This is a genomic window from Pseudactinotalea sp. Z1732 (assembly GCF_049724975.1).
GTDB lineage: Bacteria > Actinomycetota > Actinomycetes > Actinomycetales > Beutenbergiaceae > CALKWS01.
This window is the reverse complement of sequence record NZ_JBMPQC010000004.1, coordinates 1-53,175: the sequence shown is the minus strand read 5'-3', so window position 1 is coordinate 53,175 and position 53,175 is coordinate 1. Positions and strand designations below refer to the sequence as shown.

The window sequence follows — 53,175 nt, the reverse complement described above, 5'->3', positions numbered from 1 at the left end:
GAGCAGGTGCGCCAGCCTGCGCCGGGCCCGCAGTAGCCGGACCGCGAACGTCGAGGGCAGGCACTGCATCACCGTGGCCGCCTCGGTACTGGACAATCCTTCCCAGGCAACCAGCGCGATCACCTCGCGCTCGGCTTCGGTCAACTGCGACCACGCCTGGGCAAGATGCAGCCGTTCCACCGCCTCCACCTCCGCCGAGGGCATCTGCCCCGCCGGCTCGGCGGCCACTTTCGCCAGCAAGGCCTCCTTGCGACCCTCGCTGCGCAGCCTGGTCCCGATCACATTGCGTGCCACCGCGTAGATCCATGGGAGCGCGGTGGCCGGGACCTGATCGATCCGGCGCCAGGTGACGGCGAACGTCTCGGCGACGACGTCCTCGACCTCGGTCACCTCGACTCGTCGCCGGGCGAACCGGCGCACAGCATCGGCATGCTCCACCCACAGGGCGGTGAGCCGTTGCCGGTCGGCGTCGGCGTCGGCGTCGGCGTCGTGCAACGAGTACCTCCTCCATACCCTGTCTATTGCCGGCACCGGTGCAGTTGTTACATCCGACACTGGTGCAGGTGCCGCATCACGTGCGTATTCTCCTGGGGAACCGGCCTCCACGGGGGTGGCCGGGACGCCACTGGAGGACTTATGTCGGCACGTCGACCCTTGCTTCGATCAACCTGCACTCTGGCCGCACTCGCCCTGGCATGGACCGGAATGGCTGCCCTGGGCGGCGCTGCCGGCGCCACCCAGCATGCCGGCCCCGGCCAGGACGACGACGAGACCCCGGCCACCCATGCGTCGGTCGCGCAGTGGCAGGCCTGGGCCGAGCATGATCTGGACCAGGCCCGCCGGTACGACTGGGCCGCGGACTCCGCAGCACGCGGCTGCACCTTGCTCGAGATCGAGTTCACCACCGAGGTAGACCCCGGCTACAACGCTGCCATGGGCGCACCCGCGGAGCTGTCCACCGTCCGGGTGGACCGCGTGGAGGAGTGCGAGGAGCCCACCGCGGAGATGGAGGATTCGACCTCCACGCAGGCGCGCACCGCGTCGGTGCCGCGCGGAACGCGGTGCAACTACGGCACCCGCGGGCCCGGCACGATCTGCTTGAGTTCATCGGGCAGTTGGATCACGGCCTCCTGGCAGAACCGGGGTTCGGCCGCGACGACCGGATTCCTGCGCATCTACCGGATCCCCACCAACGCGAGCCACTGCCCCACCGGCACCACCTGGCACACCGGCGCCCAGACCACCTGGAGCAGCGGACAGACCCGGTCCATCTCCAAGGCGCAGACCCAGAATGGTGCCTACTCCGCCCACATCTGGCGGCAGAACGTCGTCGGCCACTCCAACTGGGGTGGCACCTGCGCGAGGTTCTGAGGCGGCGACTCGGGCCGGCTCGGTGACTCAGCCGGTCCGAGTTCAGCGAGCCGGTCCGAGCTCAGCGACGCTTGCGGGCAGCCTTGGCCGCCCGTCGGCGCTGCTCCCGGTTGCCACCGGAAGCCGGGGCGGCCTGCTGGTTGCCTCGCTGGCCACCGCCGGTGGTCACGGTGGTGGCGCCGTCGCCGTCCGCGCTCGGCGCGCTGTAACGCAACCCGGTCGGGCGCTGCGGCACACCCAGACCGAGCGGGTCCGCACGCTCACCGTCCCGCCGCCGCTGGTCGTCCCGCTGGGACGCGCCTGCCCGCTTGCCCGACTTCGACTGATCCTTCCGCGGCTCCACACCGGCCGGCGCGATGGCGCCGTCGGCCTCGCCCTCCTGCGCCACGATGCTCACGCCGTCGACCTGCTGCTCCTCGGGTGCCTTGACCTCGACGTGGAAGAGATAGCCGACCGCTTCCTCCTTGATCGCCTCGTTCATCGCGGCGAACAGGTCGAAGCCCTCGCGCTGGTACTCGATCAACGGGTCGCGCTGGGCCATCGCGCGAAGCCCGATGCCCTCCTTGAGGTAGTCCATCTCGTACAGGTGCTCGCGCCACTTGCGGTCCAGCACCGATAGCACCACGGAGCGCTCGACGTCGCGCATCACCTGCTCACCCAGTTCCTCCTCGCGCTGGGCGTAGGCGACCTTGGCGTCCGAGACCAGTTCTGTGATGAGCTGGTCGGTGGTCAGCCTGGCACGATTTCCGGCTTCCTCCTCCAGGTCCTCCACCGTGATCGAGACCGGGTAGACCGTCTTCAGGTCCGTCCAGAGCTGGTCGGTGTCCCACTCCTCCGGAACGCCCGAGGCCGTGGCCGCGGTGACGATGCCGGTGATGACGTCGGTGATGAAGGTCTGCACCTGGTCGGCCAGATCCTCCCCCTCCAGCACCCGACGACGTTCCTCGTAGACCACCGTGCGCTGCCGGTTCAGCACGTCGTCATACTTCAGGACATTCTTGCGGATCTCGAAGTTGCGGCTCTCCACCTGCCCCTGGGCGCTGGCGATGCCGCGGGTAACCATCTTCGACTCCAACGGCATGTCGTCGGGGTAGGAGGAGGCGTTCATGAACCGCTCGGCCAACCCCGCGTTGAACAGTCGCATCAGGTCATCGCCCATGGACAGGTAGAACCGGGACTCGCCCTTGTCGCCCTGACGTCCGGAACGCCCGCGCAACTGGTTGTCGATCCGGCGCGCCTCGTGCCGTTCGGTGCCGATCACGTACAGTCCGCCGAGTTCGGCGACCTCATCGTGCTCCGCCGCCACCGACTCCTGGGCCTGCTCCAGCACGCCCGGCCAGGCCTGCTCGTACTCCTCGGGGTTCTCGGTGGGGTCCAGGCCACGCCTGGTCATCTCCGAGATCGCGATGTGCTCGGCGTTCCCGCCGAGCATGATGTCGGTACCACGACCGGCCATGTTGGTGGCCACCGTGACCGCGCCCTTGCGCCCGGCCATCGCCACGATCGCACCCTCACGGGCGTGCTGCTTGGCGTTGAGCACCTCATGGGGCACCCGACGCTTCTTCAGCATCTTCGACAGCAGTTCGGACTTCTCCACGCTGGTGGTCCCCACCAGGACGGGCTGCCCCTTGGCATGCCGCTCCACGATGTCCTCGACGACGGCGTTGAACTTGGCGTCCTCGTTCTTGTACACCAGGTCGGACTGGTCGATCCGGGCCAGTGGCCGGTTCGGGGGGATCTCCACCACGCCGACGTTGTAGGTGTTCTGGAACTCCGCGGCCTCGGTCATCGCGGTACCGGTCATTCCGGAGAGTTTGTCGTAGAGACGGAAGTAGTTCTGCAGCGTGATCGTGGCCAAGGTCTGGTTCTCGGCCTTGATCGCCACGTCCTCCTTGGCCTCGATCGCCTGGTGCATGCCCTCGTTGTAGCGGCGCCCGGCCAGGATCCGGCCGGTGTGCTGGTCCACGATCAGCACCTCACCGTTGAGGACCACGTAGTCCTTGTCCCGGGTGAACAGTTCCTTGGCCTTGATCGCGTTGTTCAGGAAGCCGATCAGCGGGGTGTTCAGGGACTCGTACAGGTTCTCGATGCCCAGGTAGTCCTCGACCTTGGAGATCCCGGACTCCAGCACCCCGACGTTCTTCTTCTTCTCATCGACCTCATAGTCGCCGTCCCGCTCCATCCGGCGCACCAGCCGGGCGAACTCGGAATACCACTTGTTCGCCTCCCCGGCAGCCGGGCCGGAGATGATCAGCGGAGTGCGCGCCTCGTCGATGAGGATCGAGTCCACCTCGTCCACGATGGCCATGTTGTGGCCGCGCTGGACGAGTTCATCCTTCGACCAGGCCATGTTGTCGCGCAGGTAGTCGAAGCCCAGTTCGTTGTTCGTGCCGTAGGTGATGTCAGCGGCGTACATCTTCCGGCGCTCGTCCGGCTTCTGCCCGGCCACGATCAGCCCGGTCTCCATGCCCAGGAAGCGGTACACCCGCCCCATCAACTCGCCCTGGTAGCGGGCCAGGTAGTCGTTCACGGTGACCACATGCACGCCCTTGCCGGACAGGGCGTTCAGGTAGGCCGGGAAGGTGGCCACCAGCGTCTTGCCCTCACCGGTCTTCATCTCGGCGATGTTGCCCAGGTGCAGCGCCGCGCCACCCATGATCTGCACGTCGTAGGCGCGCTGACCCAGGGTTCGTACCGCGGCCTCGCGGACGACGGCGAAGGCCTCGGGCAGCAGTGCGTCCAGACTCTCTCCGCCGGCGACCTGCTCGGTGAACCGGTCGGTCTCTTCGCGCAGTTCGGCGTCGGTGAGGTCGCTGACCGACTCCTCCAGCGCGTTGACCTGGTCGGCCAGGGCACGCAGAGTCTTGAGGATCTTCCCCTCGCCCATCCGCAGGATCTTGTCGAGGATCGAAGGCACGCAGGTCTCCAGAGTGTGTGGCGGAGCAGCCGGTGGTTCCCGGCGGTGTCCATGGTATGCGAGTTGGCTCCCGGACCGAACCGAACGATCCTGCGGTCCTGCCGGCGCGGGCCCTACAACTGCTCGATCAGTGCGCTGGTGAGGTCCCCACCGGCGCCCTGGGCCACGGTGATCGTGCCCAGGCCCGACCAGGTGGCCACCTGGCCCAGTTCCGCAGCCAGCGGTGCCGCGATCGCGGCACGTGCGCCCGGTGTCGCGGCGCCGTCCTCGGCGAAGGCGTGGTTCACCACCAGCGCGCCGGCAGCCCGGTCGGCCTTCAGGTCCACGCGCGCCACCAGATCCTCACCCCACAGGAAGGGCAGCACGTAATAACCGTGGGTGCGCTGATGGGCGGGGGTGTAGATCCCGATCCGGTAGTGCATGCCGAACAGTGCCCGCAGCCGGCGCCGCTCGAACACCAGCGGGTCGAACGGAGCCAGCAGCGCCCGCCCATGAACCGACCGGGGCACCGGAGCCTGCGCGTAGCGGTAGAGCGGGGCGTCCCATCCGTGCACCTGCACGCGCTCGAGCGTCCCGGCGGCAAGCAGGTGCTCGATCGCCGCCCTGGTCTGGCCAACCGGCATCCGGAAGTAGTCGGCCAGGCACCGTGGCGAGCCGATCCCATGGGCACGGGCGGCGATTTTGACCAACTCGATCATCGCCTCGGCCCGGTCCGGCGCGTCCTCGGGCCGCAGGTGCGCAGGGAGCACCCGCTCGGGCAGGTCGTAGACACGTTCGAACTGTCTGTTGCGGTGGGCGCACGCCAGCAACCCGGCGGCGAAGGCGGCCTCGAGCACCTGCTTGGCCACCGTCCAGTTCCACCCCCAGTGCTCCTTCGGCCCGCGTTCGTGTCCCAGTTCGGCGTGGATCTGAGCGGCGGTAGCCGGGCCGTGCTCGGTGATCAGCCCCATGATCTGCCCCAACAACCCGGGGTGCTCGAGCCGCAAGGACGCCAGCCGGGCGCTCACGCGCGGTCCCGTCATCCGCCAGCGCAGCAACTGGTAGGTCGAGGGCGGCACCAGTGCCGCCTCGTGCGCGAAACACTCCACCAGCCGCCGGGGGCGGGAGGCACTCCCCGTGGTGGCACGGTCCAGCAGTGCCGGATCGTAGGGACCCAGCCGGGCCAGCACCGGCAGCAGATGCGCGCGAGCCAGGACGTTCACCGAGTCGATCTGCAGCAACCCCACCCGGTTGATCATCGACTGCAGGTGGCGCATCGTCACCGCCCCGGCGGGTCTGGCCTGCGCCGGTGCGCCGGCCAGACCCTGTGCGGTGAGGGCGATTCGGCGGGCCTGCGCCGGCGTGAGCCGGCGCGAGGGCAGTGCGGATCGGCTCATCGCCACCTCATCGGCTGGCTACGCTCTCCAGCGGCTGGGCGGAGTAGTTCAACCGGATCACGCCGTAGGTCCACCCGTGGCGGTGGTAGACCACGCAGGGCTGGTCCGTCTCGGAATCGATGAACAGGTAGAACGGGTGGCCCACGAGTTCCATCTCGGCCAGCGCCTGGTCCACCGTCATCGGCTTACTCTCGTGCATCTTCTGGCGGATGATCACCGGGGAGTCCCCGAGCTGATCCTCCACCGCGACGCCGGGCTCGGTGGGTGCGGTCGGACCGTTGGACTCGGGCGCGGGTTCCTCCACCACGTCGGTGACCAGATCGGGGGCGACGACGTCCTGCCACGGGGGCGCGGCAGGACGGCCCTTGTGGTTCTTTCGCCGGTCCCGGGCTCGCCGCAGTCGCTCCATCAGCTTTCCCGCCGCCAGGTCCAGGGCCGCGTGCCGGTCCTGTGCGCTGGCCTCGGCCCGCACCACCGGACCCTTGGCCCTCACCGTCAACTCCACCCGCTCTGCCTTGTCCGCCTGACGCGGGTTGCGCTCGTGGGTGACCTCCACATCGACGCGCTGGGCGTAGGGCGAGAGTTGGCTGACCTTGGCCAACTTCTCCTCCGCGTGCCTGCGGAAGCGCTCCTGCACCTCGGTGTGGCGAGAGACGACGACGATTTCCATGACGACCTCCGGTGTCAAGAAGAGTTCGGGAGCGGTGTTCACCGGTCCTGAGCGGGGTGTTGCGCCACTGCGGCCCGTGCGGCCCAATGGCTCGTGCGGAGTCGATCACCCCCGTCCGGATTCTCGATTCAGTTCCATGATCAGACGCTACTGCGCCCGTCCCGGTTTTGCCCAACTGAACGGGCATCGTCTGCGCCCACAGCCTATTCGGACCGGCCGAGCCGGGCCCCGGCCATAGGTCCTAGGGGTCACTGCCAGGTAGCGCTGCCCGGGCCCGGAGTGGCCGCCAGCACCACCGCACCTGCCACGTTGGCCCCGTGCTCCCGCAGCAGCGTGCGGCAGGCGGCCAGTGTGGCCCCGGTGGTGACCACGTCGTCCACCAGCACCACGGCCGTCCGCAATGACCGCGGATCGGTCCGGCGCGCCAAGCTGACCCGCCGGGAGGACCGGCGCGCCGAGGCGCCCAGACGGTGCAGTGACGCATCGGGGGTGCGCAGCACATCCTGGACGTCCACGCGGTGACCCGTGCTCCCCAGGCCCGCGCCGACGGCTCGGGCGAGATCGGCGACGACGAGTTGACGGCGAAGCCGGCGCCGCCACCCCGACGGTGCGGGCAGCACCAGCACCGGTGCGGCTGGTCCGGTGAGCAGGCGCGTCAGTTCCCCACCCAATGCCCCGCCGAGACCGTATCCGACGCCGGCGAAGAACGAGCGCAGATCGGTGCGGGAGTGCCCCTTCCAACTCAGCACCATCCGTCGCGGGCCGCCGCGGTAGGGCGCCAGCGCCCACACCGGTAGACCCGGACGGGGCGGGTGGTCCTGCGCGGCCAGGTAGACGGTGTCGGACTCGCACCGGCGCGGTCGCTGCTGCCACAGCCCGCGGCACCGCCGGCAGATCGCCATGTCCCAGGTGCCACAACCGGCACAGCCGAGCGGCAGCAGCAGGGACGTCAGGTCCGATCCGACGTCACGGCAGGTCGCCACCAGGGCGCTGAGTATCCCCATCGGGGTCAGGGTGCCCGGGAGTTCGGGTAGGTCACCAGCGTCGCTGGGATGGCTGGGGACGCCGCCGCAGCGGGCGCCTGCCTGTGCATCGGAGGACTCGACCGTGGCGCAGATGCTCAGCCGGGGAAGGTCGGTAGCGCGATACTCTCCCCGACCTTGCGCCAGCCCAGGCCACTGCGGGCGTACAGGTCACCCTCTTCGGTGCTGGCATACATCTCCCGCGCACCGCGCGCCGAGGCGATGTCGACCACCTCGGGGACCGTGGGCAACTGCTGGGTCAGGCCACCGATCGGAGTCAGGTGAACCGAGTTGGTTGTTCCGGAGACTCCCAGCACCGCCAAGTGCTGCTCGTCCACCCACACCAGGGTGCTGGCCTCGCGCAGTTGACGTACCACCTGCACGCCCTGGCTCAGCCGCAGCGGTACGCCCGCCTCATCCCGGATCACCGCGTGCACCTCCACCGAGACGCCTCCGTCGATGCGTACGATCACCGCCAAGCGCGTGCCGTCACGGCTGACCCGGGCGGCGAGCAGTTCGGCGTCGGCGAGCAGTTCGGCGCTGACCGGCCGGACCTCCTCGGTGGCACGTACCACCAGGAGTTCACCGGTGTTGGCCGCCGGGCCGGTCCAGACCCACCCGTGCCGGTCGTAACTGGGCGCCACCAGGTCGGGGAACTGGGCGAGCACCACCGGCTCGGGTGCCGCTTCGGTGGGCACCGTGACCAGGTGGTCGGTCCCGGCGAGCATCACCGGTGGCTCACCGTCGTAGCCGATCGCCAGAGCCCGCGGCTGCAACTCCGTCACCGGCAACACATCGGGGAGCGGGGTGATCGGCTCAGTGGCCATCTCGTTGAAGGAGCCCAGCACCTCCTGCTCCACGTCCAGCACCACCGGGGAACGGCCCACCGCAGGGTCGCGCGTGACGTCCAGGCCATCGACCGGGGAGTCCCACGCCACGCCGTCCACGGTGATCTCCACGCGTTGCACCTGGGGCAGGCCGAGCAACGTCTGCTCCACCTGGCTGCGGATCAACTGCCGGGCGGTGGCGTCGGCGGCGAAGGCCTCGGGGGTCAGGTCCACCTGAGCGGTGCCGGCGGAGACGGTCACCGCGGCGAAGGACAGCGCGGTGTCGGCGGGGATGGCGCTGAACACGGCGCCGTCCAACCACTCCACCGGCCCGGCCAGCAATCCACGCATGGCGGCGGTGGGGGCGTTGCGCTGGGGATACCAGCGGGTGTCGGGCACCAGCATGGTCGCATCGGGCGTGAGGAAGTACAACGGAATCTGACGGTACTGGGACCCGAAGATCACCTCCGAGAGCAGCACGCCGTCGCTGAGTTCGTCGATCCGCCACTGCTGCCGCTCGTCCTGGCGGAGGTCGAACTCCAGCGTCGCGCTGGTCTCCACCGGTGCCGGCGTGTAGACCCCGGTACCATCGACCGTCCCGGACACCGTCACCGTGACCTCCACCTGGCCCTCGCCGGTCTCGGTCACCTCGAACGGGTTCGCCCCGGAGTAGACGGTCACCTGGGCGCTCGGACTCCACACCTCGGCGGTCGGTTCGGTCAGGTACTGCCGAGCAACGGTGAAGTCGTCGGTGGTCCCGGCCGCGGCCCCGGCGAGGAACCCGCGAACGATCTGTTCCGGGGAGTCCCCGGGCTGGGGCTCCTCGGCCACCAGGGAGATCGCCTCGGGCTCCGGCGCTCCCTCGATCCCGCGGGTCACCGGACCGGACTCGGGGAAGGAGACACAGCCGGTCAGCAGCGCGGCGGCGGTCAGGACCGCCAGCACCCACCGGCCCCTCATCGGCCCATCTCCAGGTCGTGGTCGGCCAGGCGCGGCACGGTCGCGGGGCCGGCCGGGTCCTCGGGCTCGTGCCGTGGGCTGACCGGCACCTCCGGGCGCTCGGGTACGAGCGCGAGGGGGTGTTCGGTCACGGTCAAACCGGCCCGGCGCGGCACGGTGAGCCGGAAGTTGGCACCATCACCGGGAATTCCCCAGGCCTCCAGGGTGCCTCCGTGCAACCGGGCGTCCTCCTGCGAGATCGCCAGACCGAGGCCGGTGCCGCCCAGGGTGCGGGTGCGGGCCGGGTCCGCACGCCAGAACCTGTCGAACAACCGCTTCGCCTCCGGCGCGGTCATCCCGATGCCGTGATCGCGCACCGTCACCGAAACCGCGGCCTCGTTCGCCCCGACCTGTACCTCGATGGGACCACCCTCCCCGTGCTCGATCGCGTTCACGAGCAGGTTGCGCAGGATCCGCTCCACCCGCCGTGGGTCGATGTCGGCGGCGCAGTTGCCCTCCGGTGCGCTGAGTTTCAGTTCCGATCCATGCCCGTCGGCCAATGGGGCGGTCTCCTCGACCACCCGTTCGACCACCCGGTAAACGTCGACCTCCTCCACGTCCAGCACCGCCGAGCCCGCGTCGAACCGGGAGATCTCCAGCAGGTCGGCCAGGAGCGACTCGAACCGGTCCACCTGGGTGGCCAGCAACTCCGCGGACCGGGCCTGCACGGGATCGAAGGAGTCACGCTCGGCGTGCAGTACCTCGGCGGCCATCCGGATCGTGGTCAGCGGGGTGCGCAACTCGTGGGAGACGTCGGAGACGAACCGCTGCTGCATCCGGGACAACTCGGCCAACCGCTCGATCTGGTCCTGCAGGCTCTGGGCCATGTCGTTGAAGGCGCTGCCCAGCACACCCAGCTCGTCACCACCCCGCACCGGCATGCGTTCGTCGAGGCGCCCGTCCGCGAGCCGGCTGGCGGTTCGCGCGGCAACCCGCACCGGGTCCAGTACCTGGCGGGCCAGGTACCAGGCCATCGCGACCAGCAGCAGGATCAGGCTCACCGCCCCCACCACCAGCACCTGCTGGAGCACCTCCAGGGTCTGGGCCTCGGTGGCCAGGGAGTAGATGAAGTAGATCTCGTGCTCCCCCACGATGGGAAGCGTCACCGTGGAGCCCACCGCGATACCAGGGGTGGGCCCGGCTTCCACGGCCGCGGGCAGGGAGACGGACTGCCACTGCTGGAAGGACTCGGCCCGTACCGCCTCGCGCAGTTCGGGCTCGATCAGCTCTGCCAGAGCCCCGTCCGTCACGGGCAGCAGCAGATCGGTGGGACCCTCCGCCTCCGGGCCGCGCATCAGGAGCACCCCGGCATTGCCGACCGAACCCTCCTGAAGTGACCGCACGACGTCGAGCGCCACATCCTGCACGTCTTGTTCGTTGGAGGCGATCTGGGAGTCGAACCGCTCCTGGGCGGCCTCGGTACGGGCGGCCGCATCGGCCAGGATCTGGTCGCGCCGTTCCTCGAACAGCCCGTCGCGGACCTGGCCGGACAACAACGCGCCCAGCGCTCCCACGGCCACCAGCCCCACCACCACGGTGGTGGTCATCACGCGCACCCACAGCGAACTGCGCCACACCCGGATCAGCGCCCGGGCCGGACCGAGGACCCGGCTGTCCCGGACTCGCTCCCAACCGGACGCGGGTTCTGCCATGTGCGTACTCACCTCACCGTCAGGAGGACGACGGTGCTCCCGCCCGGTACCCGACGCCGCGTACGGTCACGACCACCTCGGGCCGTTCGGGGTCGTTCTCCACCTTCGCCCGCAGACGCTGCACGTGGACGTTCACCAGCCGGGTGTCGGCCTGGTGCCGGTAACCCCAGACCTGCTCCAGCAGCACCTCGCGGGAGAAGACCTGCCACGGCTTGCGGGCCAACGCCACCAGCAGGTCGAACTCCAGCGGGGTCAGGTTGATCACCTCGGTGCCGCGCAGCACCCGGTGCCCGGACACATCGATCACCAGGTCCCCGATGGGCAGTTGCTCCGAACCCTCGGAGTCCTGGCGGCGCAGCCGGGCGCGCACCCGGGCCACCAATTCCTTGGGCTTGAAGGGTTTGGAGATGTAGTCGTCCGCGCCGGCCTCCAGGCCCTGCACCACGTCAGCGGTGTCGCTCTTGGCGGTGAGCATCACGACCGGCACCCCGGACTCCTCGCGGATCCGGCGGCAGATCTCGATCCCGTCCACACCCGGCAGCATCAGGTCCAGCAGCACCAGATCGGGCTGGGTGGTGCGGAAGGCCTCGAGGGCGGCGGCGCCGTCGCCGCAGGTCTCGGTGGTGAATCCCTCGGAGTGCAGCACGATGCTGATCATCTCCGCGAGCGCGGCGTCGTCATCTACTACCAGAACGCGTGCTTCCATCCGCCTAGTGTCCCACCCCGGGGCCGAATCCGGCTGTTGGTTGTCCATGCAAAGATGTCCTCATTGTCATCCGAGGGAGAGATCCGCACTGATGAGTGACCGCGGTGAGCACACACCTGACCCGTGGGGAGCCGGGACCGGGGGCGGGCAAACCCCCGACCAGCAACCCGGGAGTGGTTATGGCTCACCCCAGCCCGGGTACGGCCAGCAACCCGGCGGGTACGGCCAGCAACCCGGCGGGTACGGCCAGCAACCCCCCGGCGGCTACGGCCAGCAACCCGGCAGCGGGTACGGCCAGCAACCCCCCGGCGGTTACCACCCCGAGCCCGGCAGCGGCTACGGCCAGTACGGTCACGGCGACCAGTGGTCCCAGCTGCCCCCCGGCCCGGTCGCCCAGCCCGGGATCATTCCGCTACGGGCCCTGAGCCTGGGGGAGATCTACGACGGCGCCTTCCGAGCCATCCGGGCCAACCTGCCGGTGATGCTGGGCCTGTCGGCGATCGTGGTGCTCGCCCTCGGCATCCTCCAGGGCGTGACCACCTACGCCTCCTACGAGGAGATGAACCGGCTGGTCGGTCAGATCGACCCCGCCACCGACCCGGAAGCGTTCCTCGACTCCTTCGCCCAGTCCGGCACGTCGATACTCCTGAACAGCGGGGTCTCGGCACTGCTGGCGTTCCTGGGCACCACGATCCTGACCGGGCTGCTCATCCACGCGGTGAGCCAGTCGGTGATCGGGCGCCGGACCTCTCTGGCTCAGGTCTGGGCGGCGGTGCGTCCCCAGATCCTGCGACTGCTGGTGCTCTCGGTGGTCGTGGGGCTGCTCGTGGCGGGCGTGATAGTGCTGGGAGCGGTCGTCTTCGCCCTCAGCCTGCCCAGCGGGTCCGCGGGTGTCATCCTGCTCGGGGTGTTGGCGATGCTGGCGATCATGCTGGGCGGGACCGCCACGGTCCTGACCTTCACCGTGCTGGCCACCCCGGCCCTGATCCTTGAACGAGCCGGCATCGGCACCGCCCTGCGCCGCGGATTCGGACTGGCCAGGCGCGCATTCTGGCGGGTGCTGGGCATCTACCTGCTCACCACCATCCTGGCGGCGATCCTGGGGTTCGCCGTGTCCTGGCCGTTCGACCAGGTCGGCAACATCTTCGAAGGCGGCCCGGTCGCGTTCGGCCTGAGCATCCTGGGCGGCGTGGTGGCGAACTGGCTGACCACGCCGGTGCTGGCGGCCGTGGTGGCGCTGCTGTACATCGACATGCGGATCCGCACCGAAGGGCTGGATGTGGAACTGGCGCGGGCGGCTCAGGAGTCTTGATGCGCCCTGCCCTCCGGCCGATGGGGCCACCTCTTGACCCCTCCGAGCAGGAGGCCCGGCGCTGGGCCGAGGAGGAGTTGGCCAAGTCCGTGTACGACCAGGGACCGGGCGTGCTCGACCGGATCCTGGAGTGGCTCGCGGAACGCTGGGAGGCCCTGCTGAACCTGGGCGGGGCCGGCGCGGTGCTGATGCCGGTCCTGGTGCTGGTGCTGGTGGCTGCGGTGGTTGCGGTCGCGATGGTGCTCGGCGGGCCCGTCCGACGGCGTCAGTTGCGCCGCGTCACCGGCCCCAGCACCCAGGTGCTCGACGACGACGAACGCAGCGCCGATGCGCTCCGGACGGCTGCGGCCGCGGCATCGGAGCGGGGTGACTACGCGCTCGCAGTACTGGAACGCTTCCGCGCCGTGGTGCGCGGGTTGGACGAGCGGGACATCCTGACCGACCGGCTGGGGCGCACCGCGCACGAGGCCGCCGAGCAGGCCGGCGCCGCCTTCGGCGACCAGGCCGGAGCGTTGCGTGCCGCCGGAGAGCTCTTCGACGCTGTCCGCTACGGCTCGGCCGTGCCCGGCTCCGAGCAGGACGCCTGGCTGCGGGACCTGGATGAGCGGATCGCCCGCACCCGCCCGGAGCGGTCCTCCGGCGCCGGTCCCGACCGGGGCTGGTCGGTGGTCCGGTGAGAACGAGCCGGACCCGCACCGGCCTGACCTGGGGTCTCGGCATTGCCGGTGCCATCACCCTGATTGCCGCACTGGCCTGGATCAGCCCCTCGGCGTCCTCCTCGGTGGCCTACGCCCCGAACAACCCGAATGCCGATGGGGCGCGGGCCGCTGCCCAGATCCTCGGCGACCAGGGGGTGCACGTCCGGTACGTGCGCACCACGTCGGCGGCGTTGGCCGATGCCCGCGAGGACGGCACCCTGCTGATCGTGAACGCCCACCGGCTGCGTCCCGAGCAGCAGGAGGCCCTGGCCCAGGCCCCCGGGGACGTGGTGCTGGCCGGGACCGGTCCGCAGATCGACCGGCTTACCGAGCGGGTCGGCCACCACGCCGGTGGCACCCGGGACGTGCATGAGGCCCAGTGCGGGGACGAGCACGCCCGGGCCGCAGATCGCATCGGCGCCGGTGGCCCGCAGGTCACCGGTGGCGACGGCGTGGAGCTGTGCTTCGGGGACACTCCCGAGACCGGCAGGTACGCCGCCTGGATCCAGGACGGAGCAACCTGGCGGGTGCTCAGCACCCCGGAGATCCTGCGCAACGACGCCTTGGCCGAGCACGGCAACGCCGCATTGGTGCTGCGCTCCCTGGGCCACTACCCGCACCTGACCTGGTACGTGCCGTCCCCGGGCGACGACTTCGGTGAGGAGGATCTGGCTGCGGCCACCATGCTGCCGCTGCTGCGCCCACCGATGCTGGCGATGTACGCGGTGTTGGCGCTGGCGCTGATCCTCTGGCGCGGGCGCCGGCTGGGTCCGGTGATCAGCGAACCGTTGCCGGTGGCGGTCCGGGCCGCCGAGACCACCCGGGGCCGTGGCCGCCTGTACCGGCGCAACAAGACCCATGCCCACGCCGGAACCGCCCTTCGGGCCGGTACCGTGGCCCGGGTCTCCGGGAAACTCGGGCTGGCCAGGTGGGCTCAGCGTGATGACGTGGTCCTGACAATCTCGCGGGCCACCGGACGCACCCCCGACCAGATCGACTCGGTGCTCTACGGACCACCACCGCACGACGAAGCATCCCTGGCCGCACTGGCCGAGGCACTGGACACCATGGAGAGCGAGGTTCATCGACGATGACCAACCCGGACCCCTACCTCCCGGGCGGGCACCAACCGGCGGGTCCACCTCCCCCGGCCGGCCAGGCCTCCGTCCCGCCCGCACCAGCCGGGCCCGGGCCAGCCGGGCCACCCCCTCCTCCCGACCAGCCCGCACCGGCCGCGCCATCCGCACCGTTCGGCCGGGCCGGGCAGTCCGGGCAGGACTCTGCGGCCCGGACGGCACTGGCGTCCCTGCGCAGCGAGGTCGGCAAGGCCGTGGTCGGCCAGGACGCGACCGTCACCGGGCTGGTGATCGGGCTGCTGTGCCGCGGGCACGTCCTGCTCGAAGGCGTGCCGGGGGTGGCCAAGACCCTGCTGGTGCGCACCCTGGGGGCAAGCCTGGACCTGGAGATGAAGCGCGTGCAGTTCACACCGGACCTGATGCCGGGTGACATCACCGGGTCGCTGGTCTACGACGCTCGCACGGCGGAGTTCTCCTTCCGCGCCGGACCGGTCTTCACCAATCTGCTCCTCGCCGATGAGATCAACCGTACGCCGCCCAAGACCCAGGCCGCGCTACTGGAAGCGATGGAGGAACGCCAGGTAACGGTGGACGGGCAAGCGCGGGTTCTGCCCGAACCCTTCATGGTGATCGCCACCCAGAACCCGGTGGAGTACGAGGGCACCTACCCGCTGCCGGAGGCGCAACTGGACCGGTTCCTGCTGAAACTGCTGCTGCCGTTGCCCGAGCGGGCCGAGGAGGTGGAGGTGCTGTTCCGGCACGCGCACGACTTCGATCCCCGCGACCTGGCCGCCGCGGGCGTGCGGGCGGTGGCCGATGGCGAGTCCCTGACGAAGGCGCGGGAACAGACCCGCGCGGTGCAGGTCGGTCCGGAGGTGCTCGGCTACATCGTGGACCTGTGCCGGGCCACCCGCACTTCACCGTCCCTGTCGCTCGGGGTGTCCCCGCGGGGGGCGACCGCCCTGCTGGCCACCTCTCGGGCCTGGGCGTGGCTGTCCGGGCGCGACTACGTTACCCCCGATGACGTCAAGGCACTGGCGCACGCCACGCTGCGGCACCGGGTGCAACTGCGTGCTGAGTCCGAACTGGAGGGAATCAGCGCCGAGTCGGTCTTGGACGGGGTCCTGGCTTCGGTCCCGGTCCCGCGCTGATGGTGCTCACCGGCCGGGCGGTGGGCCTGCTGGCTCTGGGCCTGATCCCGGTGCTGCTGCTGCCGAGCTGGCTCACCGTGGCCACCTGGCTGGTGCTGGTGGCCGCCCTGGTCGGCTCCGATCTGGCACTGGCCGCACCGGTGCGCGACGTCCGGATCGAACGGGCGCCGATCCCCACGGTGCGTCACACCGAGGAGACAGCCAGCCGGTTGCGCCTGCACAACACCTCCCCCCGCACCCTGCGCGCCCTGGTGCGCGACGCCTGGCAGCCCAGCGCCGGCACCGGCACCAACCGGCACCGCCTCACCCTCGGCGCCGACCAGGTGCGGCGCATCCGCACCACGCTGCGCCCATGGCGACGCGGCGACATGAGCGCCGCCGCGGTGACCGTGCGCTCCTACGGTCCGTTCGGGCTGGCGGCCCGTCAGCGCAGTACCGACGTACCCGGGTTGTTGCGGGTGCTGCCGGAGTTCTCCGCGCGCCGCCACCTCCCCTCCCGCCTGGCCCGGCTGCGCGAGATGGACGGGCGCGCCGCCGTGAACGTCCGCGGGCAGGGCACCGAGTTCGACTCCCTGCGGGAGTACGTGATCGGCGACGACGTGCGTGCCATCGACTGGCGCGCCAGCGCCCGCCGGGCCGAGGTGGTGGTGCGCACCTGGCGGCCGGAACGGGACCGGAGGGTCCTGATCGTGCTGGACACCTCCCGTCTGTCCGCTGCCCGTCTGGGCGAGGCGCCCCGCCTGGAGGCCGGTATCGAGGCGACGCTGCTGCTGGCGGCCCTGGCCGCCAAGGCCGGGGACCGGGTAGACCTGGTCGCGATGGACCGGACGGTGCACACCAGGGTGCGCGGTGTCGAGGGCCCGGCGCTGATGTCCGCTCTGGCGCAGGAGCTCGCCACGCTCACCCCCGAACTGGTGGAGCCGGACTGGGCGGTGGTGGCCCAGGAGATCCGGGACCGCCTCAGCCAGCGGGCCCTGGTGGTGATCCTGACCGGGCTGGAGCCGGGCGCGATCGAGTCCGGGCTGGTCTCGGTGGTGGCGGCGGTGGCGCGCGACCACCAGGTGGTGCTGGCGTCAGCCGAGGACCCGGTGGCCCAGCGGATGCGCCGGAGCCGGGAAAGCACGGCCGAACTCTTCGATGCGGCCGCGGCCGAGCGCGCCGAACTGGAACGCGGCGCCCTCGCCCAGCGTCTCCAGCGCACCGGTGCCCAGGTGGTGCGTCGCGCCCCGGAGGACCTCCCGCCGGCCCTGGCCGACACCTACCTGGCGCTGAAGGCAGCCGGGAAACTGTGAGCGTCCGGCGCCGTCGGCCGCTGCCTCACCCCACGGTGGCGACGGTGTCCTCGACGAGTTCGGCGCGCATGTCCCCGGTCTCCCCATCGGCCACCGCGCGCCGGCCCAGGGCGAAGGTATAGGCCCAGTAGGCGGCCAGCACCACCGCACCGATGGTGATCTTGACTCCACCGGGCAGGCCCGAAGGCGTCACGAACCCCTCCACGACGCCGCTCACCCCCATCACCACGACCAGGCCGATCACCACCGTGATCAGCGCCCGGCCCTCCTCGACCAGGGCACGCGCGCGGGTTCGCTGGCCCGGGGCGACCCAGCTCCAGAACAATTTCAGCCCGGTTCCCACGGCGACGAACACCGCCGTCAGTTCCATCAGGCCGTGCGGCAGGATCAGCCCGAAGAACTCCCCGAGACCGTCGTGCTCGGCCATGATCGCTCCGGCCACACCCACGTTCAGCGCATTGACCACCAGCACATAGGCCGGGAATATCCCGGTGACACCCAACCCGATCGCCTGGGCACTGATCCAGGCGTTGTTGGTCCACACCTGGGCGGCGAAGTCCGGGGCCGGGTAGTTGGAGTAGTAGGCGGCGAACGCCTCCTCGGCGTACGTGCGCCGCATGCTCGGGGTCCCGACCTGCGCCATCGCCTCCGGCACCGTGAGCAGCCACCAGGCCTGGACGAGCCCCAGGCCGATGAACACCGCCCCGGCGGCCAGCGTCCACCACCGCACCCGGTAGAACGCGGCGGGCAGGGAGATCGCCACGAACCGCACCACATCGGCCGGCGACAACTCGTGGGACCCACCGATCACCCCGCGAGCCCGCGCCAGCAGGGTGGACAGCCGGGAGATCAGCGCCGGGTCCGGGGCGCTGGAGCGAAGTTGGGACAGATGCGTCGCGGTGGTCTGGTAGTGGGTGACCAACTCATCGACCTCGGCACCGGTGAGCCTGCGCCGGCGCAGTAGTGCCCGCAGCCGCGCCCAGCGAGGTGCGTTCAGGGCGACGAAGGCGTCCACATCCACACCCGTTACCCTGCCACACATGACCACGGCCGCTTCCCCCACCGAGAGCCTCAATCGCGTCATCACCGGCGAGGCGGTCCCCCTGGACCTGGCGCCGGCCTCGGCGCTGAGCCGGCTCATGTCCGGGGTGATCGATGCGATCGTCTACCTCAGCATCGGCATCGGGGTGTTGATGCTGGCCGGCCGGTTCAGCGCCAACCCCGCCCAGATGAGCACTCTCACGATCGTGGCTATCGCCGTGATGATGGTGCTGCTACCGTGCCTGACCGAGACGTTCACCCGGGGCCTGTCCGCCGGACGGTTGGCGGTGGGCCTGCGGATCGTGCGTGACGACGGCGGCCCGGTGCGGTTCCGGCACGCGTTCATCCGTTCCCTGACCGGGATCGGTGAGATCTGGCTCTCGCTGGGCTCGGTCGCGCTGATCAGTTCGATGGTGCACCCACGCTCCAAACGTCTGGGTGACATGGTGGCGGGGACCTACTCACTGCGCGTACGCGACACCGAGGTGGCCACCGCCCCCTTACTGATGCCCCCGGAACTGCGGTCCTGGGCCGAGATCGCCGACATCCGCCGGCTACCCGATTCCCTGGCCCTGTACGCCCGGATCTACCTGTCCCGGACCGGCGAGCTGCACCCGAACGTGCGCGCCGACGTCGGCCGCGCATTCGCCGCGGCGCTGGAACCGTACGTGGCGCCGCCGCCACCGTGGGGTACCGACCCCGAGCGGTTCGTCGCCGCGGTCCTGGTGGCTCGCCGCGACACCGAGTACCTGGCCGGGCTGGCCGTGGCCCAGCGCGAACAGGAGGAGGCCCGGCGCGCCCGAGTACTGCCCTACGGCATCCCCGACGCCGACTGACCCGGCCCGCTGTCGCAGGCCGGGGACCGTGGTCAGTACCGGTAGTGCTCGGGCTTGTAGGGTCCGGCCACGTCCACGTCGATGTACTCGGCCTGTTCCTTGGTCAGCTCACTCAACTCCGCGCCGAGGGCTTCCAGGTGCAGCCGGGCCACCTTCTCGTCCAGCGCCTTGGGCAGCACGTGCACACCCACCTCGTACTCGCTGGCCGGATCGGCCAGGTCCATCTGGGCCATCACCTGGTTGGTGAAGGAGGCGCTCATCACGAACGAGGGGTGCCCGGTGGCGTTGCCCAGGTTCAGCAACCGGCCCTCGGAGAGCACGATCACCGACTTGCGGGGGTTCTCCGGATCGTCGGTGAAGACCCACTCATGCACCTGCGGCTTGATCTCCACACACTCCACCCCGGGGAGTTCGGCGAGGCCGGCCACGTCGATCTCGTTGTCGAAGTGGCCGACGTTGCCCACCACCGCCTTGTCCTTCATCGCGCTCAGGTGCTCGGCGGTGATGACGTTGAAGTTCCCGGTCGCGGTGATGAAGAAGTCCGCCTGCCCGAGCACGTCCTCCAGGCGCACCACCTGGTAGCCGTCCATGGCCGCCTGCATCGCGCAGATCGGGTCGATCTCGGTGATGAGCACCCGGGCACCCTGTCCGCGCAACGCGTCGGCCGCCCCCTTGCCCACGTCCCCGTAGCCGCACACCACCGCCACCTTGCCGCCGATGAGGATATCGGTGGCCCGGTTCAACCCATCGGGCAGGGAGTGCCGGATGCCGTAGCGGTTGTCGAACTTGGACTTGGTGACGGCGTCGTTGACGTTGATCGCCGGGAACGCCAGTTCCCCGGCGGCGTGCAACTGGTACAACCGGTTGACGCCGGTGGTGGTCTCCTCGCTGACGCCGAGGATCTGCTCGGCCGCCCTGGTCCACCGGGTGGTGTCGGCGGCCAGGCTGGTGCGCAACTGGGCCAGGAACGCCAACTTCTCCGCCGAGTAGCCGGCCTCGCCGGGCAGGGGGTCGGCCGGCACGGCTCCGGCGCGCTCGGCCTTGACCCCCTCGTGCAGCATCACGGTGGCATCCCCGCCGTCGTCCAGGATCAGGGTCGGACCCCCATGCCCGGGCCACCTGAAGGTCTCATCGAGAGCCTCCCAGTACTCAGCGAGGGTCTCCCCCTTCCAGGCGAACACCGGCACGCCCTGGGGGTCCTCGGGACTCCCGTGCGGTCCGACGACGACGGCGGCTGCCGCCTCGTCCTGGGTGGAGAAGATGTTGCAGGAGGCCCAGCGCACCTGCGCGCCCAACGCGGTCAGCGTCTCGATCAGCACCGCCGTCTGCACGGTCATGTGCAGTGAGCCGGTGATGCGCTGCCCCGCGAGCGGTTGGGTATCACCGAACTCCTCCCGCAGGGCCATCAGGCCGGGCATCTCGTGCTCGGCCAGGCGGATCTGGTGCCGGCCTGAGGTGGCCAGGCCGAGATCGCGGACCTTGTACGCACCGGGTTCGGTATCGAAGCTCATAACCCTGGAGCCTAGCCGGAGGCAGGCGATGCGCGCTCGTTCAGCGCCGTCCCGACCCGCGGGCCGAGGGTCACGGTGGCACCGGTGTGCGGTCCGGCCCAGTACCGTTGCCGCCATGATTGATTTCGACTCGATCACGGCCGAGCACCTGCGTCACGTCGGCGGGGCCAAGTGGTCCCGGTTCCCCGACACGATCGGGGCGTTCATCGCCGAGATGGACTTCGGCATCGCCGAACCGATCACCGCGGCCCTGCACGAAGCGGTGGATGGGGGGGCCTTCGGCTACCACTTCCCGGCACCGCTGCAGGCGATGGCCGGCGCCTACGCCGACTTCGCCGCCGACCGCTACGGATGGCAGGTCGACCCTGCGGACGTGCACCCTATCCCGGACGTGCTCACCGGCCTCGGCGCGGCGATCCGCTACCTGTCCCGCCCCGACTCCCCCATCATCGTGCCCACCCCGGCGTACATGCCGTTCCTGACCATCCCGCAGGTGTACGAGCGCCCGATCATCCAGGTGCCGATGGCCCGCGACGGCGAGCGGTACATCTACGACCTGGACGCCCTGGACGCCGCATTCGCGGCCGGCGGGCACCTGCTGGTGCTGTGCAACCCGCACAACCCGATCGGGCGGGTGCTGACCGAATCGGAGATGCTCGGGGTGGCCGAGGTGGTGCAGCGTCACGGCGGGCGGGTGTTCTCCGATGAGATCCATGCCCCGATGGTGTACGCCCCGCACCGGCACATTCCCTACGCCACCCTGTCGGAGCAGACCGCGGCGCACACGATCACCGCCACCTCCACCTCCAAGGCGTGGAACCTGCCCGGCCTCAAGGCGGCTCAGATCGTGCTGAGCAACGATGCCGACCGGGACGTGTGGAGTCGGGTCGGGGAGGTGGTGGGCACCGGGGCGGCCAACCTGGGCATCGTCGCCGCCACCGCCGCCTACTCCCGCGGCGTGCCCTGGTTGGAGCAGGTGCTGGCCTATCTGGACGGCAGCCGCCACCTGCTGGGCGACCTCCTCGCCGAACACCTGCCGGGGGCCCGGTACACCCCGCCGGAGGGGACGTACCTGGGCTGGATCGACGTGCGGGAGACCGGGACCCCCGAGCGGGCCGGGGCGTTCTTCCGGCGCCACGCCGGGGTGGTGGTCACCGACGGCGCCCACTGCGGAGAGGTCGGCGCGGGCTTCATCCGCTACAACTTCGCCACCCCACGCCCGCTGCTCACCGAGGGCATCACCCGTCTCGGGAACGCGGTCGCCGAGCACGGTGGGTGAGCCCGAGGCTGGGCCGCCTCAGCGCGCGGGCCGGCCCTCCTCGGCCAGCAGCACCGGCACACCGTCGCGGACCGGGTAGATCAGCGGGTTCGCCTCGTCGGTACTGACCAGGACGGTCTCGCCGTCCACCTGGCGCAGGTCGAGGCGCGCCCCGGTCACCGGGCAGCGCAGCACCTCCAGCAATCCCGGATCGACAGAGGGCTCTTCGGATCGGCTCATCGCGGTCCTTCCTCATCCACGTCGGTGGGCAACCGAGCACCCAGGGCCCCGAGCACGCCGTCGCGAATCTTGATCATGATGTCGTCGTCCTCGGCCTCCACGTTCAGGCGCAGCAGCGCCTCGGTGTTGGAGGGCCGGAGGTTGAACCACCAACGCGGGCTCTGGTGCCAGTGGCTGACCAACAGGCCGTCCAGGTCATCGGTATGCACGATGCCGGCGGCGATGTCCTCGGCGAACAGGGCGCGAACCGTCTCCAGGGCCGTGGTCACATCCTCGACCCGGGAGTTCAGTTCCCCCGAGGCCACATAGGGGGTGTGCACCTCAGCCAGTTCGGACAGCGTCATCGACTGCTCAGGGCTGCCCACTACCCCGAGCACGTGCAGTGCCGCGAGCATCCCGGTGTCGGCGTAGAAGAAGTCCCGGAAGTAGTAGTGGGCACTGTGTTCGCCACCGAAGACGGCGTTCTGGGCGGCCATCTGCTCCTTGATGAACGCGTGGCCCACCCGGGTGCGCACCGCCCGACCGCCAGCGGCCGCGACGTACTCCGGGACCGCCCGCGAGGTGATGAGGTTGTGGATGATGGTGCCGTGGCCACCGTCGGCCTTGTCCTTGGCCACCTCCTGCAACGCCACCATGGTGGTGATCGCCGAGGGGCTCACCGCCCCGCCGCGCTCGTCGATCACGAAGCACCGGTCGGCGTCGCCGTCGAAAGCCAGACCGATGTCGGCCTGCTCGGCTATCACCGCGGCCTGCAGGTCCACCAGGTTCGCCGGCACCAGTGGGTTGGGCTCGTGGTTGGGGAAACTGCCGTCGAGTTCGGCGAACATCACCACCAGGTCCAGGCCGAGGTCGGCCAGACCGGCCTCGGTGCCCAGCACCGCCGCGGCCGTCAGGCCCGCCATACCGTTGCCGGCGTCGACCACCACCTTCAGGGGCCGGATCCGGCTCAGGTCCACCAGCGAGCGCAGGTAGGCGGCATAGTCGGCGAGGGCGTCGCGCTGACCGGCGCTGCCCCGTTCGGGCGCAGCCGGGATGCCCTGGTCCAGGTAGGCCTCGGCGGCATGTTGCACGTCGGCCAGGCCGGTGTCGACGCCCAGCGGCCGCGCTCCGGGCAGGCACAGTTTGATCCCGTTGTAGTCGGCCGGGTTGTGACTGGCGGTGAACATCGCCCCGGCGATGCCCTCGGAACCGGAGACGTAGTAGAGCATGTCGGTCGAGCACAGACCGAGATGGATCACGTCCAGCCCCCGCCAGGTGACGCCGTCGGCGAAGGCCCCGGCAAGTTGCGGGGAGGTCTCGCGCATGTCCTGTCCCACCGCCACCACGGTGTGAGCGGCCCCGGACCCGGTGAGCAGGTCCGCCACGGCCGCACCCAGGGCGCGGGCGACGTCGGGACCGAACTGGTCCGGAACCAACCCTCGGATGTCGTTGGCCTTGACGATGGCGCTCAGATCCTTCACCCGGGTCAGCCTACCTGGTACCGGCTCGCGGCCATCGGTGTGCCCGGCGTCGGCCGACGCCCGGGGACTCCCGTCACGGTTCCGGCCGATCAGTCCTGCTGGTCCCCGCGGATCACCCGCAGGTGACCGCGCCGCCCGGACGTGGGCTCGGGACGGGGCTGGGTCACCGGTGCCGGTACGCCGGCGGTGCGCGCGGCCGGCAGGCTGCTGGGCGCGGGAGCGCGCGAGGCCTCCCGGACGGCGTTGGCCAGGGCGAGCAGATCGTCGTCACTGGGCGGGGCCGGCTCGAACTCCGTGGCGAGTTGGACCACGTCCCAGCCCTGCGGAACGGTGAGCCGCTCGGCGTGGGTCAGGCACAGGTCGTAGCAGTGCGGTTCGGCGTGCGTGGCCAGCGGCCCCAGCACGGCGGTGGAGTCGGCGTAGACATAGGTCAGCGTGGCCACCGCCGGGGAGGTGCAGGTGGACCGGGTGCACTGACGGGTCGCTCTCACAGGAGACCACGGTACCCTCCGTCGGCCGCGGGAGTGGCATCCCACGCCGCGCGGAGGCTGGGCCGGGGTGGTCGGGCTCTGGCACCCTGTGGGCATGAGCACAACCCCGCAGCCGGCCGGCCGGGACCTGAGCACCACGGTGCTGCCGTCCCGGCGTACCGGCCGGCGCCGGGACCGGCGCGGCCGGGGTCTGCGCGGCCCGCTGCTGCCGCCCACGGTCCCGGGCGCGCGCACGGGCGCACAGCGTTTCGACGCACTGTTGCTGCGCGCGGTGGCTCACTTGGAGCACCACCTGGGCGATGTCCTGCACGGGGTGGAATTCGCCGTCGAGGACGTCCCACCCTCGGCGCCGGCACCGTGGGAGGCCGGCGCGGTGTCGCTGGGACGGTGCTTCCCCGCTGATGCTGCCGCCGGGCTGACCGACCGCGTGGTGGTGTACCGGCGCCCCATCGAGAGCCGGTGCCGCGGCTGGGCCGAGGTCCCGGACCTACTGCGGCACGTGCTGGTCGAACAGGTGGCACACCTGCGGGGGCTGGACCCCGACCAGATAGATCCGGGACTCTAGCGGCGCTCAGGAGGCTCCCAAGCGGACCTGCACCTGCTGCTCGGCGGCGGCGTCGGGGGTGAGGTTGAGCATGGACAGCATCGGCCCGTCCGGGGCTTCGGCCCGCACCATCGCGGTGGCCAGCACGGACTCCCCGCTGATCTCCAGGGCGATCACCTCATCCAGGGCCACCTGGTCGGGATCGACTACCGTGGCTGAACCCGCCTCGACCTCCACGGTGGTCACCTCCCCGCGCGTGCCGTCGCGGGTGATCGGGGTCAGGCGCACCTGCTGGGCCCGCGGCAGCGGGTTGGCCAGCACCACCGCGACCGTATCGGCCAGTTCTCCCGGCACCGCCAGGACCCCGCGCTCCGGGGCCGGCTGTGCGGCGATCCAGGCGCGATCCCGGACCGGCTCGTCCGGGTCCAGTTCCCCGGCCTCGCCCACCACGGTGCGCAGCACCGACCCGGTCACCGGGACTTCGGAGATGACCTGCACCGACAGTGCGCCCGGGTCGATCCCGGCGAGGGAGACATCGGTGACCGTGCCCGGTTCCAGGACCTGGTCCTGGGCGCCGGGGAGCACGATCGGACCGGACTCGGTGAACAGGTCCACCGAGACGCTGGCCTGGGTCCGGGAGGGATTGACCAGGCGGAGCACCGGGGGGTGATCGGTCACCTCGGCCTCGCCGACGTGCACTGGCCCGATGTTGATCCGGGTAGCGGGGTCCGCGGTCGTGGTGACCACGTCGGTGCCGGCCGGGACCACGCCGGACAGAGCGCTGTCCTGGATCGCGGCCGCGATCTGCCCGCCGTCGGCGGTGATCCGTACCGCCAGGCGTTCCTCCAGGGACAGCGTCTCCAGCAGCAGCGAACGCGACTCGTCCGGCGGTACCAGGATCTGGGCACCGGACTCCAGAGGCCCGAGTTCGCCCCAGACCTCTACGTTGGCCGTCACCGGGGTCTGCCCTGCGTTGGTCAGCAACAGCCGTGCCGAGGACCCCAGTTTCGTCATCCCACCAACCAGCCACTGGGTGGAGGAGGGGGGCAGGCAGGCCGCCGCGCTGAGGCCGCGCAGGTCACCGGACTCGGCTCGCACCACCGCGGTTGCCGCACCCAGTGGCGTCCGTTCCTCGGCGGGCTCGGCCCGTAGCACCGCGGCGTCGGTGGTCTGATCCAGGGTGCCGACGAGACCGTCGGTGCCGGCGCTGAGGTCCTGGCCGGCCTCACCCAGTTCGGTGAGCGTGGCGGTGCCGGCGGCGGCCCCGTCCGGCTGGGTCACCACCGTCTCGGCCCTGGTCCGGCTCTGCTCGGTGTCGGTGCTGAACTCGGCGTCGTAGTCGATGTCGGCGCCGGCCTCACCGGTGCTGGACACAGGTGCGTCCGGGCAGACCAGCGTCAGCGGGCCAGCACCGATGTCCACCTGCCGGGCCGGCACCGCCTGGGGCGCTGGTGCGGGGTTGAGCAGCCCCGAGGCCAGGACCGCGCCGGTGATCAGCACCACCGCGATCGCGGTCAGCGCCGAGACCAGGCCACGAAGGGTGCGGCGCAGCCCGGGACTGATCCGGGGCCGGGGAACCTCGGCGGCCATCTCAGACCTCCTCCGGGCGTCGACGTCGGGTGGGCAGAGCCAGCAGCACGGTCAATCCCAGCACCACTCCGGTCACGACGTGCCATGGGGTGTGCAGGCTCGGGCGGTAGGTCACGGTCAGTTCCCCGGCGGCGTCGTCGGGAATCAGGAAGGCCTGGCGCCAGGAGGAGTCCGCCACTGCGCGCAGCGGACGGCCGTCGATCTCAGCACGCCACGCCGGCGAGGAACGTTCGGCCAGCACCACGGTGCGCCCGGTGCCCTCCGGGCTCAGTCGTGCGGAACCGCTGTCGTGGGCGAAGTCGAGGTTGGTGACCAGGGTGCCCTCCTCGTCACGTACCTGTCCGCGGGCGATCGCGGTATCGGTGCTGCCCGGTCCGGCACTGACCCGCCAGATGACTCCGGCCGGGTTCTCGGTGACCCGTTCCAGGCCCAGCACCGCGTCCAGGCGGGCGATCAACCGGGCCCGGGCCGATTCGTCCGCGTCCGGCACCCCGGTGGCGACCGATCCGGCGATGGGCACGATCACCACGGCCACGGCGTGCTGCGCCAACCGCTCACCGGCGGCTCCGACCGACCCGGTGGCCAGGTCCGCCACCAGCGACAACAGGTGGGCATCAGCCTGGTCCGGTTCCCCGTCCCCTTCGCCGCCGGAGTCGGTCCGGGCCAGGGCCCGACCCAGGCCGAGCACGGTGGCGGTCTCGGTGAGCTGGGGGCCGTTGCCGCGCCACAACTGGGCGTCGATGCCTTCCGGTGTGGCGGTCAGGGCCAGCACCCGCGCGCCCTGTTCGGGAGCCTGCAGGGTGCGGCCGAGCGCCGGCACCGGATCCGGGCCACGCCCGGTGAGGTACACCGCCCGCGTCTGCTCGGTTTGGCCGGCCTCGGGTGTCTGCTGCCCACGTTCGGCCACCACGGTGGTGGTCCAGGAGGCGGCCGAGACCACCAGGCCGGCGACCAGCAGCACGGTCACCACGGCGGCGCTGATCTGGCGCCAGCCGAAAGTCCGGCCGGCCAGGGCGCCCTGCAACCCGTCCAGGGCAACACCGGTAGCGAGCAGGAGCCCGAGCAAGACCAGCGAGGTCCCCGGACCGGCCCAGCCGGTGACGAGTTCGTCGGGGCCGGCACCGGGCTCGTGCGAGCGACCCAGCGCCACCACGGTGCGGCTGGAGGCCAGCGCGGTGGCCAGCCCGATCGCGCTGATCAGCCAGCCGATCCGCACCGCCCGGCCGCGCTGCCCGCCCCGCAGCAGCGCCAGTAGTGCTGCCACGAGCAGCGCACCGGTCGCCACCAGCGGCAGCACCTGGGAGCCCAGGACCGCCCCGAGGTCACCGTCCACGTGGGGCAGGGCCGGCCAGCCCAGCAGGGTCAGCCACGCGGGCCCGGGGTCGGCGGCCAGCGGTGCCCCGGGGTCGGCGAGCAGCACGCGCCAGCCGCCGTCGGCCCAGGTTCGGATCGCGTAGGTCCAGACCGGTCCGAGCACCACGACCGCAGGCAGTGCGACGACGATCAACCGGGCCCGCCCGGCCGCCAGGTGTCGGCGGCGGCCCAGGACCAGCGCGAGCACGATCAAGGCCGTCAGTCCAGCCGGTAGCAGCACCGGGGCACCAGCGACGGCGACGGCGAAAGCCAGCCCGGCTGCGGCCGCGGCGGCCATCGAGGGTGCCCGGGAGGTCCGGGAGACCACCGTGGCCCGCTCCACCCGGCTCTCGCCCTCGGCAGCCGGCGGGGCGCCCTGCGGCTCGGCGTCGCCGGTCTCACCAGGGTCGGTACCGGCTTGCGGCCCGGCACCCTCGGCCGGCGCTGCCGACTCGACCGCCTCGGCTCGCTCGGTCGGTTCGACCTGCTCAGCGGTGTTGGAGCGGATCGGTTCCAGGTCGGCGAAGGTGTCGTCCCGCTCGGACTGCCCGACGGCGGCCAGTGCGGCCAGCCGCGCCCGTTTGGCCTCCCGGGCCGAGCGCCCCGCAGTCACCGAACGGCGCCGGGAGACCCGTTGGGCACCGACCATGCCCGAGATCACCACATCGCGCCGGTCCACCCCGAGGGCACGGGCGATGCCCAGGGCCATCAGGGGCAGCATCAGGTGCGCCAGGACCGCGCCCAGGCGGCCTTGTCCCAGGCCCAGCAGCAGCGGCGGACCGAAGGCCCAGACCCCGGCCGCCCAGGCCCGCACCAGCACCGAGCGGCTTGCCGCACCGGCGGCGAACCAGGCGAAGGTCGCCGCCAGCGGCATCGCCAGCAGCAGCACCAGCGCCACGCTCACCCCCGGTGAAGCGCCGGCCCATCCCCCGGTCAGGGCGGAGAGCACACCCAGCACCGCCAGGAACGTATCCGGTGGGCCCGCGTAGCCATCACCGGTGGTCAGCCACGCGCCGAGCGCGGCACGCCACAGGTCGACGAAACCGACGTCCACCGGCAACAGCGCGCCGCCGATCAGCGGCCCGGCCACCACCACCGGGGCCAGGGTCACCAGCGCCACCGCGGTGGTGACCGATGCGAGCGCACCGAAGGTGAGCCGGCGGCGCCGGGCCACTGCGGCGCGCTCGGTCATCTCCAGTTCGCTGGGTGCCCGGGCCGCCCGCTGTTCCGCGGCGGCCTGGAGGCGTCGGTTGCGCCGCGCCTGCCAGAGCTGCCCCCAGGTGGCCTGCAGCGGGGCCAGCCGGCGCGTGGAGACCTCGCGGGTGCGGGCGGCCCTGCGCCGGGCCCGCATCACCGCAACCGGTCGTACCAGCGCCACCGCCGCGGCCCGCAACTCCTCGGCGGCCAGGGCCAGTTCGTTGGAGGCCACCCGCCACAGCGCCCGCAACGGGGCCAGCACCAGTGCCGCAAGCGCTACCAGGGGCAGGGTGAGCAGCGGGGCGCGTACCAGCCAGGAGTGCAGTTGCGCGGTGCGCCGGGCCCGGAAGGAGCGCCGCGGGTCAGGCGCATGGGGTTCGCGGGTGCGGGCCCCGGAGGTGGTGCGCAGGCCGTGCCAGCCGGCGCGGGCGTGCCGGACCCGGGCGGCGGGCACCACCACCACCCGCTGGCCGGCCAGGCGGGTCCGCCGGCTCAGATCGGCCCCATCGCCGAAGACCCCCAGCGCCGGGTCCGGGCCGCCGAGCCGGCGCCAGGTCCGGGTACGGATCAGCATTCCGGCGGTGCCCACGGAGTAGACGTCCTCGCGCCCGTCGTGCTGGCCCTGGTCGATCTCCCCGTCCTCGATGCCGGTGTAGCGCTGTCCGTCCACTGTCTGGCCCACTCCGACCGAGACCAACCGGTCCGGTTCGTCCCAGTCCACCTGCTTCACCCCGGCCACGCCCACCGAACTGGCGGCGTCCACCGCGGCGAGCAGGTGATCCAGGGCGGCCGGGTCGGGGGCGCTGTCGTCGTGCAGCAGCCACAGCCACGCCGGGGCATCACCCTCGTGGTCGCCGCCGGTCAGGGCATCCAGCGCGGCATCGACCGCCTCGCCGAATCCGGCGCCGGCCGGTGCACGCACGGTCTGTACGCCCTGGGGGGCGACCTGCGCGGGCCGGTCCGGGCCGAACCCGGCCTCGGCCAGTACCTCCTCGGCGTCGGCAGGCAGGACGTCCGGGGCGGCCTCGTCGTCGTCCAGCACCGCCCACAGCACCCGCTCGGGCGGGTGCGTCTGGGTCGCCAAGGCCCTCAGCGTGTGCGGCAGGTAGGGGGAATCAGTGGTGCCGACGACGACGGCGCAGGCGTCGGGGGCGTCAGCGACCATTCGGCAGGTGGGGGTGAGGCAGCATGGTCAGATCGCGCGACGCTTGAGCTTTCGGCGCTCGCGTTCGGACAGGCCACCCCAGATGCCGAACCGCTCGTCATTGGCCAGCGCGTACTCCAGGCACTCCGCGCGCACCTCGCAGGAGACACACACGCGCTTGGCTTCCCGGGTGGATCCGCCCTTCTCGGGGAAGAAGGCCTCCGGGTCGGTCTGGGCGCACAGCGCCCGCTCCTGCCAGCCGAGCGCTCCGTCGTCGTCGAAGGAGTCCAGGAGCAAGGGGGCATCGGGGCGGGGCGCTGGACCCGCCGCGGACATCCCGTCCGTCAGTGGCCCCTCTCCCAAGATATTCCACACGATGCTTTCCCCAATCTCAGATGCGGTGAGGCGACACTGCCGCCGTCTTGGGTAAATTACACGCGTGTTATCCGCTGGAGTCAAGCCCGGGCGTGATATTGCGAGGGTCGGCGGTTGCTGATATGCCGCGGTCCGCACCCGGATCGGCGCACCTTCGATGCCGGCCCGCCAACGGTGCACGCTACCGTGAGTCGATGGGAATCAAAGGTCTGCATGTGCCCGCCGGCACCACCCCGGCCCGGTTCGAGACCACCGTGGCCACCGAGCGCCCGGACCTTTTCACCGGCCCGTTCTCCTGGCCGGTGATGACGCTGGATGAGTCGGCACTGACCCACAACGTGACCACGATGGCCGATTTCTGCGCCCGCCACGGCTTCGACCTCGCACCGCACGTGAAGACGCACATGTCCGCCGGACTGTGGGAGCGTCAGCATGAGGCCGGAGCCTGGGGCGCCACCGTGGCCACCGCCGACCAGTTGCGCAAGGTCCGCGCCTGGGGAACCGAGCACATCCTGCTGGCCAACCAACTCACCGACGCCCGTGAACTGGCCTGGCTGGCCGAGCAGGCGATCGGCGCCGAGGGCGATGAGGACCTGCAGGTGTGGCTCTATGCCGACAGCCACGCCGGCGTGGACCTGCTCGCGGCGCACCTGGCCGCCCCGCAGGTGCGCGAGCGGGTCGGGGTGCTGATCGAGTGCGGCCATCCCGGTGGCCGCACCGGGGCGCGCACCCTCGCCGAGGTGACCGCGCTGGCCCGGGCGGCCGAGGCGGCCGGGCTGCGCGTGGTCGGGGTGAGCGGCTACGAGGGCAGTGTGGCCAAGGGCACCGATGCCGGCGCCCTGGCGGCAGTGGGCGAATTCTGCACCGGGCTGCTGCAGGCCGCCGACGCCGTCGCCGAGGAAGTCCCGGTCGAGGCGCCGGTGCTGAGCGTGGGCGGGAGCGCCTACCTGGACGTGGTGGAGTCGGTGCTCGCCCATGCCGACGTGACCGCGCGACATCGGGTGGTGGTGCGCTCAGGGGCCTACCTCAGCCACGACCACGGCATCTACGCCCGCTCCGACCCATGGTCGCGGATGCGCGAACCGGCTCGGTTGCGGCCGGCGCTGCGACTGTGGGCGCAGGTGCTCTCAGTGCCCGAACCGGGTCTGGTGCTGTGCGGCGCGGGGCGGCGCGACGCCCCGTTCGACGCCGACCTGCCGATCCCCCTGCGGGTGCACGCCGCCACCGGCAGCTCCTCCGGCGCGGGCAACGCCCGGGACCTGTCCGGAACCACCACCCGGTTGAACGACCAGCACCTGTTCCTGCACACCGACGACGCGGTGCAGGTGGGTGAGGTGATCGAGTTCGGCATCTCCCACCCATGCACCAGTTTCGACAAATGGCCCACCCTTCCCCTGCTGCGCGAGCACCGCGTGGTCGGCCTGGTCCACACCGAATTCTGAGCGCTGCGGCGCGCGTAGGGTGTGCTGTATGGCCGACGTGTCCGATCTGATCGCCTCCTGGCAGGGCCCGGAGGGTGCCCAACCGCGACTGACCTGGTACGGCCCCGGTGCCGAGCGGGTGGAACTGTCAGGACGCGTGCTGGCCAACTGGGTGATCAAGGTGGCGAACCTGCTCACCGAGGAGGCCGATGCCGAGCCCTCCACCATGGTGGCCATCGACCTGCCGGTGCACTGGCGGGCGCTGGTGTGGTCCCTCGGCGCATGGTTGACCGGGGCGCAGGCGCACCTGCGCCCGGGACGGCCGGACGACGACGTGATCGTCACCGAGCGACCCCAGGACGCCCCGGGCGGGCCTGCGGTGATCGCGGTGGCGCTGCCTGCGCTGGCGATGGCCTTCGACGGCGACCTGCCGGACGGGGTGATCGACGGCGCCGCGGACCTGATGACCTACCCGGATCAGTTGCTGACGCCCACCGACGCAGCAGACCTCGGTGCGGTGGCGGGGCCGGCCTGGTCCGGTCCCGAGCGGGTGCTGGTACCGGTGGCGGACCTGGCCCCTGAGCAGATGGTGGCCCGGGTGCTGGTGATGCTGCTCGGTGGCGCCTCGGTGGTGCTCGTGGCCGATGCGGGTGCCGACGCCGCTCACCTGGCGCGCGTCGAGGGCGCCGAGGTGGCGCACCACCACGGTACGCGGGACCAGGGCCCACAGGACCAGGGTCCGCAGGACCAGGGGCGATGATCACCGACCGGTTGCACCTGGTCCGCCACGCCCGGCCCCGGATCACCGAAGCCGCCCCGCCCCGGCAGTGGGAACTGGCAGCCGGCGCCGACGTCGGGCCGCTGCTCGGCGCCGGGGCGCTGCCCACCGCGGCCAGTTGGTTCACCTCGCCCGAGCCCAAGGCCCGTCAGAGTGCCGCGCTGCTGACCGGGGAGCCGGTGCAGGTGCTGCCCGCGCTGGCCGAGGTGGCCCGGGACGGCGCGCTGCTGCCTGCCGCGGAGTTCCGCGCCGCCACCCGGGACTACCTCACCACCGGGAAAGCACCGTCCGGTGCCACCTGGGAACCGCGGGTGGAGGCGACGATGCGGATCGTCGACGGCGCCCTGGCCGCGCTGGAGTCGAGCACCCACCCCGCATGCGTGCTGGTGGGGCACGGCACCGCCTTCACGCTGCTGGTGGCAGCGCTGGTGGGCGCGCCCCCGGACGCCGACGCGTGGGCGCGCCTGAACATGCCGGACCACTGCGAACTGGCCGCAGGCCCCGGCGGAGCCTTCGAGGTGGTCTCGCCCTGGGGCCGGTGGGCGCGGGCGGCTCGGTAGCGGGGTGCGCGGGGCGGTCACGCGTGGCGCGCAGGGTCCGATAGCGGGGCCGGGGCCGCCGTGCCGGGCCCAACACAACGGGGTAGGTTGAACACACCGGAGTTGTGAGGAGGCCAGATGTCAACGGAGAAGTTGTCCGAAGCCGACGTACGGGCCAAGGGCCTGGTGGACTGGGTCATCGAGGACCAGATGCTGCGCACCCGATGGCGCACCGGGGACTTCGCGACCGGGCTGCGGTTGTTGAACCTGATCGGGCATGCGGCCGAGGCCGCTGACCATCATCCCGACCTGGACCTGCGCTACCCGCACCTAGATGTGGCCCTGACCAGCCACGACGTGGGTGGACTGACCGAACGGGACGTGCTGATGGCCCGCCAGATCAGCGACCTGGCCGAGCGCGAGGGTGTCGTGGCGGCACCCCGGGACGTGGGCAGCGACTAGTCCCGCGGGATCGCCCCATGCAGATCCACCATCTGCCAGATCCATCCGGCGACCTGCTCGGCGCTGCCCGGCTCGCTGGAGCGCACCCAGGTGGCAATGATCGCGACGGCCGATCCGGTGATCGAGGCGGCGGCGATCGGCAGAGGCAGGCCACCGAGTTCTGAGCCGGCTGCGCGTGTGAGCAGCAAGCCCTCCAGGCGCTCGCGGATCCGGATCGGCACTCCGGCGGCGACTGCCTCGGAGAAGATCTGCCGGTACAGGGCGATGTTGTCGCGCACGTGCTCCATGTAGCGCACCAGCACCTGGTAGGCCTCCTCGGGCTCGAGGTCGGCGCTGACCTGGGTGAGCAGGTCGGAGGTGATGGCATCGAGCACGTCCACCAGCAACTCGCTCTTGTCCGCGTAGTGCTGGTAGAACGTACTGCGGTTGATGCCCGCGCTCTCGGCGATGTCGGCCACCGAGATCTCCTCGAAGTCGCGTCCACGGGCCAACCCGAGCAGGGCTTGGCGCAGCGAACTACGAGTGCGGGCGATGCGGGGGTCCATGGTGCTCATTGTGCCACCTCACCGACGTGATAAACAACACTTGTTGGTTATGCGACGGGTGTGGTGCAATGGGGCGGCCCTGCCCCTATCGGAAGGATCGCCGTGGCCACGTTGCTCTATCGGGTCGGACAATGGTCCGCGGGCCGCGCCGGCCGTGTGATCACGGCCTGGGCGCTGCTGCTCGCGCTCGCCGTCGGCGGCTTCCTGATGTTCGGTGGCACCCTGGCAGCGCAGTTCTCCATCCCCGGGACCGAGACCGAACGGGTGAACGAGCACCTGGAGGACCAACTGGACTCCAGTGCCACCGGCGGCACCGTGGTCTTCCACACCACCGGCGCCGCGAAGTTCACCGGCGACCAGCGCGAGCACATCAGTTCCGCCTTGGACCAGGTGGAGCAGGTAGAGCAGATCCCCGAGGTCATCGACCCCTTCGAAGCACAGCAGGAGCGGGCCGCGCAGGACGCCGAACTCGCCGAGGGCCTGGCCGAGATCGAGGAGAACCGGCCGCAGTTGCTCGAGGCGCAGGAAGGGCTCACCGCGGGCCTGGAGCAGGCCCGGGCCGTGGGTGCACCGGAGCAGGAGATCGCCGCCATGGAGGCCGAGCTGGACGAGGTCTCCGCCCAGCTGGTCACCCTGGAGGAACAGTCGGAGCAACTCGACCTGGCCGCTGACCTGGCGGCCCTGGCCGAGGACATCCGGACCGTCTCCGAAGACGAGTCCGTGGCGCTTGCCACGGTGCTGTTCGACGACGACGTCTTCTCCGTGCCCGAAGAGGTCAAGCAGGAGGTCATGGACGTCCTGGACGCCGCTGACCTGCCAGGTGTCCAGGTGGAGTACGGCGCCGAGATCGCCGCTTCGATCGACGGCCTGATCGGGGCCGGGGAGATCATCGGGGTGATCGGCGCCGCACTGGTCCTGATCCTGGTGTTCCGCGCGCTGCGCCCGGCGATGCTGCCGGTGCTGGCCTCACTGGTCGGCGTGGGCGTGGGGGTGGGCGGGTCGATGGCCTTCTCCGGCACGGTGGAGATGACCACCGTCACCCCGGTGCTCGGGCTGATGCTGGGCCTGGCCGTGGGCATCGACTACTCCCTGTTCATCATCTACCGCCACCGCCGGCAGGTGCGTGAGGGGATGGACGTGCGCGAGTCGATCGGACTGGCCAACGGCACGGCGGGCACCGCTGTGGTGTTCGCCGGCCTGACCACGATGATCGCGCTGCTGGCGCTGGCGATCACCGGGATCGAGTTCCTGGCCGTGATGGGCGTGGTCGCTGCGATCTGCATCGTCGTCGCCGTGCCGGTGGCCATCACCTTCACCCCGGCCGTGCTGGGTCTGATCGGGTCCGGGGTGTGGTCCCGCAAGGCACGCGAACGGGCTGCCAACGGTGCGGTCCCCACGCGCAGCACCGAGCCGATGGGCACCCTGCGTGCCGTGGCCACGGTGGTCATCGGCGTCGCCGCGCTGGCGGTGCTGGCGATCCCGGCCACCTCGATGCGTCTGGGACTGCCCGATGGCTCCTCCGAACCGCAGGACAACACCCAGTACCAAGCCTTCACGATCACCGCCCAGGCCTTCGGCGAGGGACAGAACGGGCCACTGGTGGTCACTGCCGATCTGCACGAGCCGGTAGCCGAGGACGAGGAACTGCAGGTCCAACTCGATCTGGCCACGGTGCTGGCCGGGCGCGCCGACGTCGCGGCGGTGGCGCCGGTGGGCACCTCCGCCGGCCGTGACTTCATGGCCTTCCAAGTGATCCCGATCGAAGGCCCCTCCAGTGAGTCCACCGAGGCGCTGGTGCGTGATCTGCGCGCGGCCTCGCCGTTGGTCGACGGCACCGAGTTGGGGGTGGCGGGGCTGGCCTCGGGCAACATCGACATCTCCGACCAGCTCGCCGACGCCCTGCCGGTGTACGTTCTGGTGGTCTTCGGCCTGTCGGTGGTGATCCTGATCGGGGTGTTCCGTTCCATCCTGGTACCGGTGCTGACCGCGCTGGGACTGGGGTTGTCACTGTTCGCCGCCCTCGGGGCCACCACCGCGGTCTTCCAGTGGGGTTGGTTCGGGGAAGCCTTCGGCGTGCACACCCCCGGGCCGCTGCTGAACTTCCTGCCGTTGCTGCTCACCGGCGTGCTGTTCGGGCTGGCGATGGACTACCAGTTGTTCATGGTTTCCGGGATGCGGGAGGCCTACGCCCACGGCACCCCTGCCCGCCGGGCGGTGACCGCAGGGTTCCACAACGGCCGGGTGGTGGTCAGCGTCGCTGCGTTGATCATGGTCGCGGTCTTCGGCGGGTTCGCCTTCTCCCAGATCACCATGGTGCGCCCGATGGGCTTCGCCCTGGCCGTGGGGGTGCTGTTCGACGCGTTCGTGGTGCGGATGCTGATCATCCCCGCGGCCATGCACCTGCTCGGCCGGGCCGCGTGGTGGATGCCGGCCTGGCTGGACCGGATCTCCCCGAACATGGATGTCGAGGGCGCAGCGCTGCAACGCACCCGCACCCGGGAGCGCGAACTCGCCGACGCCTGAGGGTTCACCCCAGGTCGAGCAGCACCTTCCCTGCGCCACTTCCGGGGTCGGCGGCGGTATCGAAGGCGAGCCGGGCCTGATCAAGGCTGAAGGTGTGGGTCAGGAGCGGTTCGACGTCCACCTGGCCAGCCAGCAGTGCCACGGCGTCGGTGATCTCATCGACGAATCGGTAGGAACCGCGCCACTCCACCTCCCGGGTGACCAGGTTACCCAGCACCGCCGGGCGGTCGGTCAGCGGCAGGTTCCCCACTTGCACCACCACACCGCCGCGGGCCACCGCCGCCAATACCGGGCCGAGGGCGGCCGCGGCGCCACTGGCCTCGATGACCACCGGCACATCGGCGGGCAGCTCCTCCCCCGCGGCGACGTTGACGGTGTGATCGGCTCCCAACTCGGCCGCGATCTGCAACGCGGCCGGTGCGATGTCCGCCGCGGTGACGCTGGCCGCGCCCCGTGCCCTGGCTGCCGCGACGCACAGCGCCCCGATCGGTCCGACCCCGTTGACCAGCACATCCTGTCCCTGCACCGAGCCCGCGCGATGCACCGCGTGCAGGGCCACGCCGAAGGGTTCGGCCACCGCGCCGTGCCGGGTGCTCACCCCCGGGGGCAGCACCCGGATCTGGCCGGCTTCGGCCAGCACGTACTGGGCGAAGGCTCCGTCCTGGTGCGGGGTGGGCGCTGCCGATCCCAGGTAGCGCACATCGTGGTGCAGGTTGGTCCGCTCCCCCAGGTGCGGCGCCAGTGGCCCGGGGCCATACCGGGCCGGATGCATCGTCACCGCTGTGCCCTCCGTCAGGCCGCTCACACCGGCCCCGGCCTGCGCGATCCGTCCGGCCACCTCGTGACCCAGGATCATCGGCGTGCGCAGGATGGCGGTGCCGGAGGTGCCGTGGGCGTAGTAGGCCAGGTCCGAGCCGCAGATACCCCCGAACTCCATCGCGACCAGCACCTGCCCGGTGCCAGGGGTGGGAACCTCACGTTCCTGCACCCGCAGGTCACCGGCGCCGTGGATCACTACTGCCTTCATGTCGGCTCTCCTTTCTCCGCGCTCATAGGCACCACTAGACCACCAGCCTGAGCAGCACCACGAATCCGAGTCCGACGACGGAGATGACGATTTCCATTGACGTGGCGAGGGGCTCCTTCTTTGCTGCCCCCACCGTTACCTCACCTGTCGTACACCGCCGGCCCCGGTCATGGCTCGGTGGCGTGGGCCCGGGAAGTCACCTGCACGGTGAAGCCGTCCTGCCACGGCACCAGGACCCACGGCACCAGCGGCGGGCGAGCCCGGGCGGACAGGGTGACCTCCACGGTCTGATCGTCCACCGCGCTCACCGAGACGACCCTGAAGTCGATGAAGGAATCGGTGACCACTTCGGGTGTTGCCGCCAATTGATCGCTTACCGCCTCATTCACGCTGGCGTCGGTCAGCACCAGACCGTCCGCTCCACCGGTGTCGTACCACCGTCCCACGTCAGCCGCATCGGCAGCGCCGGCGGCCAGCGAGTCGGCCAGGTTCCACAGACGCTTGCGCTCGATGTGCAGGTGAGAGACGGATGCGACCACCAGGACCAGGGCCAGAGTGACCAGCCCATAGACGATGGACAGCAGCATGATCTGGCCGTTCTCGTCGCCGGCACGGATGCGCATCGGGCGTGCTCGCCGGTCCGCCCGCATCAGCCCACCTCGCGATACCGCGGGATCGCCGTCATCGCATCCGCCTGAACCTGGGTCACGCTCGGTAGCGTGCCGGAGAGCATCGCCGGCATGCCGGGCAGGCCCACGTCGGTGCGCACCGAGATGTAGAGGTAGGACCCCGGCGTCAGGCACGGCTCGTGCTGGCACCTGATCTGGAGTGCCTGGGCGCCGTCGACGGCGATCCCCTGGTCGGCGAAGGACAGTTCCACCGCCAGGTGCGCAGCGGTCAACCCCTGCTCGAACGTCTCGGCACCTGCCAGCACCCGACCGGCCTCGCGGGCCGCTCCCTCGGCGGCGAAACCGCTCGCCTGGATCTGCGCCAGGGTCAGGATCAGGTACACGATCGGCACCAGCATCAGCAACGACACCCCGAGGAACTCCACCACGGCGCTGCCGCGCTCCCCCTCCCCCAACCGGGAGCGCACCGCCGCCCACGCACGGCGCAGGTCCCGCCGCTCGCTATTCACTCCAAGACCGCCCGCCCGCTCACGCTGATCACTCCGCCCGGGCCGAGCAGGCCCAGCACCGGCACCGGGCCGTGTACCTGCACCTGGACCAGGCTCACGCCCTCGTGGGTGATCATCCCTGCCTGTACCTGATCGGCGTAGGCGTTCGGCAATGCCGCGGTGATCAGTGCCCGGGTACGAGCCACCCCGTGATGCAACTCATGACCATCCAGGGCCGCATAGCGGGCCCCTTCGGCTGCCGAGTCGATGAGGATGTTACGCACGTGCAGGGTCAGCGCCAGTTGCATCAGTCCGAGCGTGAGCACCGTGACCAACAGGGAAACCAGGAGGAAGTCCACCACGGCCGAGCCCCGCTCACCTTCGGCGCTCACGCCCCCAGGATGCGCTCGATCGCCGTCTCGAAGACCTGGGTGAGCAGTTCCCCGGCCAGCGCCCAGATCAGTACCACCAACCCGGCGGTCATCAACGTGACTAGGCCCTGGTCTCACCAACCCAGACCGGCACCACCTCAACGATAGACCGTGGCCGGCCTGTCGTCACCACCACCCGGCTGATCAACCGTCGCAGGCCCGCGCGGCGCACGTCCACCGCCAGCACCTCCCAATCCTGCAGCAGGTCTGCCGCAACCTGCGGCGCGGACGCCTCCCGCGATGCCACCGAAGCGGCCAACCGCCGCGCCTCCACCATCCGCGCCCGCTCGTCCAGTTCGGCCACCACCTCCCGGTACGCCCCATCCGGGATGAGGCCCTCCACGTGCCCCCTGGTGGCCCGCACCAGTTGCTCCTGCACCGCCCCCGCCTCCCGGGCAAGCGCCCGCTCATCGTGGGCGTGCCGCCGCGACCTGACCGCAGTCAGAGCCCCCTGGGCGGTGGCATCGTCCACGTCCCCCGCCAAGTCCCGCAACCACGCCAGCACCTCGTCCTCAACCAGATGCATGGTGGCGTACCCGCCGCCATGGCGGCCCTGGTCGGCGGCCGCCTTGCACCGGAACTTCGCCACCCGCCCCGCCCCGAACTGCCCACCGGTCATCCCCGCACCGCACGCGCACCGCACCATCCCCGACAACAGATACTGGGACCGCTCCGAGGAACGCCTCACCCGACGGCCGGCGCGGGACACCTGGTACGCCTCCCACAGGCCCCGGTCGATCACCGGCTCGTGCACCCCAGGGTGCCGCTCCCCCGCAACGGTGATCAGGCCGGCACCGAAACCCGAGTCCAGCACCCGCCGTAGCGACCGGTCCGACCACACCCCACCCGACGTGCCATACCCCGGGCTGGTGCGATGCCCGTTGGCGTTCAGCCACCGCACCAACGAGTACACCGACTCCCCCGCCACATACCGGGCATACAACTGCGCCAGCACCGGCCCCGTCACCGGGTCCGGGCGGTGCACCTTCGCCCCCTGGTCGTAGGTGTATCCCCACCGGGGTTTACCGTTCGCCGGCAGGCCTGCCTTGACTCTGCGGGCGTGGGCTTCCCGCCACCCGTCGCCGATGCGGTCAGACTCAAACGCTGCAATCTCCGCAAGCATCCCCCGCGCCAACCGGCCCGTACTGGTCGTGGTGTCCACGGTCTCGGTGGAGGACTCCAGGCGGCCGCCGGCGGCCTCGATCGTGTCCACCGCCACCGCCCAGTCGCGACGGTTACGCGCCAGGCGGGACCATTTCCACACCACAATCACGTCAGCGTCCCTGGCCTCCACCAACGCGAGAGCCTGTTTGACGGCCGGGCGGGCCCAGGTGCGCCCACTGATCCCCGGGTCCGCGAGCACCTCGGTCACCACGTACCCCATGCGGGTGGCGTAGTCCCGCCCCGCGGTCTCCTGCAACTCGAGGCTGATCGACTCCTCACGATCCACACTCTGACGCAGGTACAGCACCGCCCGCGGCGGCACATCAGGCACAACATGGGGCCGCATCAGGCACCTCCTTCGGTCTGCTCATACATGGTTTGGATCGCCGTCCGCTCCGCCTTCGTCAGCGACGCGAGCCGGTCCATGAACACCTCCACCGTCACCCACAACTCCTCCGCCGCCTCCTCCCACGACTCCGTCCACGCCATCACATCCATCAACCGGAAGGTGCCGATCAGCCGGTGCGCGGTCTCCACCCGCACCGACAACTCCTCCCCCGGGGAACACTCCCGAGTGTGCCCACGTTCGATATGGATCAACTCATGCGTCGCCGCACACCGCCGCTGCACCTGCAACAGACGGGTGTCCATGAAGATCCGGGAACGCCCATCAGTGGACGCGATCAGGCCCGGTGGTTGGTCCGTCCAATGCACGTCAATGTGCGGGTTACTGCGCAACGCGCGCCAAGGGTGAAACATACCGCTGGACCGTAGGCGCAGGGTGTGACATCAACCCCTTGCGCGACGGGTGGCAGCGATAATCTGCGGGCCGACCGCGATAACGCCGACAAGGCCCGCAATAATCCCCGCGGCGGACTCGCCGGCAATGATGAGCCCGCCCGCCAATAGGATGATCAACCAAGGCAGGAACGAAACCCCGACCGTGGAGGCCCGGAGCGCGAAAGCCTCAGCGTCAACCGGGACCCGCTCCACCTCGATCCTCGCCCGGTGGGACTCTTCGGCCATGCGGATGATGCGTTCCGCAGATCCCGGCACGACGTTCTCGAAACCGGAGAGCATCGCAGGGTGCGGGATAGGGCCCGCGAACTCAACAGCGACGACGCTGTGTTCGTCTACTTCTGGGAATGACCCCTGGACTGGCTCTCCTGCTGGATCGCCTGTTCCAGGCTCCGCCCCACGTCCTTCCACGCCTCGGCCGTGTAGTCGATCGACGCTGCTTCCCGGCTGAGTTCGCGAAGGCGCGTCGGGTCTGGGGCCAATCCCATCCGCATCCCCCGGCTGATCCCCTTCAACACTGCTTGTGTCGGGCTCATGGTTGGACTCTACCTCCTCCTCGCCTTCGCGCTCGCCAAAACCGTCCCTACTAGGGGAACGATTATCGCGTGGCTCCTGTTCCGGACTCACGCCTCGTCACCGTCCTCCTCGCCCGGCGGCACTTGTGTTTCCTCTCCTGTGGTGGTGTCGGGTGGGTTGCCGGGCTCGCCGGCCATCGCGGCCAGGCCGAACCGGGCCGGCCTGGCGTTGGTCTCGTTCTCTATGGGGGCGGGATGCTTCGCATTGCCCACCACCTCCTCACTCTCCTTGGCGCGTTCGAACCGGCGCGCTATCTCTGCCAGCAACTCGGCGTCCGACGCTGACCGCAAGGGTGCGGCCTGGCCGGTGCTGAGGTGATCGGCGAGCACGGCGCGGATCTTCGCCGCCCGGTTGCGCGGGATGGACTCTCCGCGCTCCCAGTTGCCCACTGTGCGCTGTGAGACGCCGACGCGCTGGGCCAGTTCGGCTTGCGTCATTCCGCCGCGTTGGCGGGCGTCTCGGATCTCTTGCGCGTTGATCATGGGAGGGAGCCTCGTGAGGAAAGTTGAGGAAAGCAAGGAGGGCAAGATGCAGCCTAGACCCCCTCGGATCGGAAAACCACGGGCGTAACTACATCGCATAACCGCAGGTCAGCGCCCACTTTCACCATATTGCCCTTTCCTGCTTGACAGTCTTTCCTCTTGTTGCCTATGCTCTTCCACATGAGCAAACGACTGATCAACGGCCCCGCGGTCCGGGCCATACGCGAGTTGCTCGGGGTGAAGCACGGGGTGTTCGCCATCGATTGCGACATCACCCCCGGCTACCTGACCAACATCGAAAAGGGCCGCAAGCAACCGGCGCCGCACGTTCAAGTGGCCATCGCCAAGCGTCTCGGGCAACCCCTCGACGCGATCACCTACGTGGTCACCAACCAGGACGCCGCCTAACCCCAGGCAGCAAGAAGCCCCCGCCAGTCCGTCCAGACGCAACGAGGGCAACTCACAACGAAAGGAACCATACCAATGTCCGTCATCACCCTGAACAGCACCGATCGCACCATCACCCCCGCTGACCTGGTCTGGGAGAACCCCCCAGAGCGCAAGCAAGACGCCGGCATCTACGCCGCAGTCGCCGCAGCACTCAAGGCCAAGCCCGGACAGTGGGCCGTGCTGCGCACCTTCAAGTCGGCCTCCAAGCGTCGCGCCTGGTCCTTCGCGTCCGTCATCAACTCGGGCAAGTTGGTCGACTTCCGCAACACACCCGGCGGCGGATTCGAAGCCACCGCCCGCACCAGCGACGACGGCTCAGTGCGCGTGTACGTGCGCTACCAGCCCGGCCTGTCCGACCAGGACGCCGCCTGATGGGCACCAGCCGCGAGCAGGCGATCAAGGCCGCCGGGCAGGCCTTCGCCGAGGCGTACCAACTCCTGGACGAACTGCCCGTGGAGGAGGCCGCACGCCGCGCCTACACCCCCACCGGCCCGCCGTTGGCCGAACTCGAGGCACGCATCCGCGCACGCCGCGCCAAGCGGCACAACGACGCCGCCTGAACCACCCAATAGCGAAGCCCCCACACCACCAACCAAGACGACGTGAGGGCTTCACCGAACGAAAGGAAGCCTACCCAATGGGCACCACAACCCGCACCCTCTCCATCAACCTGCCCTTGCCGGTCCCGGTGGACATGGAGGACTACGCCGACCGGCCCATGACGGCCACGGCCGTGCAATACCAGACGATCCTCTGGCCGGACGGGCACACCGTGCGCGTCACGACCGTGTTCGCAGACGACGCCAGCAACCGCTCCATCTACACCCTGACCGACCTGCCCCACGGCATCCCCGACGCACCCCAGTGGTACCTGGACGCCGCCGACGCGATGGTCGCCGAACTGGCCCAGGTGGTGGCGTCATGAGCATCCTCCGCTTCCCGTCCCTGTCCCAACTCCTGGGCCTCGGCCGCGACACCGCCACCACCGAACCCGCCCCGGAGTGGGTGCACCCCTACCCCGACCCCCACGAGTCCGGTGAGGAGTACCGGGCCCGCTACCTGACCCACACCACCAACGAGGGTGTGGTGGCGCGCATGGTCGAGTTCGACGTCGACGGGCACGTGGACCCCACCACCCGCCCCCTGTACCGCAAGGGGGACCGATGAGCACCACCAGCCGACTCAACCCCGCCCACTACACCGGCGACGACGGCCTCATCGACCAGGCCACCTACGTCGAGGACCTCATCGCCGAACGCGGCGACGAACTCCGCGCCCGCTGGAAAGAAGGGGCCGACCAATGAGCACCCACCTGGACGCCCCGTTGGTGCACGCGCTCCTCACCGGCGAAACCGGCGACCCCCGCCTCACCCCCAACGCCACCCCCCGCACCCGGGCAGCCATCGAAGACGCCGCGTTCATGGCACACACCGGCGAAACCCTCCCCGGCGCAGCCAAACGCCTCGGACTGAGCGTCAACGGCCTGAAACGCATGCTGCACCGCCACGGGCAGCACCGCATCGCCTCCCGCCTCCGAACCAACACCACCCAGAAGGGGACCTGAACCCATGACCACCACCGACACCGACCGCATCACCGAACTCGAACAACTGGTCCTTGAGGACCTGAAACTGCGGGAGCAGGAAGAAGCCGTCAAGGAGCGCCGCGCCCAGATCAAAGCCGTCCTCGCCGAGGAGTTGGGCGACGGCACCCACGACCTCGCAGGGTCGAAGGTGATCGTCACCCGCCCCCGCCGCCTCGACACCAAGGCCGCCGAAAAGGCGCTCCCGTTCACTGACCGGCCGGGCCTGTACGAGGCCCGCATCAGCAGCGCGCTGTTGAAGCGCCACCTCTCCCCAGCCGAACTCGAGCGGTTCCAGACGGTCGGCAACCCCACGGTCACGGTGCGCTGACATGGGCATCTACCCGCGCACGAAGATCGTCGACCGTCAGCGCAACATAGCCGGCGGCGAGTTCTGGACCGAGGAGGAGCACACACCCGGCCTCATCCGCCGCCGCCTCGTAGTGGCCCAGCCCTGGGTCGAGGAGCGCACCGACTGCTTCTGCTGCTCGTGCGATAACACCGAGTACGGCACCCGGGTGGGCTCAGACCCGCACTGCCGCAACCACGGCTTCGCCGCCGAGCGGCCGTGCGAGACGCACAACATGCCCGGCCAGACGAACGAGGACGGCGTCATGCCCGCCAGCGTGCAGAAGGCGAGGGCGTCATGACCGCCACAACAGCGCTGCCCCCACGCCACGCCCCCTACGTGGGCGGTGACGCCGACGAGGCCCTACGCGAGGCGCGGTGGGTGATCGAACACGCCATCACCCACCAGCCCCGCTCCCTCCAAGAACGCATCGGACCCTCCGAGATCGGGAACCCGTGCGACCACTGCCTCGCCGCCAAGTTGGCCGGCTGGAAGCAGACCGAGGACGGCGTCCCCTGGCTGCCGTTCCTCGGCACCGCCGCACACACCGCCCTCGAAGAAGCATTCATCGCCCACGAAAACGCCCGCAACGCCAACCACACTGGTGGGCGCCGCTACCTCGTCGAGCAGAAGGTGATGGTCGGCCACATCGGCGGGGAAGAGATCTGGGGCTCCTGCGACCTCTTCGACACCGCCGTCGGCATGACCCTGGACTGGAAGATCGTCGGGCCCACCACCCTCAAACGCGCCCGCTCCGGACCCTCCCAGGTTTACCGCACCCAGGCTCATCTGTATGGGCGCGGGTACGCCAACGCTGGGCACCGGGTGGAGCACGTAGCGATCGCCTACCTTCCTCGCGGGTCCGTCACCCTCAACGACGCCATCTGGTGGACCGAGCCGTACAACGAAACGGTCGCCGTCAAGGCGCTCGAGCGGGCCAACAGGTTGCACACCAACCTCGCCGCCCTCGCCCAGGTCGGCACCGAGGTGCGCGATGCGTGGATCACGAACCTGGACCGCGCCGACGGCTGCTTCGAATGCCACCGCTACAGCGACAAGCCCGCAGGTCTGCCCCGCCCCGGCCGGTCCCGTGTGCATGACGACCTGGCCGGCCTCATACCCCCCACCGGCAACACCGCCCGTGGGACCAACGCCGCCTAGCGCGGCACCTACACACAAGAGGAAGAAGCAGAAGATGTCTCAGACGACAGCAGATCAGGCTAATCAGTACCTCATGGGTGGCGGCGGTGGCCCCACCTGGAAGTTCGACTCCGAAGGCGTCCGCAAGGTCGGCACGATCGCGTCCCCGCCGACTGCCCGTCAGGAAACTGAGTACGACCCGAACAACCCCGGCGGGGGCGCCCCGAAATTCTTCCCCTCCGGCGACCCGATCATGGGCATCGTCGTGGAAGTCCAAACCGACGAACGCGACCCGTCGGTGGACAACGACGAGGGCGTCCGCACCCTGTACCTGGAAGGCCGACGATTGAAAGAGGCCACCCGGGCCGCTGTGCGCGCCGCCGGCGCAAACGGCCTCGAGGTGGGCGGGAAGTTGGACATCACCCTCACCCACTACGACACCCCGGGCGATCGCCGCAGCGGGCGCAACTGGACCATCGTCTACACACCCGCAGGGAACGCCGCCCTCATGGGTGACCAGGAGGTGGGTGGGCAGCCGTCCGCACCCGCCACGCCCCCGGTGTCCGCGCCCGCACCGGCTTCGGCCCCCGCACCCGCACCCGCGGCGGCGGCGGAGTCTCCGGCGGACAAAGCCAAACAGTTAAAGGGCCTGGGTTTGTCGGAGGAGCAGATCGCCGCCCAGTTGGGCCTGGACACCTCCGTCGTCCAAATGCTCATCGCCGCTTGACAGGCGGCAGCCACGAACTAGCGGCATCCCCGGTGCGAGCCCGGGGCGTGGCACCAACACCACACCCACGGAAAGGAGCGCCCAGGTGGCACCCGTCAGCCGCGACGTGGTCCGCATGGCCTTGGACGCCGCACAAGACCGCCTCAACCGCGCCGCCCCCCACTGCGACAACCCCCAAACCGTGATCGACCTACAGGCCCGCATCAACCAACTCAGGGCCCGCGCCAACGAACTGGAGACCCAACGATGACCACCCTGCACACCATCGACACCCACCCCACCCAAGCCGCCCGCGACCTGATGACCACCAGCGAAACCGAGATCCACGCCCCGCCGACCGGTGACGGGCTGGTGGTGCTGGCACGCGCCCAGGGGCTGATCGAGGAGGCGCTGCGATGAGCCGCGACCTGATCCACGCCACACTCAGCGCCGTCATCGGTGTCGTCACAAGCGCCTCGGGTTTCTACTCCGGCTCCACGCTCCAAGCATGGGCCGGCGGCGTGTTCGTCGGCCTATCGTTCGCATGGGTTGGCGTGTGGGCAGCGACGAGGGCCGATTCGTGAGCCACCGTCTCCACGCACGCCGACCAGCCCCCCACTTCGGCAACCGCGACGCACGCCGCCCCATCGACCGCCGCGACTCCAACCCCGCCCGCGCACTCGGCCACCTACTCGCCGGCTCGCTCGGTGTCCTGGCCTGGGTCGCCGTCATCTACGCACTCGTGTGGATCGCGAGCGTGCCCGCATGAGCCCAGCCGAGCGACTAGCGCACGACCAGGTGGGCGGTGGCCGATGACCGAGCCAACCATCGCCCCCACCCTCGGCGGACGCGGCCCCGACTGGGAAGCCATCAGCGCCGCCAGGACCGCACCGCACCAGCACGCCGTGCACGTCACCACCGTCAGCCAATGGACCACCACCGGCAGGCCCACCCCCCGCGAGGCATTCGACAGCCGCCGCAAACGCCTACGGGACGCCGGCACCGAGCACCACGCCGACCCCAAGACGCTGACCCTCACCTTCACCGAGCGCGGCGGCGACCACGTGACCCTCACCTACGCACCCATCGAAGGAACGTCATGAGTATCGACCTGGCCGCTCTGCGTGAGTTCGCAGACCTCCCGTCCTGGACCGACGAGGACGGTCATGCCGCACTGCTGGCGCTCCCGGCCCTGCTCGCTGAGGTCGAGAACCTGCGCTGCACCACTGAGGCCGATCTTGAGTACCAGCGCCGCCTCGAAGCCCGCCTCGCCGCCGTCGAAGCCCTCGCCGACGAATGGCAGCGCGAACTGGACGAGTACCGCATCCGAGACGAGAACGCCCGCTACTGCTGGGCCACCGCCGCCCGGGAAGTCCGTGCTGCTCTCGCGGCCCCCACCGACACCACCAAGGAGAACTGACATGCCACACACCGACCCGAACGACTCGATCCAGTCCCTCGCCCGCATCGCCCAGGCAGCAGCGCGCCTCATGGCCGACATGCACCGCTACGGCGGGGCGATCGACGTGCACGAGGAGATCGACCACATGCAGGGCAACCTCAACCTCGTCCGCAAGGAGGTGTCCCGGTGACCGCCGCTGACCGCCCGTCCGTCACCGACAACGCCCGCGCCGAGGCATGGGCCGAGGGCTACGGCGCGGGTATCGAGCGCGGCCAGGGACTGGAGCGCACCGGGCACCTGGCGACCCGTCGCCACGAACTCGGGCCTGCTCCTCGCAACCCGTACCTGTCCGCTGGCCGCGCCGAGCCGCCCACCGCGACCGTCGAGGACGCGGCGCGAGTGCTGTGGGAGCACGACAACGCGCTGGGCACGACGCCTGCGTGGCGCGTTTCCGTGCTCCGCGACGCCCTCGCTGGCCTGCTCGCCACGGCCCGCCCCGAGGCCGATACCGAAACCGTGGCGCGGGTGCTCTACGAATCCGGGACCGGCTTCACGCTGACCAAGGGCAAGCCGTGGGAGGGGCTCACGGATCGCTCACGCGAAAACGTGCGCCGCCAAGCCCAAGCCCTCCTAGCCCACTTCCACATCACCGAGAGGCAGCAATGAGCAACGACGGCCTACGCGAGCAGGTGGCGCGAGAGATCGTCGCATCGGTGAGGGGGCGGCGATGGGGCGACATGACTCCGCTGATGATTGCCGACGCCCTCATGCCACTCATCCGCGAGGCGCAGGCACGGGCACTCACCGATGCGGCAGACCGTTTATCAGGGGCCACCGAAGGCCCGCAGCGCGAAGGCACCGCCAGATGGCCCCAGGTGCACCGCGAGGTCTACAGCCTGGCAATCGATGAGGCGCAGGTCGCGTTACGTGACCTCGCCGCCGCCTACACCGAAAGGACCGACCGATGAGCGAGCGCACGCCCACCACCGAGGACGTGCGTCACGGGTACGCCTGGCTGAGTGCTGGCGACAACCCCGGCGCACGTGAGGCTGCCGAAGGGGACTTCGACACATGGCTCGCAGCCCACGACGCCCAGGTCCGCGCCGAGATCGCCGAGCAGATCGCGCAGGCTATCGAGGCTATTGACGAACGATCAGTGCTGGATCGCAAAGACGCCCTGCTCATGTGCGCCCGCATCGCCAGCGAACACAGCGGTGCGCAATGACCACCCTCCCCCCAAACACCCCCGTCATCATCCGCGCCACCGGCCGCACCGGCACCATCACCGGGCACCTCCAAGACCCCTACGGCGGACAGTTCGCCGTCAACGTGGACGGGCGCAGGACGTGGCACCGGGCCGGGGAACTGGAAGCCGTCACGAACGAGAGAGGAGACCGGGCGTGAACCTCCACATCACCTGGCCCATCGAAAACCCCGACCAAACCCTCAAACAACTACGCGCAGAAGCCCACAACAGCCTCCAACTCACCCTCACCACCCACGGACTCACCCCCCAAGGGCGACCCACCTGGACCTTCACCCACGGCCAACACCCAGCACTACACGTCCGCATCCCCGTACAGGAGCACAAACAGTGACCGCCGTCAAAGCAATCCAAACCCGTTACGCCGGATGCCACTTCCGCTCCCGCCTCGAAGCCCGCTGGGCCGTCTTCTTCGACCACCTCGGCATCACCTGGGAATACGAACCCCAAGGCGTCATAGTCACCGACCGCATCACCGGCATGAGCGTCAACGAACACCCCTACCTACCGGACTTCTGGCTCCCCGACCTCGGCCTCTGGGCAGAGGTCAAAGGCCACCTCACTCCAGCAGAGGCTCAGAGCCTCATCAACGCCGCCGCCTCCCTCTCGAGCAACGACGGCGGCGGCTGCCACGACGCCGGCGGTAACGACCTCCTCGTCCTAGGGCCCGTGCCCCGCCCCGGCCGAACCCGAACAACACGCCCCATACGGCTCCACATGCACAAAGGCGACCTCATCGCCACCCCGTGGGACTGCGGTCAATACGACGGCGACCCCCACGGGTCAGGCCCCGGTCCTATCACCTACAACACCGTCGCCTGCGACAGCGGCGACATCCACGCCACCGGAGAACAACTCCTCACCGGCCTACAGACCCGGCAAAACACCCACGTCGAAGTCGCCTACACCGCGGCCCGCTCCGCCCGCTTCGAACACGGCCAGAACGGACCAACCCCATGACAGCACCACAGATCCTCACCCTGGCCGACCTCCTAAACCTCATCCACACCCCCGGCGAACACACCTCCATCAACCACCAAGGCCCAAGACAACAATTCACCTCCCGCATCCTGCCCAGCACCACAGCCGGCGCCTACGCAGCCACCCTCCAAAACGTCAACATCTGGTACGGGGTCAACCCCATCAGACCCAGCGCCACCGGCCGCGGCAAAGCCGAAGACATCACCCGCCTAGCCGCCCTCTACGTCGACCTCGACATCAAACCCGACGGCCTCGACTCATTCGAAACCGCCCGAGCAGTCATCAACGACCTCTCCACCATGCTCGGCACCCGCCCCACCGCGATCGTCAACTCCGGCAACGGCCTACAACCCATCTGGGCCACCGACCCCGACGACCCCGCACTAACCGACCACACCACCACCACCGCGCTCCTACGCCGCTTCGGCCGCCTCGTCACCACCGTCGCCGCAGCCCACGGCGGGCAAGCCGACCACGTCTTCGACCTACCCCGGATCCTGCGCGCACCAGGCACCACCAACCACAAAAACCCCGCCCAACCCGTACCCGTCGTCGCCGTCACCGACACCGGCTACCCCCTTGACGCCGCCACAATCAACGACACCCTCCTGGGCTACGGCGTCCCCGAACAACCCGAAGACCAAGAGCAACTCGGCGAAACCCTCTCCCCACCAGCCACCTGGGAACACGCCGAACACACCTGCCTATACGCACAGAAAATGGTCACCGGCTGGGCCGCCGACACACCCACCGCCCGCCACCCCTGGCTCCTCGCGCAAGCCACCCGCCTCGCCGCCCTACACCGCCTCGGCTGCCTCACCAAAGAAGACCACCACCAAGCCGCCCAAGCCCTCCGAGACCGCTTCCGGCACCTCCTGACCAACAACCCGCCCCGGGAAGAAGCCCGCGGAGAGTTCCACGGCGCCCTCCAATGGGGCACCCAACGCATCGCCACCATGCCCGAAACCCGAGCCCGCCGCGAAGTCGGCGACCACCCCCACCAACACAACCCCCTCCAAGGCCTCATCACCAACCCACCACCCCCACCACCCCCACCACACCACCTCACCCCCGTGCCACCACCCACCGACGGCGCCACCGCCCTGGCCGCACAGGAACCCGACCCAGAGCCAGCGCCACCGCAACGCCTACCGGCCCCCAACGAAGACAACACCGCCCTACTCCTCGTAGACCGCCACCAACACGAAATCCGCCACTGCTCCGGCCGCGGCACCTGGCTCACCTGGACCGGACACCGCTGGAGCAACGACGACAACGACCACATCCACGAACTCATCCGCACCATCGCCCGCAACCTACCCGAAGGAGAAGGCTGGGCCACCTACAAGAAACGCGCACTGTCCTACAACGGCATCCGCTCCATCGCAGGCCTCGCCCGCTCAGACCGGCGAACCGTCACCCCCGCCGAACACCTCGACGCCCACCCCTACGAACTCAACACACCCACCGGCGTCATCAACCTCCGCACCGGCGAACTCAGACCACCAGACCCCGCGGCCCTCCACACCCGCTCCACCATCATCGCCCCCGACTTCAACCAACCCACCCCCATGTGGGACCGCTTCCTCGCCGACACCTTCGCCGGCGACCCCGACATGACCACCTTCATCGCCCGCGCCGTCGGCATGTCCCTCATCGGCCAAGTACGCGACCAGGTGTTCTTCTTCGCCTTCGGATCCGGCGCCAACGGCAAATCAACCCTCATGGCCGTCCTCCAACACATCATCGGCACCGGCGCCAGCGGATACGCCGGCACCGCCCCCGCCGAAATGCTCCTAGCCACCAGAAACCGTGGCCACCCCACCGAACTCGCCAGACTCTCCGGACAACGCCTCGTCGTCACCTCAGAACTCGACGACGGCCAAAGATTCGACGAAGCCCGAATCAAAGAACTCACCGGCAAAGACCACATCACCGCACGATTCATGCGACAAGACTTCTTTGACTTCTCCCCCACGCACACCCTCTGGCTCCTCGCAAACCACCAACCACAAGTCCGCGTCGGCGGAATGGCGTTCTGGCGCCGAGTAAGAATGCTCCCGTTCGTACACACCGTCCCAGAACACGCACGAATCCCCGACCTCGAAGAACAACTCATCAAAAACGAAGGCCCCGGAATACTCGCCTGGGCAATCCGCGGAGCCGCCGACTACCTCGACCGCGGAGCACTACACGAACCCCCAGCCGTACTCGCCGCCACCGAAGACTACGAAGCCGGCCAAAACACCGTCGGCCGCTTCGTCGAAGACATGTGCGACGTCGGAGACCCCAACCACCAACACATGCACATCCGATCATCCCAACTGCGCGCAGCCTACGAATCCTGGTGCACCGAAGAGGGCGTCGAACCCGTCGCACCACGATCCTTCACCCTGGCACTCAAATCCCAATTCGGAGTCGAAACCACCCGCACCAACGCGGCCCGCTACCTCGACGGAATCCGCCTGAAGGACTTCGAAGAAGCGTCACCCGAAGCGTCACTCGAAGACGACGAAGAGGCCTGGTGGCAACGATGAACCCCCAAATCGTGACGCATACCCCCCAAAAAGTGACGCTTCGTGACGCATCCACACCGCACATGTGTCACCGGTATTACCGCAGGTCACAGCCGATAGCGCCGCACAGCGTGACGCAAGTGACACAACTTCTCGACATACCCCTTAACGCGCGCGCTATCGGCTCCATACAGAACCAGCGTCACATGCGTCACGCACCGGCAGGCACCCCATGACCCGCATACCCGCCCACGTCCAGAAGAACATCGAACGCAAACTCGGCGCACCCCTGCGTTACGCCAACGGCACCTTCCACCCCGACCGCTGCCCCAACTGCCGCACGTGGACCCTCTACGGCCTCAACAACACCATGACCCGCCTCGACCCCACACCCCTCACACACGCCCTCGAACAAGCCGCCCTCCTCCTCGGCCGCTGGACCTACCAACTCCACCACACCCCCGGCCACTTCGAAATCACACCCCGAGGCACCCCCACCGGCCCCATAAGCAAACTCCACCCACCCCCAGGCCCCGAATGCATTGTTATCCCCGAACACAAGTGCAATAAGCCGTTCCTCGCACCACCCATTCCCATCACCCGGCCCAAACCAAAACCAATACCCCACAACACCAAACCGCCCTACTAGAGAAAGGACACACGTAATGCGCCTATTAGCAATAGACCCCGGCAATACCGAATCCGGATGGGTCGTCATCGACACCACCACCCGCCGGCCCTTGGAATTCGACAAGAGCACCAACCCCGACCTCCTGGCCGAGATCGGCCTCGGGGCACTCAACTTCGACCAAG

General features: G+C 70.0%; 65 protein-coding genes (1 of these 65 only partly in view). 39 read left to right on the top strand and 26 right to left on the bottom strand.

Annotated features, from left to right (window positions below):
- On the bottom strand, positions 1–495 hold the 5' portion of the coding sequence (locus tag ACPL7H_RS09560) for an RNA polymerase sigma factor (RefSeq protein WP_424796716.1). It extends 105 nt beyond the left edge of the window; only the first 495 of its 600 coding nucleotides appear in the window; the start codon lies at positions 493–495; its stop codon lies beyond the left edge, outside the window.
- Between the two features lie 210 nt (positions 496–705).
- Between ACPL7H_RS09560 and ACPL7H_RS09555 the strand changes: the two genes are divergently transcribed.
- A complete protein-coding gene (locus ACPL7H_RS09555; RefSeq protein ID WP_424796715.1) occupies positions 706–1,371 on the top strand; it encodes a hypothetical protein in 666 nt (221 codons plus the stop codon).
- Positions 1,372–1,432: 61 nt separating this feature from the next.
- Here the strand turns inward: ACPL7H_RS09555 and secA are convergent, their stop codons facing one another.
- The 7 genes from secA to mtrA form a co-directional block, all read right to left on the bottom strand.
- Positions 1,433–4,288 carry a preprotein translocase subunit SecA gene (gene secA, locus ACPL7H_RS09550; protein WP_424796714.1) on the bottom strand — a complete coding sequence of 952 codons (2,856 nt, stop codon included), beginning with the start codon at positions 4,286–4,288 and terminating at the stop codon, positions 1,433–1,435.
- 113 nt (positions 4,289–4,401) lie between these two features.
- Complete coding sequence (locus ACPL7H_RS09545) at positions 4,402–5,664, bottom strand: winged helix-turn-helix domain-containing protein (RefSeq protein WP_424796713.1); 1,263 nt, start codon at positions 5,662–5,664, stop codon at positions 4,402–4,404.
- A gap of 7 nt (positions 5,665–5,671) precedes the next feature.
- Positions 5,672–6,334: a ribosome hibernation-promoting factor, HPF/YfiA family gene (gene hpf / locus ACPL7H_RS09540; RefSeq protein WP_424788672.1), complete on the bottom strand. Its 663-nt coding sequence runs from the start codon at positions 6,332–6,334 to the stop codon at positions 5,672–5,674.
- A 248-nt stretch (positions 6,335–6,582) separates the two neighbouring features.
- A complete protein-coding gene (locus tag ACPL7H_RS09535; RefSeq protein WP_424796712.1) occupies positions 6,583–7,338 on the bottom strand; it encodes a phosphoribosyltransferase family protein in 756 nt (251 codons plus the stop codon).
- Positions 7,339–7,454: 116 nt separating this feature from the next.
- Positions 7,455–9,143: an LpqB family beta-propeller domain-containing protein gene (locus ACPL7H_RS09530; protein WP_424796711.1), complete on the bottom strand. Its 1,689-nt coding sequence runs from the start codon at positions 9,141–9,143 to the stop codon at positions 7,455–7,457.
- The gene (mtrB, locus tag ACPL7H_RS09525) at positions 9,140–10,834 is read right to left on the bottom strand and encodes an MtrAB system histidine kinase MtrB (RefSeq protein WP_424796710.1); all 1,695 of its coding nucleotides are present in this window, start codon (positions 10,832–10,834) and stop codon (positions 9,140–9,142) included. Before mtrB ends, ACPL7H_RS09530 begins: the two co-directional genes overlap by 4 nt.
- A gap of 19 nt (positions 10,835–10,853) precedes the next feature.
- A complete protein-coding gene (mtrA, locus tag ACPL7H_RS09520; protein ID WP_424788642.1) occupies positions 10,854–11,540 on the bottom strand; it encodes an MtrAB system response regulator MtrA in 687 nt (228 codons plus the stop codon).
- A 91-nt stretch (positions 11,541–11,631) separates the two neighbouring features.
- On the opposite strand from mtrA, the gene ACPL7H_RS09515 reads away from it, so the two are divergent.
- Genes ACPL7H_RS09515 through ACPL7H_RS09495 form a run of 5 tightly spaced genes read left to right on the top strand, consistent with a single transcriptional unit; the run spans position 11,632 to position 17,069 of the window.
- Positions 11,632–12,852 (top strand): DUF7544 domain-containing protein, encoded by a 1,221-nt coding sequence (locus ACPL7H_RS09515; RefSeq protein WP_424796709.1) that lies wholly within the window; start codon positions 11,632–11,634, stop codon positions 12,850–12,852.
- Complete coding sequence (locus ACPL7H_RS09510; RefSeq protein ID WP_424796708.1) at positions 12,852–13,529, top strand: DUF4129 domain-containing protein; 678 nt, start codon at positions 12,852–12,854, stop codon at positions 13,527–13,529. The genes ACPL7H_RS09515 and ACPL7H_RS09510 overlap by 1 nt, the downstream gene beginning before the upstream one ends.
- A complete protein-coding gene (locus ACPL7H_RS09505; RefSeq protein WP_424796707.1) occupies positions 13,526–14,644 on the top strand; it encodes a DUF4350 domain-containing protein in 1,119 nt (372 codons plus the stop codon). The genes ACPL7H_RS09510 and ACPL7H_RS09505 overlap by 4 nt, the downstream gene beginning before the upstream one ends.
- Positions 14,641–15,777, top strand: a complete 1,137-nt coding sequence (locus tag ACPL7H_RS09500; protein WP_424796706.1) for an AAA family ATPase — start codon at positions 14,641–14,643, stop codon at positions 15,775–15,777. The genes ACPL7H_RS09505 and ACPL7H_RS09500 overlap by 4 nt, the downstream gene beginning before the upstream one ends.
- Positions 15,777–17,069, top strand: a complete 1,293-nt coding sequence (locus tag ACPL7H_RS09495) for a DUF58 domain-containing protein (RefSeq protein WP_424796705.1) — start codon at positions 15,777–15,779, stop codon at positions 17,067–17,069. The genes ACPL7H_RS09500 and ACPL7H_RS09495 overlap by 1 nt, the downstream gene beginning before the upstream one ends.
- A gap of 25 nt (positions 17,070–17,094) precedes the next feature.
- Here the strand turns inward: ACPL7H_RS09495 and ACPL7H_RS09490 are convergent, their stop codons facing one another.
- Entirely contained in the window at positions 17,095–18,090 is a 996-nt protein-coding gene (locus ACPL7H_RS09490) for a stage II sporulation protein M (protein WP_424788648.1), read from the bottom strand.
- Positions 18,091–18,109: 19 nt separating this feature from the next.
- On the opposite strand from ACPL7H_RS09490, the gene ACPL7H_RS09485 reads away from it, so the two are divergent.
- Positions 18,110–18,946, top strand: a complete 837-nt coding sequence (locus ACPL7H_RS09485) for an RDD family protein (protein WP_424796704.1) — start codon at positions 18,110–18,112, stop codon at positions 18,944–18,946.
- A gap of 32 nt (positions 18,947–18,978) precedes the next feature.
- Here ACPL7H_RS09485 and ahcY read toward each other — a convergent pair whose 3' ends face one another.
- Positions 18,979–20,457, bottom strand: coding sequence for an adenosylhomocysteinase (gene ahcY / locus ACPL7H_RS09480; protein WP_424796703.1), 1,479 nt, complete (start codon positions 20,455–20,457; stop codon positions 18,979–18,981).
- Positions 20,458–20,572: 115 nt separating this feature from the next.
- Between ahcY and ACPL7H_RS09475 the strand changes: the two genes are divergently transcribed.
- Positions 20,573–21,736 carry a MalY/PatB family protein gene (locus tag ACPL7H_RS09475; protein ID WP_424796702.1) on the top strand — a complete coding sequence of 388 codons (1,164 nt, stop codon included), beginning with the start codon at positions 20,573–20,575 and terminating at the stop codon, positions 21,734–21,736.
- 18 nt (positions 21,737–21,754) lie between these two features.
- Here the strand turns inward: ACPL7H_RS09475 and ACPL7H_RS09470 are convergent, their stop codons facing one another.
- From ACPL7H_RS09470 to ACPL7H_RS09460, 3 genes are all read right to left on the bottom strand, one after another.
- Entirely contained in the window at positions 21,755–21,955 is a 201-nt protein-coding gene (locus ACPL7H_RS09470; protein ID WP_424796701.1) for a Trm112 family protein, read from the bottom strand.
- Positions 21,952–23,415, bottom strand: coding sequence for a phosphomannomutase/phosphoglucomutase (locus ACPL7H_RS09465; protein ID WP_424796700.1), 1,464 nt, complete (start codon positions 23,413–23,415; stop codon positions 21,952–21,954). The genes ACPL7H_RS09470 and ACPL7H_RS09465 overlap by 4 nt, the downstream gene beginning before the upstream one ends.
- Before the next feature lie 89 nt (positions 23,416–23,504).
- Complete coding sequence (locus tag ACPL7H_RS09460; RefSeq protein WP_424788654.1) at positions 23,505–23,906, bottom strand: DUF3499 domain-containing protein; 402 nt, start codon at positions 23,904–23,906, stop codon at positions 23,505–23,507.
- A 94-nt stretch (positions 23,907–24,000) separates the two neighbouring features.
- On the opposite strand from ACPL7H_RS09460, the gene ACPL7H_RS09455 reads away from it, so the two are divergent.
- Positions 24,001–24,471 carry a metallopeptidase family protein gene (locus ACPL7H_RS09455; RefSeq protein ID WP_424790044.1) on the top strand — a complete coding sequence of 157 codons (471 nt, stop codon included), beginning with the start codon at positions 24,001–24,003 and terminating at the stop codon, positions 24,469–24,471.
- Positions 24,472–24,477: 6 nt separating this feature from the next.
- Here the strand turns inward: ACPL7H_RS09455 and ACPL7H_RS09450 are convergent, their stop codons facing one another.
- Genes ACPL7H_RS09450 through ACPL7H_RS09440 form a run of 3 tightly spaced genes read right to left on the bottom strand, consistent with a single transcriptional unit; the run spans position 24,478 to position 30,070 of the window.
- Complete coding sequence (locus ACPL7H_RS09450; RefSeq protein ID WP_424796699.1) at positions 24,478–26,040, bottom strand: DUF5719 family protein; 1,563 nt, start codon at positions 26,038–26,040, stop codon at positions 24,478–24,480.
- A 1-nt stretch (position 26,041) separates the two neighbouring features.
- Positions 26,042–29,755, bottom strand: coding sequence for a glycosyltransferase family 2 protein (locus ACPL7H_RS09445; RefSeq protein WP_424796698.1), 3,714 nt, complete (start codon positions 29,753–29,755; stop codon positions 26,042–26,044).
- 27 nt (positions 29,756–29,782) lie between these two features.
- Positions 29,783–30,070, bottom strand: coding sequence for a WhiB family transcriptional regulator (locus tag ACPL7H_RS09440; RefSeq protein ID WP_424788658.1), 288 nt, complete (start codon positions 30,068–30,070; stop codon positions 29,783–29,785).
- Between the two features lie 233 nt (positions 30,071–30,303).
- Between ACPL7H_RS09440 and ACPL7H_RS09435 the strand changes: the two genes are divergently transcribed.
- The 4 genes from ACPL7H_RS09435 to ACPL7H_RS09420 all read left to right on the top strand — a co-directional run bounded on the left by ACPL7H_RS09435 (position 30,304) and on the right by ACPL7H_RS09420 (position 33,309).
- Positions 30,304–31,551, top strand: coding sequence for an alanine racemase (locus tag ACPL7H_RS09435; RefSeq protein WP_424796697.1), 1,248 nt, complete (start codon positions 30,304–30,306; stop codon positions 31,549–31,551).
- 28 nt (positions 31,552–31,579) lie between these two features.
- Positions 31,580–32,290: a TIGR03089 family protein gene (locus ACPL7H_RS09430; protein WP_424796696.1), complete on the top strand. Its 711-nt coding sequence runs from the start codon at positions 31,580–31,582 to the stop codon at positions 32,288–32,290.
- Entirely contained in the window at positions 32,287–32,868 is a 582-nt protein-coding gene (locus ACPL7H_RS09425) for a histidine phosphatase family protein (RefSeq protein ID WP_424796695.1), read from the top strand. The genes ACPL7H_RS09430 and ACPL7H_RS09425 overlap by 4 nt, the downstream gene beginning before the upstream one ends.
- Positions 32,869–32,985: 117 nt before the next feature.
- A complete protein-coding gene (locus ACPL7H_RS09420; RefSeq protein WP_424788662.1) occupies positions 32,986–33,309 on the top strand; it encodes a 4a-hydroxytetrahydrobiopterin dehydratase in 324 nt (107 codons plus the stop codon).
- On the opposite strand, the gene ACPL7H_RS09415 is transcribed toward ACPL7H_RS09420, so the two are convergent.
- Entirely contained in the window at positions 33,306–33,863 is a 558-nt protein-coding gene (locus tag ACPL7H_RS09415; protein WP_424788663.1) for a TetR/AcrR family transcriptional regulator, read from the bottom strand. The two genes, ACPL7H_RS09420 and ACPL7H_RS09415, sit on opposite strands and share 4 nt — an antisense overlap.
- Before the next feature lie 93 nt (positions 33,864–33,956).
- Between ACPL7H_RS09415 and ACPL7H_RS09410 the strand changes: the two genes are divergently transcribed.
- Entirely contained in the window at positions 33,957–36,377 is a 2,421-nt protein-coding gene (locus tag ACPL7H_RS09410; RefSeq protein ID WP_424796694.1) for an MMPL family transporter, read from the top strand.
- A gap of 4 nt (positions 36,378–36,381) precedes the next feature.
- On the opposite strand, the gene ACPL7H_RS09405 is transcribed toward ACPL7H_RS09410, so the two are convergent.
- The 9 genes from ACPL7H_RS09405 to ACPL7H_RS09365 form a co-directional block, all read right to left on the bottom strand.
- A complete protein-coding gene (locus ACPL7H_RS09405; RefSeq protein WP_424796693.1) occupies positions 36,382–37,404 on the bottom strand; it encodes an L-idonate 5-dehydrogenase in 1,023 nt (340 codons plus the stop codon).
- Positions 37,405–37,571: 167 nt separating this feature from the next.
- Positions 37,572–38,054, bottom strand: coding sequence for a pilus assembly protein TadG-related protein (locus ACPL7H_RS09400; protein WP_424796692.1), 483 nt, complete (start codon positions 38,052–38,054; stop codon positions 37,572–37,574).
- The gene (locus ACPL7H_RS09395; RefSeq protein ID WP_424796691.1) at positions 38,054–38,542 is read right to left on the bottom strand and encodes a pilus assembly protein; all 489 of its coding nucleotides are present in this window, start codon (positions 38,540–38,542) and stop codon (positions 38,054–38,056) included. The genes ACPL7H_RS09400 and ACPL7H_RS09395 overlap by 1 nt, the downstream gene beginning before the upstream one ends.
- Entirely contained in the window at positions 38,539–38,913 is a 375-nt protein-coding gene (locus tag ACPL7H_RS09390) for a TadE/TadG family type IV pilus assembly protein (protein ID WP_424796690.1), read from the bottom strand. Before ACPL7H_RS09390 ends, ACPL7H_RS09395 begins: the two co-directional genes overlap by 4 nt.
- A 100-nt stretch (positions 38,914–39,013) precedes the next feature.
- Positions 39,014–40,462, bottom strand: a complete 1,449-nt coding sequence (locus ACPL7H_RS09385; protein ID WP_424796689.1) for a recombinase family protein — start codon at positions 40,460–40,462, stop codon at positions 39,014–39,016.
- Entirely contained in the window at positions 40,462–40,875 is a 414-nt protein-coding gene (locus tag ACPL7H_RS09380) for an ImmA/IrrE family metallo-endopeptidase (protein ID WP_424796688.1), read from the bottom strand. The genes ACPL7H_RS09385 and ACPL7H_RS09380 overlap by 1 nt, the downstream gene beginning before the upstream one ends.
- Before the next feature lie 30 nt (positions 40,876–40,905).
- Positions 40,906–41,196: a DUF2335 domain-containing protein gene (locus tag ACPL7H_RS09375; protein WP_424796687.1), complete on the bottom strand. Its 291-nt coding sequence runs from the start codon at positions 41,194–41,196 to the stop codon at positions 40,906–40,908.
- A 53-nt stretch (positions 41,197–41,249) separates the two neighbouring features.
- The gene (locus tag ACPL7H_RS09370) at positions 41,250–41,450 is read right to left on the bottom strand and encodes a hypothetical protein (RefSeq protein ID WP_424796686.1); all 201 of its coding nucleotides are present in this window, start codon (positions 41,448–41,450) and stop codon (positions 41,250–41,252) included.
- Between the two features lie 87 nt (positions 41,451–41,537).
- Positions 41,538–41,972: a helix-turn-helix domain-containing protein gene (locus ACPL7H_RS09365; RefSeq protein ID WP_424796685.1), complete on the bottom strand. Its 435-nt coding sequence runs from the start codon at positions 41,970–41,972 to the stop codon at positions 41,538–41,540.
- A 180-nt stretch (positions 41,973–42,152) separates the two neighbouring features.
- Here ACPL7H_RS09365 and ACPL7H_RS09360 point away from each other — a divergent pair, with 180 nt between their 5' ends.
- The 25 genes from ACPL7H_RS09360 to ACPL7H_RS09240 all read left to right on the top strand — a co-directional run bounded on the left by ACPL7H_RS09360 (position 42,153) and on the right by ACPL7H_RS09240 (position 52,383).
- Positions 42,153–42,380 carry a helix-turn-helix domain-containing protein gene (locus ACPL7H_RS09360; protein WP_424796684.1) on the top strand — a complete coding sequence of 76 codons (228 nt, stop codon included), beginning with the start codon at positions 42,153–42,155 and terminating at the stop codon, positions 42,378–42,380.
- Between the two features lie 75 nt (positions 42,381–42,455).
- Positions 42,456–42,794, top strand: coding sequence for a hypothetical protein (locus ACPL7H_RS09355; RefSeq protein WP_424796683.1), 339 nt, complete (start codon positions 42,456–42,458; stop codon positions 42,792–42,794).
- The gene (locus ACPL7H_RS09350) at positions 42,794–42,982 is read left to right on the top strand and encodes a hypothetical protein (RefSeq protein ID WP_424796682.1); all 189 of its coding nucleotides are present in this window, start codon (positions 42,794–42,796) and stop codon (positions 42,980–42,982) included. The genes ACPL7H_RS09355 and ACPL7H_RS09350 overlap by 1 nt, the downstream gene beginning before the upstream one ends.
- A gap of 77 nt (positions 42,983–43,059) precedes the next feature.
- The gene (locus tag ACPL7H_RS09345) at positions 43,060–43,347 is read left to right on the top strand and encodes a hypothetical protein (RefSeq protein ID WP_424796681.1); all 288 of its coding nucleotides are present in this window, start codon (positions 43,060–43,062) and stop codon (positions 43,345–43,347) included.
- The gene (locus tag ACPL7H_RS09340; protein ID WP_424796680.1) at positions 43,344–43,589 is read left to right on the top strand and encodes a hypothetical protein; all 246 of its coding nucleotides are present in this window, start codon (positions 43,344–43,346) and stop codon (positions 43,587–43,589) included. The genes ACPL7H_RS09345 and ACPL7H_RS09340 overlap by 4 nt, the downstream gene beginning before the upstream one ends.
- Complete coding sequence (locus ACPL7H_RS09335) at positions 43,586–43,726, top strand: hypothetical protein (protein WP_424796679.1); 141 nt, start codon at positions 43,586–43,588, stop codon at positions 43,724–43,726. Before ACPL7H_RS09340 ends, ACPL7H_RS09335 begins: the two co-directional genes overlap by 4 nt.
- On the top strand, positions 43,723–43,986 hold the full coding sequence (locus tag ACPL7H_RS09330; protein ID WP_424796678.1) for a hypothetical protein: 264 nt from the start codon (positions 43,723–43,725) through the stop codon (positions 43,984–43,986). Before ACPL7H_RS09335 ends, ACPL7H_RS09330 begins: the two co-directional genes overlap by 4 nt.
- Before the next feature lie 4 nt (positions 43,987–43,990).
- Complete coding sequence (locus ACPL7H_RS09325) at positions 43,991–44,335, top strand: hypothetical protein (protein WP_424796677.1); 345 nt, start codon at positions 43,991–43,993, stop codon at positions 44,333–44,335.
- Between the two features lies 1 nt (position 44,336).
- On the top strand, positions 44,337–44,654 hold the full coding sequence (locus tag ACPL7H_RS09320) for a hypothetical protein (protein WP_424796676.1): 318 nt from the start codon (positions 44,337–44,339) through the stop codon (positions 44,652–44,654).
- Complete coding sequence (locus tag ACPL7H_RS09315; protein WP_424796675.1) at positions 44,651–45,514, top strand: hypothetical protein; 864 nt, start codon at positions 44,651–44,653, stop codon at positions 45,512–45,514. Before ACPL7H_RS09320 ends, ACPL7H_RS09315 begins: the two co-directional genes overlap by 4 nt.
- 34 nt (positions 45,515–45,548) lie before the next feature.
- Positions 45,549–46,220, top strand: a complete 672-nt coding sequence (locus tag ACPL7H_RS09310) for a hypothetical protein (RefSeq protein ID WP_424796674.1) — start codon at positions 45,549–45,551, stop codon at positions 46,218–46,220.
- A gap of 85 nt (positions 46,221–46,305) precedes the next feature.
- Positions 46,306–46,470 (top strand): hypothetical protein, encoded by a 165-nt coding sequence (locus ACPL7H_RS09305; RefSeq protein WP_424796673.1) that lies wholly within the window; start codon positions 46,306–46,308, stop codon positions 46,468–46,470.
- Complete coding sequence (locus ACPL7H_RS09300; RefSeq protein WP_424796672.1) at positions 46,467–46,619, top strand: hypothetical protein; 153 nt, start codon at positions 46,467–46,469, stop codon at positions 46,617–46,619. The genes ACPL7H_RS09305 and ACPL7H_RS09300 overlap by 4 nt, the downstream gene beginning before the upstream one ends.
- Complete coding sequence (locus ACPL7H_RS09295; RefSeq protein ID WP_424796671.1) at positions 46,616–46,783, top strand: hypothetical protein; 168 nt, start codon at positions 46,616–46,618, stop codon at positions 46,781–46,783. The genes ACPL7H_RS09300 and ACPL7H_RS09295 overlap by 4 nt, the downstream gene beginning before the upstream one ends.
- Entirely contained in the window at positions 46,780–46,968 is a 189-nt protein-coding gene (locus ACPL7H_RS09290) for a hypothetical protein (RefSeq protein ID WP_424796670.1), read from the top strand. Before ACPL7H_RS09295 ends, ACPL7H_RS09290 begins: the two co-directional genes overlap by 4 nt.
- Before the next feature lie 43 nt (positions 46,969–47,011).
- Positions 47,012–47,302, top strand: a complete 291-nt coding sequence (locus tag ACPL7H_RS09285) for a hypothetical protein (RefSeq protein WP_424796669.1) — start codon at positions 47,012–47,014, stop codon at positions 47,300–47,302.
- Positions 47,299–47,619, top strand: a complete 321-nt coding sequence (locus ACPL7H_RS09280; RefSeq protein ID WP_424796668.1) for a hypothetical protein — start codon at positions 47,299–47,301, stop codon at positions 47,617–47,619. The genes ACPL7H_RS09285 and ACPL7H_RS09280 overlap by 4 nt, the downstream gene beginning before the upstream one ends.
- Before the next feature lies 1 nt (position 47,620).
- On the top strand, positions 47,621–47,791 hold the full coding sequence (locus tag ACPL7H_RS09275; RefSeq protein ID WP_424796667.1) for a hypothetical protein: 171 nt from the start codon (positions 47,621–47,623) through the stop codon (positions 47,789–47,791).
- Complete coding sequence (locus ACPL7H_RS09270) at positions 47,788–48,267, top strand: hypothetical protein (RefSeq protein WP_424796666.1); 480 nt, start codon at positions 47,788–47,790, stop codon at positions 48,265–48,267. Before ACPL7H_RS09275 ends, ACPL7H_RS09270 begins: the two co-directional genes overlap by 4 nt.
- Entirely contained in the window at positions 48,264–48,569 is a 306-nt protein-coding gene (locus ACPL7H_RS09265; RefSeq protein ID WP_424796665.1) for a hypothetical protein, read from the top strand. The genes ACPL7H_RS09270 and ACPL7H_RS09265 overlap by 4 nt, the downstream gene beginning before the upstream one ends.
- A complete protein-coding gene (locus tag ACPL7H_RS09260; protein WP_424796664.1) occupies positions 48,566–48,826 on the top strand; it encodes a hypothetical protein in 261 nt (86 codons plus the stop codon). The genes ACPL7H_RS09265 and ACPL7H_RS09260 overlap by 4 nt, the downstream gene beginning before the upstream one ends.
- Positions 48,823–49,005, top strand: a complete 183-nt coding sequence (locus tag ACPL7H_RS09255) for a hypothetical protein (RefSeq protein WP_424796663.1) — start codon at positions 48,823–48,825, stop codon at positions 49,003–49,005. The genes ACPL7H_RS09260 and ACPL7H_RS09255 overlap by 4 nt, the downstream gene beginning before the upstream one ends.
- Positions 49,002–49,199, top strand: a complete 198-nt coding sequence (locus tag ACPL7H_RS09250; protein ID WP_424796662.1) for a hypothetical protein — start codon at positions 49,002–49,004, stop codon at positions 49,197–49,199. The genes ACPL7H_RS09255 and ACPL7H_RS09250 overlap by 4 nt, the downstream gene beginning before the upstream one ends.
- Positions 49,196–49,825 carry a hypothetical protein gene (locus tag ACPL7H_RS09245; RefSeq protein ID WP_424796661.1) on the top strand — a complete coding sequence of 210 codons (630 nt, stop codon included), beginning with the start codon at positions 49,196–49,198 and terminating at the stop codon, positions 49,823–49,825. The genes ACPL7H_RS09250 and ACPL7H_RS09245 overlap by 4 nt, the downstream gene beginning before the upstream one ends.
- Positions 49,822–52,383: a DNA primase family protein gene (locus ACPL7H_RS09240; protein ID WP_424796660.1), complete on the top strand. Its 2,562-nt coding sequence runs from the start codon at positions 49,822–49,824 to the stop codon at positions 52,381–52,383. Before ACPL7H_RS09245 ends, ACPL7H_RS09240 begins: the two co-directional genes overlap by 4 nt.
- Positions 52,384–53,175: the final 792 nt, after the last annotated feature.

Bases quoted from the DNA above. Each gene is read 5' to 3' on its own strand.
- ACPL7H_RS09555 (WP_424796715.1), top strand. From the start codon at position 706: ATGGCTGCCCTGGGCGGCGCTGCCGGCGCCACCCAGCATGCCGGCCCC.
- ACPL7H_RS09545 (WP_424796713.1), bottom strand. From the start codon at position 5,664: ATGAGCCGATCCGCACTGCCCTCGCGCCGGCTCACGCCGGCGCAGGCC.
- hpf (WP_424788672.1), bottom strand. From the start codon at position 6,334: ATGGAAATCGTCGTCGTCTCTCGCCACACCGAGGTGCAGGAGCGCTTC.
- ACPL7H_RS09535 (WP_424796712.1), bottom strand. From the start codon at position 7,338: ATGGGGATACTCAGCGCCCTGGTGGCGACCTGCCGTGACGTCGGATCG.
- ACPL7H_RS09530 (WP_424796711.1), bottom strand. From the start codon at position 9,143: ATGAGGGGCCGGTGGGTGCTGGCGGTCCTGACCGCCGCCGCGCTGCTG.
- mtrB (WP_424796710.1), bottom strand. From the start codon at position 10,834: ATGGCAGAACCCGCGTCCGGTTGGGAGCGAGTCCGGGACAGCCGGGTC.
- mtrA (WP_424788642.1), bottom strand. From the start codon at position 11,540: ATGGAAGCACGCGTTCTGGTAGTAGATGACGACGCCGCGCTCGCGGAG.
- ACPL7H_RS09515 (WP_424796709.1), top strand. From the start codon at position 11,632: ATGAGTGACCGCGGTGAGCACACACCTGACCCGTGGGGAGCCGGGACC.
- ACPL7H_RS09510 (WP_424796708.1), top strand. From the start codon at position 12,852: ATGCGCCCTGCCCTCCGGCCGATGGGGCCACCTCTTGACCCCTCCGAG.
- ACPL7H_RS09500 (WP_424796706.1), top strand. From the start codon at position 14,641: ATGACCAACCCGGACCCCTACCTCCCGGGCGGGCACCAACCGGCGGGT.
- ACPL7H_RS09495 (WP_424796705.1), top strand. From the start codon at position 15,777: ATGGTGCTCACCGGCCGGGCGGTGGGCCTGCTGGCTCTGGGCCTGATC.
- ACPL7H_RS09485 (WP_424796704.1), top strand. From the start codon at position 18,110: ATGACCACGGCCGCTTCCCCCACCGAGAGCCTCAATCGCGTCATCACC.
- ahcY (WP_424796703.1), bottom strand. From the start codon at position 20,457: ATGAGCTTCGATACCGAACCCGGTGCGTACAAGGTCCGCGATCTCGGC.
- ACPL7H_RS09475 (WP_424796702.1), top strand. From the start codon at position 20,573: ATGATTGATTTCGACTCGATCACGGCCGAGCACCTGCGTCACGTCGGC.
- ACPL7H_RS09470 (WP_424796701.1), bottom strand. From the start codon at position 21,955: ATGAGCCGATCCGAAGAGCCCTCTGTCGATCCGGGATTGCTGGAGGTG.
- ACPL7H_RS09455 (WP_424790044.1), top strand. From the start codon at position 24,001: ATGAGCACAACCCCGCAGCCGGCCGGCCGGGACCTGAGCACCACGGTG.
- ACPL7H_RS09450 (WP_424796699.1), bottom strand. From the start codon at position 26,040: ATGGCCGCCGAGGTTCCCCGGCCCCGGATCAGTCCCGGGCTGCGCCGC.
- ACPL7H_RS09445 (WP_424796698.1), bottom strand. From the start codon at position 29,755: ATGGTCGCTGACGCCCCCGACGCCTGCGCCGTCGTCGTCGGCACCACT.
- ACPL7H_RS09440 (WP_424788658.1), bottom strand. From the start codon at position 30,070: ATGTCCGCGGCGGGTCCAGCGCCCCGCCCCGATGCCCCCTTGCTCCTG.
- ACPL7H_RS09435 (WP_424796697.1), top strand. From the start codon at position 30,304: ATGGGAATCAAAGGTCTGCATGTGCCCGCCGGCACCACCCCGGCCCGG.
- ACPL7H_RS09430 (WP_424796696.1), top strand. From the start codon at position 31,580: ATGGCCGACGTGTCCGATCTGATCGCCTCCTGGCAGGGCCCGGAGGGT.
- ACPL7H_RS09425 (WP_424796695.1), top strand. From the start codon at position 32,287: ATGATCACCGACCGGTTGCACCTGGTCCGCCACGCCCGGCCCCGGATC.
- ACPL7H_RS09420 (WP_424788662.1), top strand. From the start codon at position 32,986: ATGTCAACGGAGAAGTTGTCCGAAGCCGACGTACGGGCCAAGGGCCTG.
- ACPL7H_RS09415 (WP_424788663.1), bottom strand. From the start codon at position 33,863: ATGAGCACCATGGACCCCCGCATCGCCCGCACTCGTAGTTCGCTGCGC.
- ACPL7H_RS09405 (WP_424796693.1), bottom strand. From the start codon at position 37,404: ATGAAGGCAGTAGTGATCCACGGCGCCGGTGACCTGCGGGTGCAGGAA.
- ACPL7H_RS09400 (WP_424796692.1), bottom strand. From the start codon at position 38,054: ATGCGGGCGGACCGGCGAGCACGCCCGATGCGCATCCGTGCCGGCGAC.
- ACPL7H_RS09385 (WP_424796689.1), bottom strand. From the start codon at position 40,462: ATGCGGCCCCATGTTGTGCCTGATGTGCCGCCGCGGGCGGTGCTGTAC.
- ACPL7H_RS09380 (WP_424796688.1), bottom strand. From the start codon at position 40,875: ATGTTTCACCCTTGGCGCGCGTTGCGCAGTAACCCGCACATTGACGTG.
- ACPL7H_RS09375 (WP_424796687.1), bottom strand. From the start codon at position 41,196: ATGCTCTCCGGTTTCGAGAACGTCGTGCCGGGATCTGCGGAACGCATC.
- ACPL7H_RS09370 (WP_424796686.1), bottom strand. From the start codon at position 41,450: ATGAGCCCGACACAAGCAGTGTTGAAGGGGATCAGCCGGGGGATGCGG.
- ACPL7H_RS09365 (WP_424796685.1), bottom strand. From the start codon at position 41,972: ATGATCAACGCGCAAGAGATCCGAGACGCCCGCCAACGCGGCGGAATG.
- ACPL7H_RS09360 (WP_424796684.1), top strand. From the start codon at position 42,153: ATGAGCAAACGACTGATCAACGGCCCCGCGGTCCGGGCCATACGCGAG.
- ACPL7H_RS09355 (WP_424796683.1), top strand. From the start codon at position 42,456: ATGTCCGTCATCACCCTGAACAGCACCGATCGCACCATCACCCCCGCT.
- ACPL7H_RS09350 (WP_424796682.1), top strand. From the start codon at position 42,794: ATGGGCACCAGCCGCGAGCAGGCGATCAAGGCCGCCGGGCAGGCCTTC.
- ACPL7H_RS09345 (WP_424796681.1), top strand. From the start codon at position 43,060: ATGGGCACCACAACCCGCACCCTCTCCATCAACCTGCCCTTGCCGGTC.
- ACPL7H_RS09340 (WP_424796680.1), top strand. From the start codon at position 43,344: ATGAGCATCCTCCGCTTCCCGTCCCTGTCCCAACTCCTGGGCCTCGGC.
- ACPL7H_RS09335 (WP_424796679.1), top strand. From the start codon at position 43,586: ATGAGCACCACCAGCCGACTCAACCCCGCCCACTACACCGGCGACGAC.
- ACPL7H_RS09330 (WP_424796678.1), top strand. From the start codon at position 43,723: ATGAGCACCCACCTGGACGCCCCGTTGGTGCACGCGCTCCTCACCGGC.
- ACPL7H_RS09325 (WP_424796677.1), top strand. From the start codon at position 43,991: ATGACCACCACCGACACCGACCGCATCACCGAACTCGAACAACTGGTC.
- ACPL7H_RS09320 (WP_424796676.1), top strand. From the start codon at position 44,337: ATGGGCATCTACCCGCGCACGAAGATCGTCGACCGTCAGCGCAACATA.
- ACPL7H_RS09315 (WP_424796675.1), top strand. From the start codon at position 44,651: ATGACCGCCACAACAGCGCTGCCCCCACGCCACGCCCCCTACGTGGGC.
- ACPL7H_RS09310 (WP_424796674.1), top strand. From the start codon at position 45,549: ATGTCTCAGACGACAGCAGATCAGGCTAATCAGTACCTCATGGGTGGC.
- ACPL7H_RS09300 (WP_424796672.1), top strand. From the start codon at position 46,467: ATGACCACCCTGCACACCATCGACACCCACCCCACCCAAGCCGCCCGC.
- ACPL7H_RS09295 (WP_424796671.1), top strand. From the start codon at position 46,616: ATGAGCCGCGACCTGATCCACGCCACACTCAGCGCCGTCATCGGTGTC.
- ACPL7H_RS09285 (WP_424796669.1), top strand. From the start codon at position 47,012: ATGACCGAGCCAACCATCGCCCCCACCCTCGGCGGACGCGGCCCCGAC.
- ACPL7H_RS09280 (WP_424796668.1), top strand. From the start codon at position 47,299: ATGAGTATCGACCTGGCCGCTCTGCGTGAGTTCGCAGACCTCCCGTCC.
- ACPL7H_RS09275 (WP_424796667.1), top strand. From the start codon at position 47,621: ATGCCACACACCGACCCGAACGACTCGATCCAGTCCCTCGCCCGCATC.
- ACPL7H_RS09265 (WP_424796665.1), top strand. From the start codon at position 48,264: ATGAGCAACGACGGCCTACGCGAGCAGGTGGCGCGAGAGATCGTCGCA.
- ACPL7H_RS09260 (WP_424796664.1), top strand. From the start codon at position 48,566: ATGAGCGAGCGCACGCCCACCACCGAGGACGTGCGTCACGGGTACGCC.
- ACPL7H_RS09255 (WP_424796663.1), top strand. From the start codon at position 48,823: ATGACCACCCTCCCCCCAAACACCCCCGTCATCATCCGCGCCACCGGC.
- ACPL7H_RS09240 (WP_424796660.1), top strand. From the start codon at position 49,822: ATGACAGCACCACAGATCCTCACCCTGGCCGACCTCCTAAACCTCATC.